Raw genomic sequence first — 55410 nt, 5'->3', positions numbered from 1 at the left:
CCATCGGTGCTGCCGCACTAGCCGCATTGGCAATCATCGCAGCGTTCGTGGAAACCGTGTCCCACAACATTCAGGGCTTTGAGATCAAGCTCAACAACCCTGAAGTGTTAATGGGCATGTTCATCGGCGGCATCTTCCCGATGTTGGTCAGCTCCATGACCATGACGGCGGTTGGCGAAGCTGCTTTTGACATGATTAAAGAGATTCGACGCCAGTTCAAAGAAATCCCCGGATTATTGGAAGGCACCGGTAAACCGGACACCGCTCGCTGTGTTGATATAGCCACAACCGCCGCACTGAAAAAAATGATCCCACCGGGATTGATCGCGGTTATCGCCCCACCTCTGGTAGGATTCGGTATCGGTCCCGAAGCTTTGGGCGGTATGCTGGGTGGCGCACTGGTAGCCGGCGTGTTAATGGCCTTGATGATGGCGAATGCCGGTGGTGCCTGGGACAATGCTAAAAAGTTTGTTGAGAAAGGTAACTTGGGCGGCAAAGGCTCTGATGTTCATAAAGCCTGCGTTGTGGGCGACACGGTAGGTGATCCGTTTAAGGACACCTCGGGACCTGCTATGAATATTTTGATTAACGTGCTCGCCATTGTTAGCTTGGTTATTGCACCGTTATTAAAATAATTTATAACAAATAAGTAATAGCAATAAAAAACCCCTAACCCATCGGGTTAGGGGTTTTCTGTTTGCGGCTCTCCGTAGAGAACAAATCGAACTTATTTAATGGTGAAGCTCTTCTTGATCTTCTTGGGTACCGCCACATTTTTCAAAGTTACATACTGAGGCAAGCCGTTTTTATAGGGTGGATAATCTTCCCCTTTGATTAGGGGCGACAAATACTCACGACATTGCTCGGTAATGTGAAACCCGTCACGCGATATAAAGTTCTTCGGCATCATTTTCTCAACATTGGCCACATCGGACAATTTGGCTTCACCCACCGACCATTTATACGGCTTATTGGATTTACGTACGATAGTCGGCATGACCGCCGTTTTACCCTTCAATGCAAACTCAACCGCTGCCTTACCCATGGCGTAGGCTTGATCCACGTCGGTTTTCGATGCAATGTGACGCGCAGCACGCTGCAGATAGTCAGCAACCGCCCAATGATACTTATACCCAAGATTGGATTTGATCAGTTCCGCTATCACAGGGGCTACCCCACCCAGTTGAGCATGACCAAAGGCATCACGAACACCGGTTTCTGCCAGGAACACTCCTTCTTTATTGCGCACACCTTCGGAAACTACGATGGTGCAATAACCGTATTTTTTAACACAGGAATCCACTTTTTTAAGAAATTTAGCCTCATCGAACTCGACTTCGGGAAATAAAATGATATGAGGCGCATCGCCTTCTTTTTCAGTAGCCAAGCCTCCTGCTGCTGCAATCCAACCGGCGTGACGCCCCATGACTTCCATCACAAAAATCTTGGTAGACGTTTTGGCCATGGATGCCACATCAAACGCGGCCTCGCGAATGGACACAGCCACGTATTTGGCGACTGAACCAAAACCGGGACAGTTGTCTGTGATCGGCAGGTCATTGTCTACGGTTTTGGGTATGCCGATGCAGGTAATGGGATACCCCATTTGCTCGCCCAGTTGCGAGACCTTATTGGCAGTGTCCTGAGAATCTCCGCCTCCGTTATAGAAAAAATAACCGATATTGTGTGCCTCAAAAACTTCTATGAGACGCTCATACTCGGCTTTGTTTTCGTCCAGTCCTTTTAACTTATACCGGCACGACCCAAATGCACCGGACGGAGTATGACGTAAGGCCGCTATTGCTTTAGCCGACTCCTTGCTGGTATCGATCAAATCTTCCGTTAAAGCACCAATGATTCCGTTGCGACCGGCGTACACTTTACCGATTTTGTCTTTATGTTTTCGCGCAGTTTCTATGACACCGCATGCGCTGGCATTAATTACGGCTGTCACGCCTCCCGATTGAGCATAAAAAGCATTTTTCTTCGCCATGATAACTCCTCCACACTCTTATATTTTATTTCCAGAACCCAGAGAACCTCTGACTAATTCCGTGAACAAAATCAATAAAAAAATAGAATCACCAAGCTTTGCTGAAAACTTGGAAATAGTCGATATCCCCTGTGCTTTCCCCAACCGGAAAATTCTATTCTCATATCTGCTCATCCAGGAGTTAATTAGAGGTTCCCAGATCAAAATCAATCTTTTCCATTTATACTTCGCTATTGCCTTTCTCAAATACCTGTTGTCGCGTGCGAACTCCGATTTTCGAAAGACGCCGGCCTCATCTAAACGAAAAGACTCAATTTTGAGTTAGGTTCTAGTCAAATTATTTTGTTTTAGATAGACCGAAAATCAATTTTTGTTTTGTTTGAGGCATCAAACACCAAAAAATTAACTGGTAGCTCCTGCTAAACTGTAAAAATCCGGGAGTTGTAGTACTCCAAAGCGCAATAATACCGTTTTTTCTTCTCTCATGTGTTATATTTTTTTATTATTTACTAAAATATTTGTTGATTTACTACTGACTTTTTATTAACTTCCAACTATTTTTAGAAAAATAGTTTAAAAAGTTACAAAATTGGTTTGTAAGATGCATTGCAAAGCAACAAGGAATTACCCGTAAGCAAGGACAGATTCAGCCGTATCGCAGTATGCATTATTAAGCAGCGCAACCATCCAACATAGAAAGGTTAGATGGGAAGGACATCCAAACGTATCACGGCAGGTTCTACCGTTGGAAGATCGAAGATTCGAAGACTGAAGAACACGACGCTGGTATCAGGATTTCTGACGAAGTTTGGCAAAGCAGTTAACACTTACTGATAAACGAGAACAGCGGTCAAGGAAAAGAGGTAGCCTCAATGCGAATTGTACTGGTTGGTGCGCCAGGATCGGGCAAAGGCACGCAGGCGCAAATGCTGGTTGATAAATACAGGATCCCTCAAATATCCACGGGCGATCTGTTACGCGCTGCTGTTAAAGCGGAAACCCACTTGGGAAAATTAGCCAAGGCTGCAATGGATGCCGGCCAATTGGTCTCTGACCAAATTGTTTTGGATATGATTAAGGAGCGATTGGATCAGGCGGATACTCATAGAGGGTTTGTCCTCGACGGTTTTCCACGCAACCTAACCCAGGCATATGCATTGGATGAAATGTTAAACTCCATTGGTAAACCATTGCAGGGTGTTATTCTTATAGACGTGGACTACGATTTACTGATACAAAGAATAACGGGACGTCGAACCTGCTCTACATGCAATCAGGTTTACAATATTTATACATCACCATCCAAACTGGAAGATCATTGCGACAAGTGTGGTGGTAACTTACATCATCGCGGAGACGATAACGAGGAAACCATATCCAATCGTCTGCGCGTGTACGAAACCCAGACCTCGCCATTGATTGCTCACTATGGGGAACAAGGCAAGCTCTATAGTGTGCAAGGAAAGGGTGAAATTGATGAGATTTATGACAGCTTGTGTAACGTCATCACATCAATTGAAGTAAAGGAGGCGCAAAAAAAGAAGGCAACAACGGCAATTAAGTCTGCATTGAATGAAATAATGCAGGAAAATGATATAAAAACAGAAAAAACCAAAGAAAAAACTAAAGAAAGTGTAGTAACTTCCGAAAAGAAGGCAAAAGAAACACATAATCAATCTGGTTCTATTGCCAATAAGGAGGCCACAATCATGGCAGCAAAACCCAAGAGAGCAAAAGCAGCGGTTAAAAAGAAAGCCGCACCTAAGAAGAAAGTAGCTAAGAAGAAAGTAGCTAAGAAGAAGGTAGCCAAGAAAAAGGTTGCCAAAAAGAAGGTAGCCAAGAAAAAGGTTGCCAAAAAGAAGGTAGCCAAGAAAAAGGTTGCCAAAAAGAAGGTAGCCAAGAAAAAGGTTGCCAAAAAGAAAGTCGCCAAGAAAAAGGCTACCAAAAAGAGAGCAGCCAAGAAAAAGGCTGCAGTTACACCATAAGCAGCAAAATTAGCCGGATCGACGGTCCCTTACCCCTTCTGTCACCCTGCAAAGGAGCCAAAAGGGGCCAGGAAACCGAAAAACCGGTAGTTCAGAAGCTAAGGGCGCACAAATGTGCGCCCTTTTTTACTTTCAGCACTTTTTTACACTCCTGCGCTCCTATAAAATCCCAGTATTGAATTGAACGATCTGGCGTAGTGCCAAAAATTGGCATCCCCAAAAAGCAATCCAGGAGAGAATCTTGTCCAGCATTGATACCGGCAAACGAAAAATGCCCATGAGCCGCATGCGCCGCATGCGCCGCGACGACTTCAGTCGTCGCCTGATGCGCGAATCCGTGCTAACAGCAGACGACCTCATATATCCCATATTTGTCATCGAAGGCAAAAATCAACGCCAAGCCGTACAATCCATGCCAGGTGTTGAAAGGGTTTCCATCGATCAGTTACTTAAAGAGGCGGAACAAATTGTCGAATTGGGGATTCCGGCCGTTGCCCTGTTTCCTGTTACCGAAGCGGACAAGAAGTCCGAGTTGGCGGAAGAAGCCTTTAACCCGGAAGGTTTGGCACAACAGGCAGTTCGAGCATTGAAGCAGGCATTCCCTTCTTTGGGCGTAATCACTGATGTCGCCTTGGACCCTTTCACCACCCATGGCCAGGACGGCTTGATCGATGCGTCCGGTTATGTACTGAATGACGAGACGGTGAATGTTTTGGTAAAGCAAGCCGTATCACACGCCGAAGCAGGAGCCGATGTCGTGGCTCCATCCGATATGATGGATGGTCGCGTCGGCGCAATTCGCCAGGCGCTGGAAGCAGCCGGACATATTCATACACGAATTTTGGCCTACTCTGCCAAATATGCTTCCAACTATTATGGCCCCTTCCGCGATGCGGTAGGATCAGCAGGCAATTTGGGCAGCGGTAACAAGTATACCTATCAAATGGACCCCGCCAACAGTAATGAAGCTTTAGCCGAAGTGGCACTGGATTTGGCCGAAGGGGCCGATATGGTAATGGTGAAACCCGGAATGCCCTATTTGGATATTGTTTACCGGGTCAAACAGCAATTTGGCGTACCTACCTATGTTTACCAGGTGAGCGGGGAGTACGCGATGATTATGGCAGCCGTACAAAACGGGTGGCTCAATGAACGTGCGGTTATCCTGGAGGCTTTGTTAGGCTTCAAACGTGCCGGCGCGGATGGAATCTTGACCTACTTCGCAAAAACCGCTGCCCAATGGTTACGACAAGGCGATTAAACAGCCGGTTAATCCCATCTCATGTCATCCTTATTTGATTTTGAACCTAAAGTGGATGCCTATGGCGTCATGGGCAATCCCATTGCTCACAGCAAATCGCCGCAAATCCACCAAAGTTTTGCTGCTCAAACCCAGCAATCCATTAGCTATGATGCGATCTTAGTGGACCCGGGCGGTTTACCCCAAGCGGTAGGTAATTTTGTCGCCAACGGCGGTAAAGGCTTAAACATCACCGTACCGTTTAAGAAAGATGCCTGGAACCTGGTAGACACACTGTCCGAGCGCGCCCGTCTGGCCGGAGCCGTTAATACCATCGCAGTACAAGAGGATAAGACTTTATTTGGCGACAATACAGATGGCATCGGTCTGATTCGCGACCTCAGCAACAACCATAACGTTACGCTGCAGGGAAAGCGTATACTTCTAGTTGGCGCCGGTGGTGCTGCCCGGGGGGTTTTAGGACCCTTACTGGATGGCAAACCGGAACAGTTAACACTATGCAATCGTACTTTGAAAACGGCGCAGGAATTATTACTGGACTTCTCTGAACCGGCTAACTGCACAGCCTGCACTTTTGATTCGCTGCCACCCCAACCTTATGACGTGCTCATCAACGCCACATCAGCCAGTCTTCAAGGCGAGGCGCCACCTCTTGCCAATACGGCACTGCATCAAAACAGTGTTTGTTACGATATGATGTATGGCGCTCAACCGACGCCGTTCATGCTTTGGGCACAACAACGCGGCGCAGGATACATCAGCGATGGTTTGGGTATGTTGGTGGAACAAGCCGCCGAATCTTTTTATATCTGGCGCAAGGTTCGCCCGGACAGCCAAATTGTTATTCATAATTTGCGGAACCGTCTGCAAACAGCCGGCTAGGCCGGGCGCCCAGCTCAAGCAAAAAAATCTTTATTGGGTTCTTTCTCTATGGTGGGTTGACGCCGCTCGATCAATCGTCGCTCCATCCCTGACCAGTCTTTTTTTCGCCAATCCAAGCCGCGGCGATCGTTATGATAGGCACGAATTGTGAACTCTCTCACACACAATTGATGTCCGCGACAATCGGTCTTATCCAAGCGCTGCAACAGACGCTTGGCCATCGCTTCCGGTTCTATGAGCACTTGGCCATGACGTACGATACCGGTATCTGAAATTTTATCGAAAACACAAAACTCGGATCGTTTAACTTGATCACTCTTAAACAACACCTGTCGGGCGGATTCCTTAAATCCCTTTGGTGACAACATACGCTCAACCATGCGCCTTAACTCAAATTCACTAAAGGTCCGTGGCAAATTGCCAACAAAAATATACATCATATCTTCCCCCAAACCCTCTGCATCAAACTTTTTTCAAAGCTTCTTCAAACCTCGACATCAACTCTGTATCAACACCGTCCGGCGCCCCTCACAGATATTATAAATATTTGTTTTTTAAGTCGATGTAGTGTTTCGCCGAGTAATCAATCCAATTGCGCTCAGACTCGGTCAGCAGTCGCACCTTCTTAACCGGCGTTCCCAAATAGAGGTAACCGCTCTCCAGCTCCTTCCCCGGTGACACCAGACTACCGGCTCCCACCAACACATAAGGTTCTACCACAGCGCCGTCCATAATCGTGGCGCCCATACCGATAAGGCAGTTATCGCCAATACTACAACCGTGCAAAATGACTTTATGGCCAACAGTGACGTTCGCGCCGATTTGCAGGGAGTAACCGTCGGGTTTTTCCGTATAGGGGTGGGTCACGTGCAACACGGAACCATCTTGAACATTGGTACCGGAGCCAATACGAATGTGATTCACATCCCCGCGAATAACCGTTAACGGCCATACCGATGCGTCCGCCCCTAAGACCACATCGCCGATAACCACGGCTGACTCATCCACATAGGCTTTCGCACCCAACTCCGGGGCAAACTGTTGAAATGATCGAATTGCCATAAATTAATCCTACTTAAAGTCGGTTCAGCGCATGGTTACCAATTCTTCGGCGCTGGTGGGATGAATTGCGACTGTATTATCGAAATCTTTTTTGCAGGCCCCCATTTTTATCGCGACGGCAAAGCCCTGCAACATTTCATCTGCACCGGTTCCGATAATGTGACAACCCACCACTTTTTCCTCCGCACCTACCGTTACTAACTTCATGGCGGTTTTGGGTTGGTAGGGGGTAAAAGCATAAGCCATGGGTGTAAATGCCGTTTGATACACTTTTACTGCATCACCGTATTGCTCACGCGCCTTGGTCTCACTTAGTCCCACCGTACCAATGGGTGGATGACTGAATATCACACTGGGAATATTTTCATAGTTCAAGTGCCGATCCTGCTGTCCATTAAACAAGCGATCTGCAAGACGCCGCCCGGCAGCAATAGCCACCGGAGTCAAAGGTACTCGACCGGTCACATCTCCTAAAGCGTATACATTGGCAATATTGGTATTTTGAAAATCATCCACCACAATATGCCCCACTGCGTCGGTTTTGATACCCACTTGATCCAGACCCAGGCCCTCAATGTTAGGATTGCGACCAATGGCCCAGATAACACAATCAAAGTCACTATGAATCGCACCATTTTGATCCTGCACTTGTATCCCGCCGGCGCTTTGTTCCAAACGGACAACCTGGGTTTGGGTCAGGACGTGGATGTGGTTGTGCAACATTTCCTGCATCAGCACATCACCCAACATGGGATCGAAATGACTCAGGCAATGTTCGCCACGTACCAATAAAGTGACATCCGAGCCCAAAGCATGCAACACGCCGCTGAGCTCAACCGCAATAAAGCCCGATCCGATAACCGCGACTTTTTTCGGTAGTTCAGTGAGCGCGAAAAAACCATCGGAGGTCATCCCCAGCCCCGCTCCGGGCACATCGGGTACGGCAGGCGTGCCACCGGGCGCAATCACCAGATGTTTGGCGCTGTACTCGGTACCATTCACTTCCACGGTATTGGAACTGAGCAGGCGTGCTTGGCCTTTAATTTCCGTAATACCCAATTTTTGCAAATAGCCGTCATACCATTGGTTGATGCCGCTGATATAATTTTCACGCGCGTTAACCAAGGTTTGCCAATTGAAACTGTTGAGCGATACATCAAATCCGTAAGCGGGCGCTTGTGCAATGGCCAAGGCCGTTTCGGCACCATACCACATGACTTTTTTAGGAACACAACCCACGTTGACACAAGTACCGCCCATTTTACCGCTTTCCACAATAGCGCAACGGGCGCCGTACTCGGCAGCACGCTCCGCTACGGACAGACCGCCACTACCACCGCCGATGGCAATTAAATCGAATTCCTGTTTAGTCAATCTATTACCTTATGAATCTTATGTGAATGATAGAAATTAGTGAAAAATTGTCTGGTTTTCACCGGGGTTTGGCGCCCGATTTCACCACAAAATCAATCGCATGGAACACTCAAAAATTATTTTAAATTATATTTATTATCATGGGCTTACATAAGACACTGCGATTGTGTATTATTACTTCAGTATAATCCCGGTTACCTTATTTTAAGTAGAATACCACGCTTCGATTTAAAAAATGAAACTCTATTCGCTGTTACTCTTATTGCCGGTTTTAGCCGGGTGTGTGCCGGATCTTGAACCTCGATCCAATCTCCTGGAAAGCAGCCGTGGAAGTACGGCTGCCAATGACGCCCATACTTCTTCCGTTTCCGGCACCTCTTGCAGTCAAGCCTCATGCCATGATGGCATTGATGCTGCGGCTTTCACCCTTTCGGGTACTCTGTATAGCTACACAAACCTAAATGCCACACTAAACAATGCGGCCATAGAATTATATTCCGAACCTCATGGCAGCGGAGAACTCCTGGCCAGTATTGATGTAGACGATAACGGCAATTTTTACAGCAACCGTACCTTTACCGGTAACGGTGTGGAATATTATCCCGTTGTTTACGATCGATCCCTTGCCAAGCGATCCTATAAACCCATACCTTCAGCCCCGTTAAATGCCAGCACGCTTCAATGCAACAGTTGTCACGGCAACGCAGTTAGCGCCACAGACGCAAATGGTCAAATCATTGCCACCCCAACGGTTGCCCGATTGAACAATGGGAATTTTAGCAATACCTACTTCAGCGGCAGTTGCGCAACGTGTAATATTCAAGGCACGGTACTCAACGCCGGACCCCGAACCTATGTTGCTATCGGTTTTTATAACAGAGCCTGGAATACCATCGGCAACTATAATTACGACCTACATCTGGCAGGCGTAGTTGAAACCACCGCTCTGGGCGATTTTTACAGCTCCAACCTGCTACCGCCGACATGGTACGGCCTGATAGCATCATATGACAGCACCGTAAAACTTACCGCCACGTATGTGGGCCAGGGATCCATCCCCTACCGAGCTCATTCAGCGACTGACCGCGTGTGCTCCAATTGCCATGGATCGTCCGCACCGGCATTGAATGCCAATTCGTTAATCCCCGTACCAAACTAACCCCTTCCAGGAATTAATCAGAGCTTCCTTAAATTTAGTACCATACCAACGGCCCTTCCTGCATCAATGCCAACTGCTCCCGCAAGGCCAGGATTTGTTCTTCCCAGTAACGGTTGCCGGCGAACCAGGGAAAATTGATGGGAAAGCTGGGGTCCTGCCAACGTCGCGCCAGCCAAGCCGAATAGTTAATCATACGTAAGGTACGCAAGGGTTCTATGAGCGCCACCTCAGAGGGATTGAAGTCACTAAACTCAGTGTACCCCCCCAGGACATGGGATAACTGTTGTGTCATTTGCTCCCGCTCACCCGATAACAACATCCATAAATCCTGGATTGCCGGTCCACTGCGGGCATCGTCAAAATCCACAAAATGAGGACCGTCACTGGTCCATAAAATGTTACCCGGGTGACAATCACCGTGAATGCGCAGCTGTGCCACAACGCCTGCTGCATCAAATCCGGCCTGCACCTGCGCCAACACATCCCGCACCAGGCTGGTATACGCCTCGCGCAATTCCGCCGGGATAAATGTAGTTGCTAATAAAAACTCTACCGCGTCATGACCATAGGTTTGTATATCCAAGCGGGGACGATGTTGAAACGGCCTTAAACGACCCAAATTATGGATCCGGGCAATAAAGCGGCCCATCCAGCGTAAATTTTGCTCACTATCCAACTCGGGCCAGCGACCGGCTCTGCGCGGATATAGGGAAAAACGAAATCCATGGGACATGTGTAGGGTTTCACCATCCCACCGCAAAGGCGCCACTACCGGCAACTCTGCTTCTGCCAGAGTGATGGTAAAATTGTGCTCTTCAATAATGGCGGCATCGCTCCAACGTCCCGGACGGTAAAACTTGGCGACCAAGGGTGTCCCGTCTTCCACGCCCACCTGATAGACACGGTTTTCATAGCTGTTTAAGGCTAATAAACGACCATCACACTGCACCCCCATGGTTTCCACCGCGTCCAACACCACTTCCGGTGTCAATTGCTCATAAGGATGTTCATTGTGGGTTTTACCCACGTCGGGAGCATCGGCTGAACCTAAATGGTTTGAATTGTCTAAACTATCTCGCGGATCATCCTGCAAAGGAGTCCTCCCTGTGTTGAATATTGGGACGCATATTGCATAATACCGGGCTACCGGCTTTTACAAAACCTGTCTGACTCGCAGCTGTTGAAAAAGAATTATAGGATTACTCATGAAAAACCCCCTGTTGGAATATCCGCCGCTACCCGCCTTCACACGCATTAAACCGGAACATGTGGAAGCGGCAGTAGACCAGGTACTGACGCAAAATCGAGAAGCCATCGCTACTTTACTACAACAAGACGAGCATAGTTGGGAATCATTGATACAACCCCTGGAACAAATACAGGACCGTCTGCACAAAACTTGGTCGCCGGTGAGCCATCTAAACTCGGTCATGAACAATGAAGCCTTGCGTGATGCTCACAATGCCTGCCTCCCCAAATTGAGCCAGTATGCCACGGAGCTGGGGCAAAATACCGCCTTGTTTCAGGCCTACCAGCGTTTGCATGACAGTGACACATTCTCACAATTGAGCCAAGCTCAACAAAAAGTTATTAATGACGCCCTTAGGGATTTTCGATTGTCCGGTGTGGATTTGCCCGAGACAGAAAAAAATCGTTTCAAAGAAATTCAGCAACAGCTATCTACACTAAAATCCCAATTTTCTGACAATGTTTTGGATGCCACTCAAGCCTGGTCTTTTCACACGGAACAAGAGTCTGATTTGGCCGGATTACCGCCTTCCGCCATCGACATGGCGGCACAAACCGCGCAAAGCCGAAATCAAAGGGGTTGGGTTTTTAACCTGGAATTTCCTTCTTACTTTGCCATTATGACCTATGCCGACCGGCGTGAACTGCGACAACAAATATATAAAGCTTATGTCACCCGTGCATCGGACCAAGGTCCAAACGCAGGACAGTTCGACAACAGTCGGATCATGCAACAAATTTTAGAGCTGCGCACACAAAAAGCCCATCTCCTGGGCTATGCCAATTATGCCGAGCTGTCGCTGGCTACCAAAATGGCACCGGACACCCAATCGGTATTGGATTTTCTCAGTGATCTGGCCAAACGCTCCAGACCCATCGCCGAACAGGATTTACACCAGCTACAGGATTTCGCGACACAAGAAATGCAATTGTCGAGTTTGGAACCCTGGGACATTATGTACCTCTCGGAAAAATTGCGCCAAAAACGCTACAACGTCAGCCAAGAAGATCTCAAACCCTACTTTCCCGAACCACAGGTGGTTCAAGGTATGTTTGCAGTGGTGCACAAACTGTACGGTTTAAGCATCGAGGAACGCCATGACGTCGACACTTGGCATGAGCAAGTACGGTTCTTTGATGTAAAAGACCCAATAGGCCAACTTCGGGGCCGCTTCTATATGGACCTCTATGCGCGTGCAAACAAACGCGGTGGCGCCTGGATGGATGAATGCGCTTCCCGGTTTAAAACCAAGGATGGCATACAAACACCGGTCGCCTTTATCACCTGCAATTTTACCCCACCCAGCGGTGGCAAACCGGCCCTACTGACGCATTCTGAACTCACCACTTTGTTTCATGAATTTGGCCATGGCTTACATCATATGTTGACCCAAATCGACTGCATGGATGCGTCCGGCATTAACGGAGTGCCCTGGGATGCTGTAGAACTGCCCAGTCAGTTTATGGAAAACTGGTGCTGGGAAAAGGAATCTCTAAATCTCATAGCACGCCATTACGAAAGCGGTGAGCCTCTGCCCGACTCGCTGTTCGACAAACTGCTACAGGCTAAAAATTTTCAAAGTGCCATGCAAATGGTGCGGCAGTTGGAATTTGCCCTGTTTGATTTTCGCTTACACCTGGAATTCGACCCTCAACAGCCGGATCAAATACAAAACCTGCTGAATCAGGTTCGACGCGAGGTCGCAGTAATCCGGCACAGTGACTATAATCGGTTCCAACACGGTTTTTCACACATATTTGCCGGAGGTTACGCCGCCGGTTATTACAGCTACAAATGGGCCGAAGTACTCTCTGCGGATGCCTTTTCCAAATTTGAGGAGGACGGTATTTTTAACCGAGACACCGGCCAGGCTTTTCTACACAGCATCCTGGAACAAGGCGGATCTGCCGAACCCATGGAACTTTTTAAACAATTTCGAGGCAGAGAACCTTCTGTGGATGCTTTATTGCGTCACAGCGGCATAACTGCCTGAACCCATTTACTGCTTGAACGACGGAGCCCGAAATATGTTATATCGCTTATGGTTGTTGCTTTTCATTTCCAGCGCGTGGAGCAGCCTGGTATTTGCGCAAACCACCTTCATAAAAGATCTGTTGAATGTTCAAGTCTATTCCGAACAACCCACCGGAAGTATTCCCAACGGCGAAGCAGTCACTACCCTACCCAGCGGTACGGCCGTGGAAGTACTCATGACCGATGGAAAATACAGCAAAATCAGCCACAAGGATAAGGAGGGGTGGGTGGAAACCGCCATGCTTACCACAGCAAAACCTCAAAAAGTTCGCTACTTACAGTTGTTGGCCAAATTTAAAGCCGTAAGCGAAGAACTGGAAGCGGCAAAAGCAAAACTGGGCCCCGAAACCGATACCAAAAAAGAAGTCCAGGCCTTGGGCAAGCTGCATAAAGAATTGGAAAAAGCCAGAGCCAGAATTGTAGAACTGGAACAGGCAAAAACAACCGTTGAAAACAGCCCTGCCGCCGCCGCAAACTCTGCGGACAGTGCAACAGAAAACCCGACTGAAAACCCAACCCCGGCCCAACCGCAACCCACGTCTGCAGCCATGCCCCCTATACCTGCTGTTTGGGCCGGTGCCGGCATGGTATTGTGTCTGATTCTGGGCCTGTATTTGGGCTACTCCTACCTGGACAACAGAATCAGCAAGCGCCACGGCGGTGTGCGCATTCGCTGATCCCTGATTGCCGCAGCCCACTCCTGCGCGGAACCGCCTGGCCGCCAAGTGCCTAAAGCCAAAGGCGACGTTTCCTGGTATGCTTTTGCGCTCCTATTAGCTGCGGAAACATAAGGGCGGATGAAATATAAAGACCTGCGCGACTTCATACAGCAACTGGAAAAAACCGGACAACTGAAACGGATTCAGGCTGAGGTGGACCCCTATTTGGAAATCACCGAAATCTGCGACCGTACTCTACGAGCCGGCGGCCCGGCCCTGTTGTTCGAAAATGTCAAAAACAGCAATTACCCCTTGTTGGGAAACTTATTTGGCACTGTGGAACGGGTGGCCCAAGGCATGGGCGAGGAATCGGTAACCGCATTAAGGGAAGTGGGTCAACTGTTGGCCTTTCTCAAAGAACCCGAACCGCCCAAAGGCGTAAAAGACGCCTGGGAAAAACTACCGATATATAAGCAGGTGCTCAATATGGCACCCAAAGTAGTCCGCAATGCACCTTGCCAGGAAAAAGTTCTGGAAGGTCAATCGGTTGATCTGTCACAGCTACCGGTTCAAACCTGCTGGCCGGAAGACGCCGCCCCCTTGATCACTTGGGCCTTAGTGGTTACTAAAGGGCCTTACAAAGAACGTCAAAATATGGGTATCTACCGCCAACAAGTCATAGGCCCCAACAAGGTAATCATGCGTTGGCTGTCCCATCGAGGCGGTGCTTTAGATTACCGCGAATGGTGCGAAGCCCATCCCGGGGAACCCTTTCCCGTGGCAGTGGCACTGGGCGCCGACCCCGCTACGATTTTGGCTGCGGTGACGCCCATTCCTGACACGCTCTCCGAGTATGCCTTCGCCGGCTTATTGCGCGGATCAAAAACCGAAGTAACTCAATGCCTTGGCTCTGATTTGCAGATCCCGGCCAGCGCCGAATTTGTACTGGAAGGTTATATTTATCCGGGCGAAACCGCGGATGAAGGTCCATTTGGTGATCATACCGGTTACTATAATGAAGTGGATCGATTCCCGGTCTTCACTATCGAACGCATTACCCAGCGCAAAGACCCTATCTACCACAGCACCTATACCGGCAGGCCACCGGATGAACCGGCTATTCTGGGATTGGCCCTGAATGAGGTGTTTGTCCCCATACTGCAAAAACAATTTCCGGAAATCATGGACTTTTATCTACCCCCGGAAGGTTGTTCCTACCGAGTGGCCGTGGTCAGCATGAAAAAACAATATGCCGGACACGCCAAACGGGTCATGATGGGAGTTTGGTCATTTTTAAGACAGTTTATGTACACTAAATTCGTCATTGTAGTAGACCAGGATATAAACGCGCGTAATTGGCAGGATGTGATCTGGGCTATGAGCACACGTATGGATCCGGGCCGAGACACCACCATCGTGGATAACACCCCCATCGACTACCTGGATTTCGCCTCACCTGTTTCGGGATTAGGTTCCAAAATGGGCTTTGATGCCACCAATAAATGGCCTGGGGAAACTCAGCGGGAGTGGGGCCGCCCCATTTGCATGAGCGAAACGGTCAAAAAACGCGTGGATGAAATCTGGGATTCTTTGGACATATTCGATTGAAACACCGAAGTTGCAGACGATACGGCTTATAGATGATGCTAAACCTCTGATAAAGGACACATAACCGAGACATTTGTTTTTCGAATCTCTATAATCAAACAATAACAATATAACTGCCAAGGGTTACAAAGGAGCAAAAATGCGCACAATCATGGTTTTAAACGCCAAGGGTGGATGCGGTAAAAGCACCATAGCCACCAATCTGGCGAGTTATTTCGCGGTTAGTGGCAAATCGACAGTATTGGTGGACTTTGATCCACAACAATCCAGCTTGGAATGGCTCAATGCTAGAGATCCCAAACGCCCCGAAATTCAAGGCATAGACGGAACAGCTGAGCAAGTGCGTGTTTCCAAAAAAAGCGATGTGGTCATTTTTGATGTCCCCGCCGTAACCCACGGAAAAGAACTGGCCAGCTTTGTAAAACGCGTGGAGACCATTGTCATGCCGGTATTGCCGTCACCGCTGGACATCCGTGCAGCCGCCAAGTTTGTTCAGGAATTACGCGCTTTAAGCAAAGTGGAACGCAACGAAGTAAAAATCGCGCTCGTGGCCAACCGTGTCAGGGAAAATACCGTGGTTTACCACAAGCTGTCTGTCTTTCTGAAAAGCTTGAAAATACCATTTATCGCCAGCTTGCGTGACACGCAAAATTATATTCGCGCCGCTGACCGAGGCTTGGGCATTTTTGAAATGGCACCTTCGGCTGTGCAGATGGATTTGGACCAGTGGGGCCCCCTCATCAAATGGGTTAACAGCAAACGTAGCCTGCCCTAACACCAACCGCGGAAACCAAATATGCGCTACTCAAGGCTTAGAAACATTACCACTATGTTGTTACTGGTTTTGGGTAGCGCCTGCACCCCATCGCACCAGGCTATGGTAAAGCCCGCGGACTTTACCCAAAGTCAATGGATTCGCCATACCACGGTGCCTGGACAATTCGAAGAAGTGAAGTCCTTTTTGGAATTGGCCATCACGGATAGAGGCATCAAGATCAACAATGTCTCACACATCGCCGAAATGCTCAAACGTACCGGTGCGGAAGTGGGTGACGAAACATCGCTCTACAGTCACGGTCAGGCTATAGAATTTTGCAGCGCAACCATTTCTCGCGCCATGATGAAAAGCAATGCGCACTACATTTCGCTGTGCCCCTACATTATATTTATTTACGAACTACCACAGCAGCCCGGCACCATACACTTATCCTACCGCAACCTACTGGTAATCGATGCAAACGACCCGACACTACAAGCCGTAGACCAGCTACTGCAGGATATTGTCTCCGAGTTAAAACAGTGAAACTTAACAGGCTCGACTTGTAACTTACTCCACTCGGTAGCCCTCGTAATCTCAAACAACTATATTCCCGCGCCAATTTGTCAGCAACTGATATAAACACAAAGCCCAAGCTCTGCTACACTGGGCGACTCTACCGGACGACTGTTTTTTATAAAGTTCAAACATGAAAAGTTTTAGCGAACGTTTAAAGCTTGGAAGCAAATTTTCCGCCCTCTTCGCCCTGCAACTCTGCCTTGCAGCCGGATTGCTGTCGTGCACCCAGAGCGACCACTTCATCCCCCAAGGCATCAGCGGTAGCGTCGCTATTGTTCCCGGCACGGAATCGGACTCAGACATCAACAATCCCGATACCACACCCACGAGCAATAATTCCTTAAATAACGTCCAGTCCATCGGCAACCCGGTACAACTGGGAGGATTTGTCCAGGCATCATCGGATCCACATGATTACTTTTACGTTCATCTGGCACAAAATCAGTTAATTCGCCTGAGCACAGATCCCGGACCCGCAACCGTTACATTGCGCCTGCTCAACATCGCCGGCAGCGCAGTCGCCAGTGACAGCAATGCGACTTATTTAAGTACCCTAAGTGTCACCGCCCCCGCCTCCGGCGACTATTACATCCACGTTCTAGCAAATTCAGGCTCACACAATTATGTCCTCTCGGTAGGTACAGCCACCACGGCGCCGGTCGCTGTGTCGGGCACATCCTTGGCACAAACAACAACTGCAGGAACAACCATTGCGCAAACGACAAGAGCACATACAGAATTTGCTCTGGGAGAAATTATTATAGAACCCGCCACTCCATCCAATGGAGGTTCAACCTCGACCTTACCCGCCGGAGTCAAACCCATGGGTTCACTGGCGCAACGATTTAACTTGCCGTTAAAAACCGGTCTGGAACGCGGACAACTGTTGCGTTTGGGAGATAAGATCAGTCGCGAGCGAATTATGGCCGCCCTGGGGGTGCAACCCAACAGCAGCGCCAACGCTCAGGAACAATTGAAACAGGACACCATCGCTGTACTGGAAAAATTACAGCAACAACCCGGCATTCGCGCCCGTCTTAACTATGTTAGAAAAGCCCTGTTAACACCCAATGACGTAAACTACCGCCAGCAATGGCACTACACGATGATGAACCTGCCACGGGCCTGGGACATTAGCGCACCCCAAGGCCAAAATACGATTGTTGCCGTACTGGATACTCGAGTGTTACCCCACGAAGACTTCAATGGCCAACTGCTACCCGAAGCGGACTTTGTAAACGACGGCATTTATACCACCAGCGAATCTCACGGCACCCATGTCGCCGGCACTATTGCGGCACGAACCAACAATAGCATCGGGGTCGCCGGGGTTGCCGGACTCAATGCCCGCATTATGCCCGTACGAGTGTTGGACGATAACGGTTACGGTTATGATCACGACATAGAACAAGGTATACGCTATGCTGCCGGCCTCGACAACGATTTGGAGTCGACCGCAGAAACCGCAACGCGTGTCGCAAACGGTGAGGTCGCGGACGTCATTAATCTCAGCTTGGGTGGCCCTGAAGGTTCCGGCCCAACACCGGCAGCATATGTGCAGGCTCGTGCTGCGGGCGTCATTATCGTTGCAGCGGCCGGTAACGAACGCTCGAACCACCCCTCCTATCCCGCCGCCTACCCGGAAGTGGTTGCGGTGAGCGCCGTGGATGCAAAAAAAATCTCTGCCTTCTATTCAAATTTCGGCTCCTATATCAGTGTCGCAGCACCCGGTGGAGATATCGACGCAGACTTAAACAAGGATCTGAACCGCGATGGGATTTTTAGCACGCTGTATAATGATTTCGGGGATGCGACTTATGGACTGATGTCCGGCACTTCCATGGCCAGCCCGCACGTGGCTGGAGTGGCCGCGCTAATGAAATCCGTGTACAAAAACTTAAGCCCCGAGCAATTCGATACCGCTCTGAGCAGTGGCCGTATCATCGAAGATTTGGGCTTGCCGGGCAAAGACGCACTCTACGGCTACGGCCTTATTGATGCCTGCAAAGCAGTGATTTACGCTGCCGAACTCGCTCAAACCACCGTACCCGTTATTAATAGCACTCTCAGCGTCGCTCCGGGTATTTTGAACTTTGCTCTTAGTAGTGACCATGCGGATTTTCAGGTGTCACGCGGCTGTGGCACGACAGCAGTCAGCGTCACTGAACCCAGCAGCGACACCCCCTGGATCAGCCTGCGCCCGCTTAATGTGGACACCAACGGGCTCGGCACCTATCGCGCCACCATAGATCGCGCCATGCTGAGCCAGGACCCGGTAAGAAATACCAGCGGAAACATTAAGATCAATGGTTCTGACCTACCGGCTTTGGTACAAAAGCAAGCGCAACAAACCCAAATCAATCCTCAATATCTGATATTGTATACCTACGATAGCTCGTTAAATCGTGTGGTGGAAACAGACCGCCGAGTGTTTACTCACGCCGCTGCATCGTTCGAGTTTCAATTTTCCAACATTCCCCCAGGCTATTACCACCTGGCCTACACCAGCAACTTTGGCGGAGGTAACCCGGTCGCCATTTCGTACTTCCCCGACGGCTATGCCATCTATTGCTATTACGGAGAAGCCTGCGACATACGTGATGTGATCATGCAGCCGGACGGACGAATTGGCGGCATTCACTTTCTCGGCGGATTTGACCGTATTTCAATCAATTAAAGTACTTTCTCCTCTCTTAACACTCTCTCCCTCCCCCTATCTGAAAACGCGCTGAATTACCCACATAAATGTTAAAGTTTTATTAAATGTGTCCGATATTTTGAACAATTAGTTCCAATTCTGGAATTTTATACATTTTATTTACTTAAGACTTTAATTTTTATGAAATTAAATAGTGCGACAACTATCTTTTTCTTGGGACTCATGGTGGCTAATCCGCTTTACGCTGATGACTATTTGGATGCCGTGGAATCTGAAGCAAATTCTAAAGTTAAGTCCAAAACGTCACCAAACCACGACCCCAGTAAAACTGAACACAGGGAGCACATGGAAATGGAGTTGAAGGCCAAGCTGCCTTCGACATACAAATTCTATACAAAACTATCGGAGAGCAACAAAGCCAAAGTGGCGAAACTGCATGAAATCAACGATGACATTTCGGCAATAAGTAAGACGGTTTTCGACCTATATCTGGTTCAAAACAAATAAGACGAGGACTTTAACGTGAACGTGAAACAAATTTCCTTCCTGTACACCATTACACTGTCCGGCCTGCTGGCCATACCCGGCCTGGCATCCGCCAATATGGATGTAAAAATCGCTCCTGACATCGAAGCAGTGGAACTTAAAGCGGGTGATCAAAACATTCGCATTGAGCGCATTCAGGACACCGAAAATCTGCTTACGGGTGGTTTTTCCAAAACTTCACGAAAATGCCCGCCTTTTTGTATTCAGCCGATTAATGTGGCACCCGGCGTCAAAACTGTAGGTGAACTGGAATTGCTGGATTTTATGAAAAAAGAACTGGCCAGCGGCAGCGGGGTCTTAATCGACGCAAGAACGCCCAGCTGGCATGAAAAAGGGACTATTCCCGGTTCGGTCAATATTCCCTTCACCTCGTTTATTCCCGGAAAAATCAGCTCTTCTGAGCTCAGTGAAATTTTGTATTCCTTGGGTGTACGTAAAAAGCACGACAACATGGTCAGTTCCGCCATGGCCAAGATTAAGAAAATCGTGGACAGCGATTACAAACCCTCTCCTTGGGATTTCGACAATGCCAAAACCTTGCTGCTGTGGTGCAATGGCATGTGGTGCGGACAATCCCCCAGAGCCATTAAAGGCCTGTTAAGCATGGGCTATCCGCCGGAAAAAATCATGTATTACCGTGGCGGCATGCAAACCTGGATGTTATTGGGCTTAACCGTCAACGTACCTAAATAAAGAACGAGTGAACCAACAAAAATAAAACGAACTATCCTCGATAGTGACCCCACAGGGTCCCGGCACGTAAGTTTTTTACGTGCCTTTTTTTTTTGGTTTGTTGCTTACTTCAAATATTCAACGCTGTGTTTGTCGATACAGGATAAAAGTCATATCATCCGGCTTTGAAGGTTGTCCGGGATTGGGCTCTACCATATTTTGCTGACATTGCTGCACTAACAATTGTGCCGCTTCTTCCAGGGGTCCGGTGCGAATTATCGCGCATATGTCGTCTAGAAACATATTGTCCAGCAACCCGTCTGTAGCCAACAACAGGGTATCTTTCGCCGCCATTTCAACCACTGCCCCGATTTCTATGCGCATATCGTCAAATCCCACCGCATTGAATATGAGGTGACGCTGGGGATGAAACATGGCTTCTTCGTGGGCAATTATCCCGGCATGCACTGCGTACCCGGTGGGAGAATGGGAAACGGTTTGTATTTTAACTCTACCCCGTTGTCCCAGCAGAAGAATTTCCGAATCACCCACATGGTAGGGACGAATAAGATTGCCCTTTAACTCCACCAGGGCCACCGTGGTCCCGGAACCGTTCTTGCTGTTAATAATGCGACGATTGGCAGTTTCAATACCGTTGAGAATACCCTCGCGCAGAGCCGTTTGTTTGCGCAGGTTTTTTTGTATTTCGTTCAAGGTAACCGCCGATGCCTGTTGCCCTTTAGGCAGGCCACCCATGCCATCGGCCACTGCCAAAACACCTCTGCGCCTGTCAAATTCAAATAAAGCTGCCGCATCTTCATTGGCACTTTGTTTTCGTGGTGAACGTGAAGAATAGACCACGGCTTCTCCCTGGGCGAAACTCTGCAACCTGTAAGGTTGCTCGTGGTTTTGTTGCAGGTATTTGAGGGCTGTTTTCATATTTTTATCTTTTCATATCCCCGGGGAAGTGATTCCTTGAGGCATTATCCATTGTATAGGGACATACCGGTGCCGTGAAGCACAGGGATGTGCGAGAGCGGCCAGGAACACACATAATGTTCCAGATATAACAACCGCCAAACCCTGTTGCCGGTATTGCTTCGCCAGGCGTGTCTCTGCTTGGAGTGTTTTAACCGCTTAGTCCCTGATCCGGCGGGAACCCCAGATTAGAAACAATGCCCCCAAAAGCACCACCATATCAGCCACATTGAATATCCCGGTACGTAAATTTCCAATTCCCAGATTAATAAAATCCACCACCCGCCCTTGATTTCCGATGCGGTCTATCAGGTTACTGAATCCACCCCCGATCATGAGAGCAAAAGAAACTAACATAAATCGATTCATTTGCTTGCTGATAAAAACATAGATACTCATACCTAACAACAATACAGTGGAAAATACGGTGAATACCCAGAATCGGGTTGTTACAGACAGGTTTGCCCCCAGACTCAGAAACGCTCCCGGATTTTCTGCATATTGAAACCGTAAGGTGTCAAAACCATAAGACAAAGCCGGGGAGTCCGCCAGATAGCGAATGGCTATTTCTTTAGTTATTTGATCGCCGGCAATACAAAATATCACAACCAAACTCAGCAGGCCCGCTCTTTGGGCTGTTTCCTGCAGCGGCATTTAGACCTCCGTGAGCAATATGGGCCTGCCTTTAGTGATTACCATTGTGTGCTCATACTGTGCAGACAGATTTCCCGCGGCAGCAGCTAGAGTCCAACCGTCACCGGCTTCTGTAACAAATCGGCTTTTGGTTGACAAAAACGGCTCTATCGTAATCACCAGCCCCTCCCACAAACGCCGCTTGTCTTTGGGGTCGTAATACCCCGGGATCTCTTTGGGCTCCTCATGTAAGGCACGCCCCACCCCATGACTGCACAAATTTTTTATTACCTTATAACCTTTGTCCTTGGCTACTTTTTGAATAGCTTTACCGATTACATTAATTGGTTGATCCGCTTGTGCTTTGGATATGGCTGAGTATAAAGCCTGCTGGGTTGCCTGACACAAGCGCTGCTTTAAGGGTGAAACCGGAGGCACCACAAAACTTCCTCCGGTATCTGCAAAATAACCATCCAACTCAGCGGAGACATCTATATTGACCATGTCCCCTTTTTGAATCACTCGCTCGCCTGGAATACCATGGGCCGCCTCCTCATTGATGCTGATACACGTCGCACCCGGAAAGTTATAGCTTAATTGGGGCGCAGACCTGGCTCCATAATGATCCAGCAAATGTTTTCCAATCACGTCCAATTCACGGGTCGTCATGCCCGGCTCTGTTTTTTGAATCATGGTATTCAGCACGGTACCGACAATTTTGCCTATGGTGCGCAAGTGTTCCAGATCCTTTTCGTTTTCTATCGTCATTTATCACCCTATAAATCTGACCGGTTGGCGGAAACTACCGCCAAAGGATACTTCAGTAAGTTGTTACGTTCTCTTAGCGTGCTCCACACACTAAGCTGGGTTCCTCTGTCAAAGATTCGCCGCTCACCCGGTGAGCACCTGCACTTATGTGGCTGTATTGGCAGGACTCTCTTTGGCGCAAATGACAAAAATCACGCTGGGCATGCTATTTGCTCATCAAAATTTATTTGACGCTTTCAAAGCTACGTAGTTGCAGCCCGGTTTAGTTTTCGTTCCAGAGACCACCTTTTCTAAAGTTTTCCGCTGAAACGACCGAAACCCTATAGCATCAATCATCTCTAAGCTCGAATATTGTTGCCACAAGGAAACTATATGAAACAAACAGTGGAAACCCTACTAAAAAATGATTTGTTTATATTACTACTCAATGGCGTCATTGTTTACACGGCGTTTACCGCCGTTATTCTGGCGACACTGCAGGTTCCACCAGAAGCCATTTTGGACAGCGGGCTTAAAGAGATCCTGATGATTTTCGAAGGTGATTGATAGTTCTCCTCAGTCGCCGCAAACTACATTTGAGCACAGCGCGCATCGGAACCGGCACAAATACATTCCCCATCTGCAGGACAAATACAGCGTAACGGGGCTATGTATTGGCAGGATTTCACCGCCGAACACATTGCCTGAGCACTTTCTCCGGAAGCCTCAGCAAATTCAGAACCCTCAGCAATTGCATCACAGGCGTTTTGCACCCCACCGCCGGACGCACAGCCTGTTAGGACAACCAACACCCATAGGATAAATGCCCATTTTGTTTTTTGCATCAATGTCCCTCCTTTTGGCTGTTTACTCATGCCAGTATAACCAGATCAAAAACAATTGCCAAAGCGGCTTGTAGCATTTCCGTCAGGATTAATTATTAGCCAGTCTTCAACTAAACCGCGCAAGCGCCGATAGGTAAGGGTAGAGTTTTATCCACAGTTTGACACACTTGGTCTCCATATCATGACAGCGCGGCTTATCTCGGAAATTGACGGACAAACCCAAACCTTTGTGTGTGAATCGGGGCTGACATTTGGCCGTGACTCGCACAGCGATGTCACTTTGAGCGACCCTCTGGCTTCACGCAACCATGCCGTATTGCGACAAATGCGGGGAAATGCCTACGTTTTGACAGATATGGGCAGTACCAACGGTACGTTTCTAAATGATCGGCGCATCAGCGAGCCCACTGTGGTCAAGGACGGAGATACCATTCGTATCGGATCATCCTCTTTTGAGTTTAAAAAGGAACACGCCGAGGTGGTAACTTCGGTGGATATCCCTGAAAAAACGGTCATTTCCAAAACAGTGCGGGTAGCCGAAATTACGGTACTGATCTCAGATATCCGCAACTTCACCCAGCTTTCCGAATCCTTACCCATTGAAACCCTGACCCAGGTGATCGGCCAATGGTCCCGCGAGGTGGCCCAAGTGGTGGCGGACAACCACGGTACGGTGGACAAATTCATCGGGGACTGTGTCTATGCGCGCTGGGAATCAAAAAAGGCATCTGAGTCCGTTATGAGCGCTCTGAGAACCGCAAATGAACTCAACCGGATTTGTCTGCGCATGAATGAACAATACACGCAGTTACCTCACCCTATTGTTGTGGGAGTGGGTATAAACACCGGTTCGGCAGCGGTGGATTTCAGCCAGGAAAACACGGCCATAGGCGATGCCGTCAATATCGCCTTTCGGTTGGAAAGTGCCTCTAAGGATTTGGGCAAAGATATTGTTATTAGTCAAAGCAGCTACCAACATTTGCCCGGGGAACTGTGTACCCAAAGAGCACAAAGCTTGATGGTAAAAGGCAAGAGCGAAGCGGTGATTGCCAGCGGGCTGGATTTTTCAGATCTTCCCATCTTACTGGAGCGTGATCGTTAGTAATTTGCTACCATAGGATTAAACGAGGATAAATATATGATGAGTGGTAGGGCAGCACCGGCAATATCCTGATGAGCGAATTTCCCGACTATATCCAGCCCTTATTCCGCCCACCCAGCGAAGCCAATTCGCTGATTTTACAAGTGACTAATGGTTGCTCCTGGAATCGCTGTGCCTTTTGCGAAATGTACACCGCACCGCAAAAAAAATTCAGTGTTAAGAAAGAACCTCAGGTCTTGGCAGAAATCGAAGCGGCCGCAGAATCCATGCCCTTCAGCCGTCGTGTCTTTCTGGCCGATGGTGATGCCATGGTATTGTCCACTCGACGCTTGTTGGCCATATTGGAACAAATTCGCCGCTATATGCCCCAAGTTACCCGGGTATCCGCGTATTGCCTGCCACGCAATGTAAAGACCAAATCCGTGGCCGAACTCAAAGAGCTACACGATGCCGGATTAGGCTTGGCCTACATCGGCGCAGAGACCGGTGACGACGAACTACTACAGCGCATTCAAAAAGGAGAGAGCTTCGACTCCAGTGTTGAGGCCTTACAAAAACTGCGTTTAGCGGGCATTAAAACCTCAGTGATGATTCTCAACGGGCTGGGTGGTGATGTGTATTCACAACAACATGCGCTTAATTCGGCCCGTCTGGTCAATGCCGCGCAACCCCACTATCTCGCCACCTTGGTATTGAGCTTTCCCATGGGCAAACAACGTTTTTTATCCCATTTCCCCGAAGGTCTGCAGTTATTGGATCAAGCCGGTTTGTTTCAGGAAATGCGTACGTTTCTATCCCATACGGAATTGGACAGTACCTTGTTCCGCAGCGACCATGCTTCGAACTATCTGATTTTGAAAGGCGTATTGGGCCGAGACAAACCGCGCCTGCTGGAACTGCTGGATAAGGCGCTGACCACACCGGAACAGGTGTCCTTACGCCAGGAATGGCAACGGAGCTTATAAACACCAAGCCCTCTCAGAGCCTTGCCAGTAATATATTCCCCACGTCGTCCAGGCGACAGCGCCAACCCGATTGCACATAGGTTGTGGAAACGGTTTCCGTGATCAACAGCGGACCGTCCATTGCAAAACCGGCACCCAGGTGCTGTCGCTGCAATACCGGTACGGTTTGGGTCTGTTCCGCATCGGCACCCATTCCCGGTAATTCCACCCAAATCGGATCTACCCCCTTGGCGACATCATGGCCCGGCAAAACCGCAAGCTCCAAGGGTTCACTGCTACCACAAACCTTGGTTCTGGCAGTCACCAACTCCACGTCCAGCTCCATCTTATGACCATAGCGATTAAGATGCAGCTGCTCAAAATAGGAGCGACTTTGCTCGGCGTCAAGCCAGGGAACATTGAGTGCGTAACTCTGCCCGGTGTAACGCAAATCCACGCTATTTTGGGTTTGCAGTTGGGACTCCTGTAACCCCTCACTTAGCAATGCCTGGGCAGCCTGTTGGCGCATTTGCTCAAACACCGGGGTCAACTGCTCCTGACTCCTATCCCCCAGGGTTTGGGCCATCCCCTGGGACAGTTGTCGTGACCTGGGCGCCACTAGCATGCCCAGGGCCGATAACACCCCTGCGTGCACCGGCACAATGGCTTCGGGCATGGCGAGAGCTTCCGCCAGGGCACAAACATGCAAGCCACCGGCACCACCGAAACTCACCAGGGTCAGGCTTTTAGGGTCCAGCCCCCGCTGCACCGACATCACTCGTAAAGCGCGGGCCATGTGCTCGTTCACCACTTGAATTACGCCCAAAGCCGTTTGAGTCACACTCATACCCAAATCGCGGGCCAATGCCTGTATGGCATGTTGGGCTGCCGCGACATCCAATGTCATACCTCCCCCCAGAAACAAATCGGGCCGTAACCGCCCCAGCACCAAATTAGCATCGGTCACCGTCACTTGTTGACCGCCTTTCCCATAACAGGCAGGTCCTGGGTCAGCACCGGCCGACTGCGGCCCCACTTGCAATATACCGCCTTCATCCACCATGGCAATGGAGCCCCCACCGGCACCGATGGTGTGCATATCAACCTGGGGGACACCCACCGGATAGTCCCCGATGCTACCCTCTGATGTCAGTACAATGTCCCCATCGATCAACGCCACATCAGTGGAAGTCCCCCCCATATCAAATGTAAGCAAACGCCGGCGATCCGAATAGCGGGCCACGTACTGCGCCCCCGACAAGCCACCGGCCGGACCCGACAGCAGTAATTCCACCGAACGCAGCGCCGCCTGATCGGCTGCGATGGTACCGCCGGCACTTTGCATAATGGAAACCGCCGATCTTTGCGGCCCGGTTTGCGTAGCTGTTTTGGTTTCGAAGTGTGCCACCCCGTCACACAGGCGTTGCAAATACCCCGCAACAATGGGTCCGACACAAGCATTGAGCCAGGTACTAATACCGCGTTCATATTCCTTACATTCGGGAAGCACTTGTGAGGACAATGACACAAACATATCCTCCGGTACGATATCGGCCACTTGCTGCTCAAACCGATCGTCCAGAAAGGAAAACAATAAGTTCACGGCCACGGCTTCCGGTTTCAGTTGTTGCAATTGCCGACGCAACTGCTGCAACTCTGATGTGCTCAGAGGGTCCACCACAGAGGCATCGGCACCCAAGCGCCCTCCGGTTTCCAGACACAATGCTTTGGGGACGGGCGGATGCGTTTTAGGGGGCTGCAGGTTATATAGCTGTTTGCGGGCCTGGCGACCAATACTCAGCACGTCACCCAAACCATAATTGGTGATATAGGCAGTGCGAACCCCCTTCCCCTCCAATACCGCATTCGTGGCTACCGTAGAACCATGAACCACAAATAAATCCAGACAAGACAACTGCTGCAAACCCAGCTCGCGCATACCCTGCAAAATAGCCAGCTCCGGAGCTTTGGGGGTAGATAAAACTTTATGGATACGTACGGTGTTATTGCAGAGCAGGACGAAATCGGTGAACGTGCCACCGGTATCCACCCCTAGTACGACTCTGTCTAAAACACCCATACTTTTCTCTTGTCTATACTCTGTGTCGAACAGCAAGTTTACCAGAGTTGGCGCGGGGTCACAGTATGTCAGCGTTAAACACTGTCCACCAGGAGAACCAAGGCAATCACCCATAAACTCAACCGTAACAGCTTCTTATAGTTATCCGTATTCATGCGCTTACGCAAGCGCATGCCCAACCACAGCATTAACACGATGAAGGGCAAAAGCAGCAGCGTAAACTTCACCACCTGCCAGTCAAAGGCCGAATTGGCGAGAAAACCTATGATCTGACCGCTTTTGCTGATCAAAAAACTAAAATTGAAAGTTGCCACCATCAACGTGGCATCCATACGTGTAAACAGGGCGTACATCACAATGGCCGGTGCAATAATATTGATCATGCCTCCCATCAAACCCAGACCAAACCCGAACAACCCCATGGCGAACGGCGGGACCCGCCGCTCCGTCTGCGCCTGCGGTAACCGTTCCGCCACCAGATAAACAATCAACAACACGGCAAGCAGTAATCGCAGCGGTTGCGGGTCGGTATGCAGTAAAACCTGTGTACCAAGCAAACTGCCCGCAATGGTAAACACAGGGATAGGCCAGTAACGCCGAAAGGCCTCACGCCACTGTTTTTCCGCTGAGATGCTGATGATATTGATCGTCACTGTAGGGAACAAAGTCACCATAACGACCAAAGGCAACTCTAACCACAGTAACAGCACCGGCGTGGATAACATGGGAAAACCAAATCCCAATAGTCCGTGTATGCAGGCAGCTGCAAGCAGAATAGCGACAATCGTCGGCTCGGACATGGAGTGGTCCCGCGCACTGGTGTAGAAAGGAATCGCTTGTAACCGCTTTCTGCGGCAAGCTTGACTTACACAATCTTAGCTAAGGCAAATTCTGCCTGAGACAAACTCACTCAGAGACAACCACTTTATTACGCCCCCCATGCTTCGCCGCATACAAAGCTTCATCCGCTCGTTTGACCAAGGTCTCCACCGTATCCTCCGGCCTGGCCATGGTCAAACCGAAACTCATAGTCACCGACAAAATTAAATCGGCCAAATTTATAGGGTGATCGGCAATACGTAAACGGATACGCTGGGCTATTTTTTGGGCTGTATCCAAGGGGATATTATGTAAGATCAACATAAACTCCTCCCCGCCATACCGGCCGACCACATCTTTACCGCGTAACGAGGCTTTTATACGCCGGGCCACGTCAATAAGCACCGAATCACCGACCTGGTGACCGTGGCTGTCGTTTACTTTCTTAAAATGGTCAATATCCGCCATAGCCAGGCAAATAGGGGTACGATTTTCTCGAGATTGCTCCAACGCCCGGCTTAATTCGGTAAACACTTGCTCACGGTTGACGATACCCGTTAGCGCATCTGTAATGGCTTTTTTCTGAAACTCCGCCGCCTGAGAACGTATCCCCGTGATAGACGCCTCCAGGTTCTGCACTTGGGCTCCGTGATAGGTTTCTATGGCCAGCGACATATCCAGAGCATTAATTTTGTAAAGAAACTCCACCAGTTGCTCATAATGCTGCTGATCATCGCGCACCGTTTGAGGGAAATGGTTAATAATACTTTGAGTTAATCCACGGTAAGCACATAAATATAGGCTTAGGGACAAACCCACATCCCCGTGAGCCAAACCCACGTGTAAGCGATGTTCAAAATACTTTCTGCTGTCAAAACCACTGCCCAAACTGAGCAAAAAAGTGGTAATGATCTTCTTGATACGCTTACCGGCGGCCTCATCCTTTATGAATGTTTTTACTTCCGGATGCGAAGTGAAACCGTCGAAAAACGCATTCATGATAAGCGGAAAATTGGGCACTATGACTTCCTGCTGTAAACGCCCCGCCAATACATAATCCTTGTCGCCTAGATCCAACAAAATGAGGCGTTCTCGAATTTTTTCTTGCGTAAACCCAAACCGCTCACAAAGACTTTGTGTCATACCGTATTTCATCTATGGTTAATACTCAACAAACTATAGCAGCCTATGACGAGTATGGAACGAAAAGGTGAATAATTGATCAAACCAAGGCACACGGCATTGAACCTTGAGGCATAGCCGGATGCAAAACCCCGGTTTCAGGGCCGAGCTCAATTCGTGTAAAATCCAGCGCTGGTAACCGCAAAACAGAGCACATGCACAGCCAAACCATGACAGAAGAACACAGCGATAGGGACAAACACTGCTACATTAAAGTGACCGCCCTGAGCCGTTATTTCGGCAACATCAAGGCCGTGGATGACGTGAGCTTTGAGCTGCACCGTGGTGAAATACTGGGTTTTCTAGGTCCCAACGGTGCAGGCAAATCCACCACCATGCAGTTACTTACGGGAAATTTGGCCGCCACTCGCGGTGAAATACAGATCAACGGTATTGATTTGCTGGAACAGCCGCGGCAAGCCAAGAGCAATATTGGCTATTTGCCCGAACAGCCTCCCTTATACAAGGAATTCACCGTTGAGGAATACCTAAGATTTTGCGCCCGTCTGCATCGCATTGATCCATCCCGGTTGTCCTCTCGTGTGGGCAGCACCCTGCAACGCCTGGAGCTCGGACCGGTTCAAAATCGACTCATTGGTAACTTGTCCAAGGGTTATCAACAACGTGTCGGCATCGCCCAAGCGATCATTCACCAACCGCCGGTTATTATTCTGGATGAACCCACCGTAGGTCTGGATCCGAAACAGATTCGTGGAGTGAGAGATTTGATTCAGGAGTTAGGTAAAGACCACGGCGTTATCTTATCCACTCACATATTATCTGAAGTACAGGCGGTGTGTGACCGTGTGCAAATAATCAACAATGGTAAACTGGTACTGCAAGAACAAGTGGATCGATTGGAAAACCATTTACACAGCCGCAGCCTCATTGTCGGATTTGACACCAAACGTCAAGTAAGCGACTTCGCCGCCATAACATCAATGGATTCAATAGAACGCCTGGATGATCACCGCTTTCGCATGCGCCATCAAGCACATCAAAGCCCTGCGCAACAGCTGGTCAAGCTTTCAGTGGAAAAAAATTGGCAACTTAACCAACTGACCCCGGAGCAACAATCACTGGAACAAATTTTTATAAATCTCACCGTGTCGGAACAAAAAAATCTCACGGCTCCGGACTCCCCTGCTACAGAGGAAATCCAATGATCATAACTTTGGCAGCCCGTGAACTGCGCAGCCTATTCGTCTCACCCTTGGCTTGGGCCGTGCTCACAGTGGTGCAGCTCATACTGGCCTATGCCTTCTTATTGTACCTGGACTATTTCGTCAAACTGCAACCCCAACTGGAACTGCAAACGACGGACCTGGGTATCACTCAAATTGTGGTCACTCCATTATTGGCAACAACGGCGATTGTGCTGTTAATTATCACGCCCATGGTAACCATGCGCCTGATCAGCGAAGAACGCCGCAATCAAACTATGACACTGCTACTGTCCGCACCTTTGAGCATGACAGAATTGGTGCTGGGAAAATTTCTGGGAGCACTGGGATTTTTTCTGTTAATTTTGCTCCTGTTGTTAATGATGCCTTTCTCCTTGTTGCTGGGAACATCCTTGGATTTTGGAATTTTAGCAGGCGGGTGTTTGGCTCTATTGCTTTTGATCAGCTTTTTTACCGCATTGGGTTTGTACATCTCGTCTTTGTGTAACCACCCCACTGTCGCCGCCGTTAGCACTTCGGCGGTGTTGGTTCTATTGTGGATAGTGGATTTGGCCGGTGGTGCCGGAAGTCAAACGCAATGGCTGGGATATATTTCAATGTTGCAGCACATACAACCCATGCTACGCGGCATTATCAACAGCAACGATATTGGCTATTTTGTGATTCTGTCCACGGCGTTTCTGGTGTTAACGGTGCACCGCCTCAATCAACAACGTTTGACACACGGCTGGACCTGAGGCTGAGAAATTGATTCTATGAAACCCTTGCACATGAAACCTCTACCAATGAATCTACTCTCATGAAAACACTCTGATGAAAATTACCACCGGAACCCGGCAACAACTGCGCATACAAAATGCTGTGTTTATAGGGTTGGTGCTCTTGCTCACCATTTTGTTGGCCGCAGTCACCCAGCGTTACAAATTTAGCAGTGACTGGAGCAAATTTGAGCGCAACACCTTGTCCCAAGCAAGTCAGCGCTTGTTGCACACCCTGGAACAACCCCTGCGTTTTACGGTCTTTGCCACCCAATCAGAACTACTGCGGCAACAGAGAGAGGAATTGATTTTAAAATACCGCCGCTCCCACACTGCAGTGGAATACGAGTTTATCGATCCTGTGGAGCAACCCGCTATCGCCCAGTCCAAAGGAATCAACAAAGACGGAGAAGTTATTATCACCTTGGGTGAGCGTAGTGAAAAACTATCAGAGCATCATGAACAGGCCTACACCAATGCCATTCAACGCATGGCCCGTAGTGCCGAACGATGGATGATTTTCTTAAGCGGACACGGTGAACGCAACCCTCTGGGAAAAGCCAATCACGACTTGGGAGAGTGGGGTAAACAACTGCAGAGTAAGGGGATAAATTTACAAACCCTGAATCTTACGACACAACCTATTATTCCCGTAAACACCGCTGTTTTGGTTATCGCCTCACCCCAAGTGGACTATCTCCCGGGAGAACTGGACCTGATTCGCCAATACCTTACTCGGGGAGGCAACCTACTTTGGTTGGCCGAACCGGGTTCCTTGTACCAATTGGACCCTCTCACTGAACTATTGCCTTTGGAGTTCGGCACCGGTCAACTAGTGGAACCCTCTACTCAGCTCTTTGGAATTAACAATCCCTTTGTTGCCTTGAGCAGCGAATACCCTGCTCACGAAATCACGGCAAACTTTAATGTTGTCACACTATACCCCATCGCCCGCCCGGTCAAAGGGCGGGATGAACGAGACTGGGACGCACAGACATTGTTGCGCAGCCTGCCGCGCAGCTGGGTGGAGACGACTCAATTCAGCGGCAATGTAGGCTTTGATCCACAAACCGACCGCAAAGGCCCTGTAGATTTTGGCGTAACCCTCAGCCGAATCGTACCGGGCATTGAACCGTCGAGCAGCAGGCAGCAGAGGATTTTGGTCATTGGAGACGGCGATTTTCTCTCCAACGCCTATCTAGGCAATGGAGGCAACAGTGATTTAGGTCTGTCGATGGCCAACTGGCTCAGCCATGATGACCGCTTTATTAATATTGGCGTAAAAACTGCCGTAGGGTCCCAGCTAAACTGGAGCGGACCCACCCAGTTAATCATTGGTTTTGGATTTTTGTTTTTCATTCCCCTGGCTTTGGGAGGCACCGGAACCTGGCTTTGGTTAAAGCGGCGCAAACGCTGAGCATGGACAGGCTGACCACGATAAACAAGCGCTGGGCGATTTTGCTGCTTCTGCTCTTATGCGCCATCGGCTTGGGCGTGTTGTTGCTGCCGGAGCCCCAACTACCCCCGTTTCAAGCGCAGACAACACAAGGACAACGTTTCAGCCGCCTGGATGCAACAAACATCACGAGAATAAACGTCAACCTACCGCAGGGCAGCGAACAGCACTTAAAAAGGGTGCTGCAACTGCAACGCCGCGATCAAACCTGGTGGATCACACAACCGGTAGAGTTTCCCGCCAACCCCATCCAGGTGAAGAAACTGATCAGCGTATTATATGAAGCCAGCCATCAACAATTTGAGATCAAAGCAAATGAATTAAGCCAATATGGTTTGGAGCGCCCGCAAATGCTCCTGGAATTTAATGATGAACCTGTACGAGTGGGTAACAACGACCCCGTATACCAACAGCGCTATATTTTACACCAAGACAAAATATATTTGATCAACGATACACCGGCATTGTGGATGAACAAATCGGCCGACGCATTTGCACAGCCGGCGCTTTTACCCGAGACAGGCGCCATCCAGTCGATTCGACTGCCATTATTCACAGTGCTCCGTGAGAAAGGCGCTTGGCGTTTAACTGCGAATCCGCAAGGTAACAGCCGGTCAGGAGTCAGCATGGAATTGACCGCCATTACGTCGAAACTCAGCACGGATGTCTTGGCGGCATACGTGGATGAATGGCGCTACGGCCAGGCCCTGAGCGTTCAATTCAATAATGCGATAGCGACACCCAAAGATTCACCACAAATTATTGTGCAACAACAAGGCCGGGAACAAGCTCACATTTTCTATTTAGATACCCATAACCAGACCCTACGCCGGGATAAGCCCAACACCACATACCAACTGGCCCCGGAAACCTATCGCACATTAACACAGCCAACATTCCTTAAACACTTACTCCCGGACTCAGGACACTAGCATGCCCGAGCTACCCGAAGTGGAAACCACCCTTAGGGGTATAGAACCTTATGTACTGCAACAACGCGTGAAAAAAGTCATTGTGCGCCAACCTCAGTTACGTTGGCCGATTCCTGATGAACTGAACAAACAACTACAGAACCGGATAATCAACAAGATCTCCAGACGAGGTAAGTATATATTATTACACACTCAAAGAGGTGCCGCTATTTTACACTTGGGCATGTCCGGTAGTTTGCGGGTAGTGGATGCACTGACACCAGCTCAAAAACATGACCACGTGGATATTTGTTTTACCCAAGGTCATTGCCTGCGTTTACGGGATCCACGCCGCTTTGGTGCTTTGCTGTGGAGCGAAACGCCGGAGCAACATCCGTTACTGAGCCCATTGGGAGTGGAGCCTTTGTCGGCACAGTTCGATGCAAGCTACTTACATGCACAAGCACATGGGCGCAAACGCGCCGTAAAATTGTTTTTAATGGACAGCCATATCGTCGTTGGCGTGGGCAATATTTACGCCAACGAAGCTTTGTTTGCCGCGGGCATTCATCCTAAAACCGCCGCTGGAAAAATCAGCTTGAAACGTTATGAAACATTGGCGAGCGCAATACAGTCCATACTGACAGCAGCAATACAACAAGGCGGGACTACTTTAAAAGACTTTTTGGGCAGCGACGGTAAACCCGGATATTTTAAGCAACAGCTCAATGTGTACGATCGAGCCGACGCACCCTGCCCACGCTGCACCTCAGCTATTAAACTTGTAAAGCTGGGACAAAGATCGACGTACTTTTGCAGCAAATGCCAACGGTAGCCGTACAATAAATTAGAGCATACAAAAAAAAAAGACCCGTATTAACGGGTCTTTCAAATTAACTAATATCGACGTCTATTGGCGCCTTGGTGATATCTTACGATATCGTGTAGCGAACTCTTTATGGTAATGGATTTGTATTAAAGCGGCGTTACGTTAGTCGCCGATAACCCTTTGGGACCCCGTTCCGTCTCGTACGCTACTGCCTGTCCCTCAGCCAACGTTTTAAAACCACTACCTGCAATTGCAGAATAGTGTACAAATACATCATCTGAGCCATCTTGTGGCGCAATAAAACCAAATCCTTTGGCCTCATTAAACCACTTTACTGTACCTTCAGCCATGCTAATACCCCTTGAAAAAATTTATTGTTTTAGTCAAATCAGAGCTTGCAGAGATGTAAAACGAAAACCTGGGGAAAAACGGGAGGAATTTCCGAATTGATTACGTTTTTGCTGCAGCTTAAAAGCTAGTATAGACCCTATTGGCCTAAGAATCCAAGTAGTTAGAGCTCAACTTGTAAGCTTTTATTACCCCGTTATAGATATTGTTTCTGTGCTCCTAAATTAGACTTATGGACACAATAACGCGGCGTAGGTGTTCAAGGGTAAACCCTTAAGTATTTTGGAAGCAAGCGCCATTCTTCTTTATATATAAGTGGTGCAGCATCTGAATCGTTAAGACACAGCACAGCACCCATTCCAACTGCATAAGATAGTGATATTCATTGAGATTTGTCGGAGGTGGGTGTGAAATAACCTTCTGGCGTATTTGCTGTACTTTATCCGGGTCAAATAAAGAAGAATCCAGAATGGCTTCACGAGAAAGATACCGATCCAACTCCCGGGCCAGATCGTCCCGAAAAAACCATTCACGAATGGGAGTATAAAATGCGCGCTTTTTGAATTGTTGCGGGTGTTGCGGTAAACGATCCCGCATAACCATTTTAAGAATATACTTCTCATCCATGCCATTGAGCTTGAGGTCAGGCGGTATTTGTGCGGCCAACTCCACCAAAGGATGATCCAAAAACGGGACCCGCACCTCAACACCGTTGGCCATTGCCAAGCGGTCGCCTTTCAACAGTATCCAGCCGGGTAACCGTGTTTTCACTTCCATGTACAAGGACTGATTCAGCGGATGCACTCCGTCCACATTGGGTTTTATTTGCGCCGCCATTTCCTGCATCTGCTCGTTAGTTTCACAACATTTAAGAAAATCGCCGGTGAACAACCCCTCGCTGGGACCTTGCATCACATGCCATAGATCACGCCACACCGGATAAAAGCCAAATGTTTGTTCCACTTGACGCTGTTGTTGCGGATGGTGTAATTGCGCCAACATACGCATATAGTCTTGAGCAAAATCGCCAAACTCATCCAAGTAATATTGTAAGCGCATCTCTTCGTCCATGAGGGAATTACCCCAAAGCCGAATGTTGTTCTGTCGATAGCAATCGTAACCGGCCAGGATTTCATCCGCCCCTTCACCGGTATAAACCACTTTGTAGTTATTGTTGTTTACCAACTCAGACAACAGGAAAAACGGAACATCTACTGCCATACGTTGCGGTTGTTCGATAGCGTAAATAGTCTGCTCCAAGGCATCCAGGTATCCGCCCTCGCGGCTGTCATCCATGGTTAATTGATGCAAAGGAACGCCGATATGGTCCGCAATGCCGGCTGTAATCGCAGACTCGTCGGCGTTGGGGTTGGAAAACCGTACCGTAAATGTATTAACTACATCCGGATAATGTTGCGCCAACAACCCTGCCGTTGTTGACGAATCAATTCCACCGGAAAGGTATGCGCCAATAGGAACATCACCGATCATGTGAGAATCAACGGCATCATGTAAAGCAGCCTCGAATCGATCCAGCCAGTATGCTTCAGGAAAGTTTTCGTGGTCATGTTCCAGGGGAAACTCTAAATCCCAGTATTCCCGCAACTTCGGTTCACCGCCGGGACTTAGGCTCAAAGTGTATCCGGGAGGTAACTCCAATACGGAATCAAATACTGTATAGGGACAAATGCTAAACTGGTACTTAAAAAAGTTTTGGATGGAGTGAAGATTGAACTTGGGTTCAAGATCGCAGCCCGCAAAAACCCCCTTGATCTCCGACGCACCCACCAACACACCATCATTCCAATAATAATACAGCGGCTTGATTCCCACGCGGTCCCTAGCCACAAACAACTCTCCGGACCGGCTGTCATAAATCGCGAAGGCAAACATACCGCGAAGCTCTTTGACACAGGCGGCGCCGTATTCTACATAAGCACGCAATATAACTTCTGTGTCCGATTGGGTTTGAAAGACATGCTTACGTTTTTCCAACGTTTGGCGCAAAGTACGGTAATTATAAATTTCACCGTTGAACACAATACTGTAGCGCTCATCGTCGCTCACCATGGGCTGCACGCCACCTTGAATATCCACGATACTCAACCGAGTGTGGCCCAAAGCACAGTGGCCGCTTATCTGTGTGTTTTGTTGATCCGGCCCGCGATGGGTCAACGCCTTTACCATAGCGTGAATCCCATGGAGACCGTGATCTGACCCGTTATTGTTATAAATAAACGCAATTCCACACATGGCAATAGTCCAATTCTGCTTTCCGCATCACGAGTGGCGTAAAATCGCCAATAAACCGAGGATTTTTCTCAGTACTGAGTAGGCCATTTCCTACACAGAGACCTGAGCAACTATCCCGTCCCACCACACCCTAAAAATTTGTCCAGCCTACTAGGTTCAAAGAAAAACCGCCAGGCTTTATAAAAACAGTCACTTAATCTCACTATTCGCCGCCGGACAAGGAAGCGTCAATAATTTCTTACTATTTAGCATTGCTATAGAGATTCAAGTTCAGCTATTGTAAAACCAGTTCGCTTATTTAGTCACCATCCAATAGGAGGCTGCTTATGTCCTATAAAATTCTTACCGGCCACAGTATCACCCAGAAACCCATGGTCAACCGCCGCACCGTCAACCGCCCCACGAATGTTTCACTGGATGATCCGGCGCTTTTGGTTATGACGGATTTTAATTTAATCACCCCTTACTCCATAGAACCCACCGCATCCATAGATGCGACCAACGAAAAGATGATCGCCTGCGGTGTACGCCTGCTGTTTGTAACTGACAGCAATCACTCTCTGCTGGGTTTAATCACGGCGACCGATATATTGGGAGAAAAGCCGTTACAATACTTGAAGGAACATAGCGGCAGACGCGATGAAATTATGGCGCAGGACATTATGACACCGCACAACATGCTGGACGTTGTGCATATGTCAGATGTTGAATACTCTTGCGTTGGTGATATCATAGAAACCGCAAAAGCAATGGGACGACAGCATTTGTTGGTGGTTGAATTTTCCGGAGACATTGCCCGCCAAACCATACGGGGCTTGTTCTCTACGACTCAAATCAGCCGCCAATTGGGAGCCAGTATTGACATTGCCGAACGTGCCAACACGTTTGCAGAGTTGGGCAAAGCGATAGCATCCGTGTAAGCCACTCCCAACATGTCCGCAAAACAATACCCGGCAGAAACCGTTAACGTTCAAACCGCACAATGTAAAATGAGAGAGTCACAGTCCATCAATACCAACGCCGCCCCCATAGGCGGCGATGGTTATTTCACTTTGGGGCTTTCCAATCTGTTCGTATTTGCCACTGGCGGCCTGTCTTTGTTGTGGTTTTTGCGCGACGTCATACAATTCGCAACAAAAACTCCCGCCTCAAGCAATAACTGTGATGTTATCACCGTCTTAGGCATGCGCCTGGAAGAGAATCAGCCCGGCCGGGACTTCATCTCGCGTCTGGAGCGAGCCAGAACTTTGTTTGAAACCGGGTCCGCCAACACGATATTAATCTTGGGAGGAAAAACGGGGAACAGTATAAAAAGCGAAGCTCAAAGCGGCCTGGAGTACCTGAGCAATTCGGGCATTGGCTCCGAGTTTATAGTTACCGAGGACCAATCCCGCCACACGTTGGAAAACTTAAGCAACGCCAGAACCATTTATTTGGGCAAAAATGAAAAACGCACGACCATTATCACCAGCCGTTTCCATCTGGCTCGGGCCCATATCATGGCCAAAGGCCTGCAATTGCAGCATTGTATGTGCGCTGCAGAGGAACACTTTCTCTTCAATCCCAAAAACCTGATCCGAGCCTGCGTAGAGGCCTATTTCATTCACTGGTATTACACCGGCAAACTTTGGGCCCATTGCATTCGCAGCGAAAAGAGCCTGAGTCGAATTCGCTGAAATCATCGACCGATTTTGCAAATTTGTGCGTTTATTTTGCAAGCACTTCATACTTTTATTGAATCCGGTTACCCTATGGTACAATTTGTCGGTTTTTCCGACCGGACAATACCTACACGGCGTAAAAACCCAGGGTCATTGCATAACAGTTTGTTTTAATTAGATTTAGAGATACCGATATGATCAAAGTCAGCGATCAAGAGCGCGAAGTTGCACAACTCATTATTGATACATTAAACCTGGAAGACATCGAAGTCGATGATATAGAACCGGAGGAGCCTTTGTTTAATGAAGGGCTGGGCTTGGATTCTATCGACGCTCTGGAACTGGCTCTTGCTATTTCCAAGACCTACGGCTTCCAATTGCGCTCCGATGACAGCGAGAATGCCCGAATTTTTTCCTCATTACGCAAGTTGAGCGAACACGTGGGCAAAAATCGACAAACTTAGCCTAATCACAACAGAATCCAGCATCATGCGTACGGTTTTATTGATAGCAGCCTATCCATTTGTCACTCATTACAGCGTCTTGCACCAAAACCCTTGGCCCGCCATGGTTTTGCTGTTCCTCATTGCCGCTTCAGTGTTTGGTGAAAAGCAAAAAGGCAAGAAATTAACCCGAAACGGGTTGGCTTCAGTAGCAGGCTTTGCGGTTTCCGGCATATTGCTGTTTAAACTTATGCAGCACTATGAATTCGCCATCTTATTCTTCCCACCGGTTTTCGCAAGCCTGGGCTTTCTGTTTATTTTTGGGCGCACCCTGACACCCAATCGCACCCCCCTGATCACTCATATCGCTTTACTCTACCACGGTGGAACACTGGATCCGGCTTTACAGCGTTACACCTATCATTTAACCGTGGCCTGGGTGCTGTTGTTTGCTTTTCTAACAGTGGAGAGCCTGTGTTTGGCTTTTTTCGCGTCTTTAGACACCTGGTCTCTATACACTAACGGTATTAATTATTTGTTTGTATTGGGTCTGATGGCCGGTGATCATATAGTCCGAATCTGGCGTTTTAAACATATTAAGTTTCCCGGCTTTATGGGATTTTTGCGTATGTTGAAACAAACCGACTTTTCCAGCCTGTATAAAAGCTAGGCGATGGATAATTCAGACTTTCCGCTACTTTCCCACACTGCCGCACAAACGGTCGCCCGATTTGGCAATACAGACATCAGCCGAGATCATTTTTTAGCGGATGTGTACCATGTAGCCCAGGCCCTGCCTGACCACAGCTACGCCATCAACCTGTGTGAAAATCGTTACCATTTTTTGGTGGCATTTACCGCCGCCTTGGTGAAAGGGCAAACCAATTTATTACCCGCCAGCCACGCCCAAAAAACAATTTTGGATGTGGCGCAGCAATATCCGAACAGCTATTGTTTGACGGACCACCGCATTGACGGTATTGAGCTGCCGGAATTTTTTCTGCAGTTGCCCCAAAACCTTACAATAACCGACGGCGCTGAAGTCCCTCATATCGCCTCGGACCACCTAGCCTGCATTGCGTTTACCTCGGGCAGTACCGGTCAATCCACCCCCAATGCTAAAACCTGGGGCCAACTGGTACGAGTGACCCGGCTGATTCAGCAAAGTTTTGGTATTCAAACATTACACCCACTTACGCTTATCGCCACTGTACCGCCACAACACATGTATGGCCTGGAAACCTCGATAATGCTTCCACTGGTTTCCGGTTCCTGCGTATTTGCGGGACGTCCCTTTTATCCGCAAGACATTCGCAATGCCCTGCTAAACCAGGACGGCCCCAAGGTCCTCATTACAACGCCCACCCATTTACGTGTCTGCGTGGAATCCGGCTTGTCCTGGCCCGCTCCTGAATTCATTATTTCCGCAACCGCACCGCTACCTCAGGAACTGGCGCTAAAAGCCGAGCAGGTTTTTGGCGCCCCGGTTAAGGAAATCTATGGCTGCACCGAATGCGGCTCTATGGCTTCACGCCGCACCGTAGAAGGCAATATCTGGAAGTTATTCGACACCTTACGTATCTCTAACCAGGACGGCGACAGCATAGCCACTGCACCTTACCTGGATCAGGCTGTGGTATTGGGCGATATTGTAATTTGTCACGATGAAAATCGTTTTGAGCTCGCGGGACGCAAATCTGATATGCTTAATATTGCCGGTAAGCGCGCGTCCCTGGCTGACTTGAATCACAAATTGCTGGCCATTGAAGGCATTGAGGACGGTGTGTTGTTTCTACCGGACTGCGCGGAAACCGACACACTAACCCGCTTGGTGGCCTTTGTCGTTGCTCCGGCATTGCAGGAGAAACAAATTCTGGATGCACTGCGCTTACACGTGGACGGAGCTTTTTTACCTCGTCCCATTTACAAAGTAGAGCAATTGCCCCGAGAGAAAACCGGTAAACTGCCGCGTAAAAACCTACTAAGCTTATTGGACCAACTGAGGGTAGGCAGCACGGCTCATTCGGCCACATGACAATAAAGGGAAAACTATGAGCTTTGAAGCTGACAGCGTAATTCCAAACTCCCACCCCAGCCTGGAGGGCCACTTTCCCGGCAATCCTATTGTGCCGGGCGTAGTGGTCCTGGATGAAGTCATCAACGCGGCGCTGGCATGGAAACCGGAGGCACAAGTGGGAGGATTCGCGGCGGTGAAGTTTTTGACCCCACTTTTACCGGACGAACCCTTTAGTATTCAATTTACGGAAATGGGTAGCCGTCGGGCAAAATTTAATTGCTACAAAAAAAGTAATTCCGAATCCGCTTTTGCTACCGGCCAGTTAAAATTGGACCACCCGGAGGTGTAGAGCAGTAAATACGCGCAGCAAGAGGTAAAACATATGGGCAGCGAATGGAAAAAATCCCCCGAACGAGGGTCTCCCTTATTGGTAAAGTTGATCCTGTGGGTAGCGCTGCACATCGGCCGGACTCCGACTCGGGTTTTTTTGTATCCCATTACCCTGTACTTTCTGCTGGCGGTTAGCAAAGCGCGCCGGGCATCATTCCAGTTTTTCACTTTAGTTTTGCAGCATCCACCCAGCTTATTGACAGTCGCCAGGCATTTTCACTGTTTTGCCTCCACTATTTTGGATCGAGTGTATTTCCTGTGCGGGCGCTTTGATTTGTTTAAGACCAAGATCGAAAATCTTGATCTGCTGCTCAACACCTTGGCCGAGGGTAAGGGTTGTATCTTATTAGGTTCGCACCTGGGAAGTTTCGAGGTGTTGCGTGCTGTTGCTTTGAAAGAGAAAAATATCCCCTTAAAAGTTTTCATGCGGGTGGAGCAAAACGCCACCATCACTAAGTTGTTGGACACGTTGAACCCGGACATCGCCAAAACCGTTATCCCGCTGGGCACATTTAGCGCCGGCTTGGCCGCCCACGAGTTTCTCAACACCGGTGGTATGTTGGGCATACTCGGTGACCGAGTCAGCAACGATGACAAAACCGTGGAATGCCAATTCATGGGGAAACCCACTTTATTTCCCACCGGCCCCTTGTTGATGGCTTCTATTTTAAACGTCCCGGTAGTGCTAATATTCGGTTTGTATCGTGGCGGTAACCGCTACGATGTGCACTTCGAACTGTTGACTGAATCGGTTGACGTTTCCCGAAAAACCCGAGATGAAGATATCCAGCGTTGGGTTCAGCTGTATGCCAAACGGCTGGAACACTATACCCGTATGGCGCCTTACAATTGGTTTAATTATTATGATTATTGGAACACCAATAAAGTCAACGAAACACCATAAGGTATGGATATTCGCCACAACAGTCCTTGTGGCTTGTCTGTACAGCTCTACGCCATCCAGCGCAGAGCCGGAAGCATCGGCTTGGAATCTGGAAACCTTAATGGAGGCGATGGCCCAAGTGAAGTCCTCCAGTGCCCGTTATGAGTTGGTCGAACATCGCTCCATCACCACGAAACCCCTGGTATCCTCCGGCAAACTGGTTTACAAGGCGCCGGACTATATTGAACGGCGCAGCGAAAAACCGCTTCCGGGTTACTTCATTGTGGAAAAAGACAACCTGCGCCTGAAAACCGAAGGTCAAAAGGAGCGTCGTCTGGTGCTGTACCAATTCCCCCCGATACATGCGCTGGTGGAAGCCATGCGCTCAACGCTATCGGGTAATATTAAAACCCTGAAAAACTTCTATCAGGCATCCCTTTCCGGCAACCGCAAGGCCTGGACCTTGAAACTGAATCCATTGGATGAAGAAATGCTGACTTATGTGGATGCCATGACTTTGCACGGCAGTGGCACCCAACTGCATCGCGTAGAAACGCTGGAGGCCGGCGGTGACCGCAGTATCATGACGGTCAGTGATCACGGCATGACGCTTTGAGCCGCCAGTGACCGGTACCGAGCCCCGTCAGCACCGCTACATCCCCATAGCCCTCTGGCTTATCGCCATTGCCATTAGCCTGTGGGTATTGTTTACCCGCGCCCATATGAGCACGGATATGGCGCAGTTTATGCCAGACGCCAAAACGCCTGCGGAAAAACTATTACTGGAAGAATTAAACCAAGGTGCCGCTTCGCGCCTGCTGCTACTCGCCATTGAAGCCAAAGACCCTCACTCCCCAGTCACTCAACAAACCATCCAAACATTGGCACAACTGAGTCGCGAGTTTGCCAAACAACTGAAACAGAGTGAACGATTCAACCGGGTGGATAATGGCATGCCGGCGAAACAGGACAAACAAGACCAGCGACTGTTGTTTCAATACCGCTATTTGCTCAGCCACCAGATAAATCAAGAACGCTTTCAGACCCCCTCATTGCGCGCCCTGTTAGAGCGGCGCTTGCTGGAATTGAGTTCCCCCATGGGCATGATGAACAAGCGCACTTTCACCAAGGACCCCACTAATGAACTGGGCACTATTGTAGACAGCCTGCAACCGCAACAAAACACCAACACCCAATATGGCGTATGGTTTTCCGGCGATAACCGCAAAGCATTGTTGATGTTACAGACACAGGCACCAGGGTTTGATTTGGATGCGCAGGAGCGCAATATTACCGCTATTGGGAAAATTTTTCAGTCCCTCGACCAAGGGACTCCAGCGCAAAACTACACCCTGACCCTCAGCGGAAGCAGCGTTTTTGCCACTCAATCACGCAAAAAAATAGAAAAAGAAATCACTTTACTAAGCGCAGCAGCCGGCATCGCCGTCATTTTGATTTTACTACTGGCTTACCGCTCCGTGAGCCTAACTTTAATCAGCGCATTACCGCTGGTCTCCGGCATACTTTTCGGCACAGCGGGAGTGATCCTTGCCTTTGGGCAGATCCATGGAGTCACCCTCGCATTTGGCGTGACCATACTGGGGGTAGCCATTGATTACCCTATCCATGCGTTCAGCCACTTAAAGCCACCGCGCAGTGTTACTTACAACATTGGACGCATCTGGCCCACCTTGCGCTTGGGTGTGGTCACTACCGCAACGGGCTATTTAGCCATGGCCTTTACCCATTTCAGCGGCTTGGCGCAATTGTCGTGGTTTGCCATTATTGGGCTGTTAGCTGCAGCGGCCATTACCCGCTGGGTAGTCCCGGCGGTGCTTCCCGCCTATTACGTACCGAAAACCGCACAACAGACAAATGGTGTTCTTGCTCCGGACGGGATTTTCGCTCGGATGTTACAGCCGGGATTTAAAACCACCTTGGGTATGATCATTTTGGCAATTACTGCCTGCGGATATATTACATTGACTGATAAAACGATATGGCAAAATGATCTATCCGCGCTAAGCCCCTTGCCGAAAGATAAACTGCAATTGGATAAACAACTGCGCGCGGAACTGGGCGCGCCGGATGTACACCATATGGTCTTAATCAGTGATACCAGCGCTGAGACGGTGCTGCAAAAATCGGAACAATTAGACCAAAAATTGCGGGAATTGAAAACGGCCGGCATCGTAGCCTCTGTTGATATGGCCAGCCATTACCTTCCCAGCGTAAAAACCCAAACTCAACGTCAGGCATTATTGCCCGACGAACTTATGCTGCGACAACAGCTCACTGCCGCCGTTCAAGGCATGCCGTTTCGAGACGGCCAGTTTGAGCCCTTTGTGCAATCCGTTGTCGACAGCAAAACACTACCCGCCCTAACGCTGGAACATCTGCAAAACAGTGCCTTGGGTTTAAAACTCAGCTCCCTGCTGTTTCAACGCTCGGATCACTGGACGGCTGTGGTGATACTGTACGATGCCCGACAGCCGCAGAAACTCACCGAGTGGTTCCAACAACAAGATCTGGATGGGGTTTATTATCTCAACTTAAAACAAACCAGCAATATCCTGGTCAGCAGTTTTCGCCAAGAAACTCTGTCACGAATGCAATGGGCCATTTTGGCCATCATCGTGGTACTATGGTTGGGATTGCGTTCCTGGGATTATCTGGTCGCCGCCACGTTACCGGTAGGCGCTGCCATTGTTTGTGTCATGGCGCTGTTGATTGCTCTCGATATGCCTCTGTCCCTGTTTAATCTGGTGGCGGTACTGCTGGTATTTGGAATTGGTATAGACTATGGTTTGTTTTTTAATCGTAATGAAGTCGACATTCAGGAAAAATTACGCACCTTTCACGCACTGTCGGTATGCTGTATATCCACGGTTACCGTGTTTGGCCTTTTATCCCTGTCCCACATTCCCGTACTCAAAGACATGGGCCATACCGTGTCTGTAGGTGTTTTACTGAGCTTTGTATTTGCGCTGTCCCTATCGCAAACGCGTCGCTTGTTTAACAAATAACCAACTTAAATCCGAGCGGATAACAGGGCTATTGCGCAAATTGAATTTGACGAATGGTTTTAACGGTTTAAAATCTGCTGACATTTACACAACGGCTATAGCGGCATGAATCAAGTGTTGAAAATCACCCACTACACCACAGTGAACTCGCTGGGTACCGGCTTGAAGGCCAATCTGGACGCATTGCAACAAAAACGCAGTGGCCTAAGCAGCTGCGACTTCAGCGACTGCCATTTGGAGACCTGGATCGGCCAAGTCGCCCTGGAGCAACCCGTGGACGGCGCTCTAGCCCAATTTGATTGCCGCAATAACCGTCTAGCGCTTGCCGGTATGCAGGCGGATGGCTTTGCAGAAGCGATAGCGGCAGCGCGTCAACGCTATGGCGCACACCGTATTGGCGTGTTTATGGGTACCAGCACCTCCGGTATTCAACAAACCGAGCGAGCTTACAAGCATCGAGATTTGGTAGCCAATGCCCTACCGAAAGATTTTAATTACCAACAAAGCCACAATACGTTTTCCGTTGCCTGGTTCACTCAACAATATTTACAACTGCAAGGGCCTGCTGTTGTTATATCCACGGCTTGTTCTTCCAGTGCCAAAGTTTTCGCCAGCGCCAGCCGTTATATACAAGCCGGGTTGTGTGACGCCGCCATTGTCGGTGGTGTAGACAGCCTATGCTTAACCACCTTATTGGGCTTTAACTCTTTGGAACTGGTTTCACAGCAAAAGTGTCGTCCCTGGGACGGCGGACGCAACGGCATTAATATTGGAGAATCCGCCGGCTATGCCCTGCTGGAAAAACCCAATGGTGATAATGCGCAGGCACTGGAGCTGCTGGGCTACGGAGAAAGCAGTGACGCGTACCATATGTCTACGCCCCACCCACAGGGCGAGGGGGCGGCCCTGGCCATGCAGCGCGCATTGGAAACAGCCGAATTGCAGGCAGATAAAGTGGACTACATTAACCTTCATGGCACCGCCACCCAATCCAACGACAGCGCGGAAGATCACGCCGTCGTTCAGGTTTTTGGTACATTTACACCCTGTAGCTCCAGCAAAGGCTGGACAGGCCACACCTTGGGTGCCGCAGGGATCACTGAAGCCGTGTTTTGCTTTCTGGCCATGGAAAATAATTTTATGCCCGGCACCTTAAACACCACCAGTATTGACCCTGCCCTGTCCGCACAAGTACTGCTGGACAACAAAGCCGGTAAAATAAACATAACGATGAGTAACTCTTTCGGGTTTGGCGGCAGCAATTGCAGCTTGCTGTTTGGCAAAGCCGGCATTTCCAGCTAAAGTGCCAGGTTACAGGTAAAACTATGCTGAAAGCTTCTATAAAAAAAATCGGTATCATCGCTCCAGGCCTCACCAACTGGGGGCAGTGTCGTCAAGTCCTTACCGGCGAGCAAACCTTTGAAAAAAGACCACCGGACAAATTTGTGCCCAACCTGCTGCGCCCCAATGAAAGACGGCGTACCACGAATCTCATAAAATTGGCTTTACAAGTTGGCGAACAAATTCTGGATGATTGCCCTTATCCACAAAACTCTTTGTGTGCCGTGTTTGCTTCATCCGAAGGCGATACCGATATTATTGATAAAATTTGCACGGCTTTGACACTACCGGACCAACCGGTATCACCCACACAATTTCACAACTCCGTACATAACGCACCGGCAGGATATTGGGCCATTGCCACCGAATGCCGGGAATCTTCCACCAGTTTGTCAGCCGGTACAGCGTCGTTTGCATCCGGCTTACTGGAGGCAACCACCATCGCAGTGACAGAGCACAAACCCGTTTTGATGATCAGCTACGATTACCCTGCACCCGAATCATTGCAACCCTTTGTTCCCGTAACCGAGCCTCTGGCATGCGCCTTGTTGATCAGCCATGAGACTGACGGTGAGAACGAGGCGATCATATCGCTGCAATTGAATCAGACCGCGACTCCTTCCTCGCTGGACAATGCAGCGCTGGAACCCCTGCGTCAAAGCAACCCCAGCGGACACGCGTTAAGCTTGCTGGAAGCCATCTGCACCTCAAAACAAACCGCTGTACTGCCTTATGTAGGAGGAAATTCATTAATGGTGACCTTATCATGACAGGACCGGCCATCAAGGTAACACGGGATGAGCTGTGTGATTTGATTCCTCATTCCGGCATCATGTGTTTGTTGGACGGTGTTAGGGATTGGACCGACGATAGCATCTCTTGTATCAGCCGTTCACACCAATCACAGGACAATCCTCTACGACGAAACAATCAATTGTCCAGCGTCCATACTATGGAGTATGGGGCCCAAGCGATGGCAGTACACGGCGGCCTATTAGCCAAACAATATGGCCAATCTATTAAGCCCGGTTATTTGGCGGCATTGCGTGACGTAGAATTGTTAGTCCCCCGTATTGATGACGTGGAAGAAACCCTGGTGATTTCCGCTAAACAGCTCATGGCCGGCGATGGTAATCTTATGTATGTGTTCAAAATCATGGCCGGAGACCGCGTAATCAGTTCCGCTCGTGCCACCGTCATTACCCAAGGCTAAGCCGTGAGTAAGGTTGCATTGGTAACGGGAGGCAGCGGCGGAATCGGCGCGGAAATCTGCAGGCGCCTGGCCCAAGATGGCCATCAAGTTTACGTTCATGCCAACCAGAACAAAGATAAAGCTGAGCAATTGGTGCAGGCTATCGAAGCCGAAGGCGGCCAGGCACAAAGCATTGTCTTTGATGTTACCGATGCGGAACAAACCCGGTGCCTCTTGACCGAACTGGCGGAAAAAAATCCGATCCAGATTCTGGTCAATAACGCCGGAATCCATAGTGATGCCCCCATGGCCGGCATGAGCACCGAACAATGGGACAAAGTACTGCAAGTTTCACTCAACGGGTTTTTCAATGTTACGCAACCCCTGTTACTGCCGATGATGGCAACTCGTTGGGGGCGAATTATTAACAGCTCCTCCATTGCAGGTATCACTGGCAATCGAGGTCAAGCCAATTACGCGGCGGCTAAGGCAGGACTGCATGGTGCCACCAAGACCCTGGCCAAAGAACTGGCTTCCCGAGGCGTCACTGTTAACTGCGTTGCCCCTGGTATTATAGAAACGGAAATGACCGAAGGGGTATTTGATGCCAAAACCATTAAGGCTATGGTGCCCATGAAACGTGCCGGCAAACCGGAAGAAGTGGCCGCTTTAGTGAGTTTTCTGGCGTCAGATCAAGCCGCGTATATTTCCGGGCAAATTATTAACATTAACGGTGCTATGGTTTAAAAGGCACCGGTTTAAGCCAAACTCCAACGCCACCGTTTGGAACAGTTAAACGTCTATGAATCAAAGTAGTAAAGCTCCCACCTTCGCAGTACTTATTCCGGCTTACAACGAAGCTGCTACCATTCATAATGTGGTTGCAAAATCATTGGCGCACACCGACAAAGTCATCGTTGTCGATGACGGCTCCAGTGATGACACTGTCGCACAACTACACGATCTTTCCGTGGAAGTTCTACAAAACGAACAAAACTGCGGCAAAGCTGCCAGCCTGTGGCGAGGCCTGCAACACGCTATGGAAAAAGGCTACGACTACGTTATCACCCTGGACGGGGACGGTCAGCACGACCCGGCTGAAATACCTGAGCTGATAGCAAAAAGTCGGGACAATCCCAACTGCCTCATCATCGGTGCCCGGTTAAAAAATCGCGAAAACGCTCCTAAAGCACGCTTGTTTGCCAACAATTTTGCGGACTTTTGGGTTTCCTGGGCTGCGGGGCAATGGGTATCGGACAGTCAATCCGGTTTTCGGGTTTATCCCGCCCAACTGATCAGTAAACTGCGCATTCCCCACCACCGCTCCCGCAGCTTTGTATTTGAAAGTGAAATCGCCATAGAGTCAGTGCGCCACGGTCACCCGGTAGTAGTCAAACCGATTGTATCCACCTACCACGCCGATGCCCGCCCCAGTCACTTCAAACCGGTTGCGGATATTAGCAAAATCGTACTCATGATTGCCTGGAAAATTATAAAGTGGGGATTGTACCCGGTGGGGTTTATAAAGGCTTTGAACACTCGCCCTAAGATTTAGGAGCCCCGCTCTACCAAGTGTTCAATTTAATTCGAATGGCTTCATCCAAACGACGTACGGTTTTATTATAGGTGGCATGAATGGAGTTACCGTTATAACGTAATTCAGCACTGTCTTTATAGCGTATCTCATACATTGATTTGCTGAAAGTGACACTAACCTCGGCCATGGCACCGCGCGGAAAATTGATTCTACCAATGAGTTCGTTTTTAGCTCCGTACTTAAACTTCCAGCCAACAATTTCGCCCGCCTCTTTAATCAACTGCCCTATACGCTGCTCGCTCACCTGCGCCGGCGTATGAATGGGTCGCCCCAAAGCCTCATAGATGGGTTGGCTTTTGCATGCGGTCAGCATCAGCAACAACAAAACTATAGAGAATGGTTTGGATAGATTGAAAGCATAGTCTTGCATTCCAGCCACCTGTATTTGCCCTGAGACGTGGGAAGAAAATGACCAAATCATTCTAACGTGTTTCTCCGTGTTTGCTCAAACCCTTGCAGGATCGCCGACACCGACTCAACGCTATCAATCCCCGCCACACTCTTACCTGCCTGCCAATAATCCCGCCTGCCACTACTATCCAGCAATGCCTTCTTTAACAAGCGAATCGACTTTAAGGCATAAAACAAACGCATCCAATGTTTAGTGGACTTCCTGCCCAACAACCAGCCCGCCACAGCGCCCGGCTTAACTCCGGCCCGTTTCACTTGCTCAGTTTCTATTACCGACACGGGTACGCCGGTAATGGTCTCACTCATAACAATATCTTTTTCCTGGGAGCGCACAATCGCCTCTTTATAAGCCTCATTGGCGGAACACTCTTGAGAGGCAATAAATCGCGTTCCCATTTGCACACCGGCATATCCCAAATTCAACATGTGCGTATACTCTTCACCCGTACTTATCCCACCGGCGCATATCAGCGGAACACCCAAGGGCGATAACTGCTCCCACAAGCTTTGCGCACTCAAAGCACCTGCATGACCCCCGGCGCGATTATTAACCGCAATCAGACCATCGACACCACAGGACAAGCCCTTTTCAGCCCACTTAATCTCGGTTACATCGTGAAACACCAAACCACCATGGGCATGCACCATATCGACAACCCAATCCGGCTTACCCAAAGAAGTAATGAAAAACGCCACCCCTTCTTCCAGGGCAATTTGAATCCAGTCTTCCATGCGCTCTCGATATCTCGCAGACGACTGTTCGATTAGCGCGTTCATGCCAATGGGTTTTTGGGTGAGGCTGCGTATGTATCGCAAACTGCTGCGAAAATCATACCCAAAGACATAGGTCATGGTCACAGGCTGAACGACACCAATACCCCCCGCCTCTGACACCGCTGCCACCAGTTCAGGATTGCTGCACGGATACATCGGACCGCCAATAACCGGTATTGTTATGCCTATAGACTCGCAAAAAGAACGCCACGCGAGAGAAGAATCTTGCGTCACAAACACCACCTCATGCTATCAAACCCAATCGCCAGGTCACTGCGACCCGGGCCACCACTTCACCCACACCGTCCACTATATCTACCAAAACTATATGTTCCATGTCTGCGCTTACCTGGGGAAAACTCGCATCACACTGGGCCTGCAAGTCACCCCTGGCCTTTTTTAAATAGTCAATACTAATATGGGTGACAATCCCTCGTACATGAGATGGCATACCGCTCATAAGCGCCAAACCGCTGCACATTTCACCGAAATTCACCAAGGCAATGGCGTGAATGCTGTTGAGATGATTTCGTACCCGGCGCCGATCCGGTAACAACAAACGGATATATCCCTCACGAAAATCCAACACCCGTGCACCAATCGTGGCACTGTAGGGAACAAATATACCAATTAGGCGGCTAAACAATCGCTTTCCCAAAGGTAAAGGCGCCAGCCGAAACCACCAGCGCAACAGTAATGCACCCGGCGAAGTTTTCACAATTGATCCAATGGACTCAACACACTGACTCCCGGTTTATTTAGCACATGCGTATAAATCATTGTAGTTGATACATCCGCATGGCCCAACAATTCCTGTACTGTGCGAATATCATAGTTATTCTCCAGCAAGTGCGTGGCAAAGGAATGGCGCAAGGAGTGACAATTCACTTTTTTCACCAGTCCGGACTCGGTTGCCGCCTTTTTCACATAGCGCTGTAACACAGTCTCATGAACATGGTGCCTGCGAACAATGTTACTGCGAGGATCCACCGAAAGCCGAGACGATGGGAACACGTATTGCCAACCCAATTCCTTCGCAGCATTTGGATATTTTCTAGACAACGCAAATGGTAAATACACCTCACCGTACCCCGCCTTTACATCCTCTTCATGGAGTTGTTTTACGAATTCAACTTGTTGTTTTAAAGACTCAACAAGACGTTTGGGCAGTGGCACTACCCGGTCTTTTCCTCCCTTGCCCTTACGAATGATAATTTGTCCGTATTCAAAATCCAGATCGAACACCCGCAGTCGAATACACTCCATTAAACGAATTCCACAACCGTACAGCAAATTAGCCATTAGAGAAATCTTATCATCCTCCAACTGCGACAACAGCGCTCTGACCTCTGCTTTTGTCAGCACCACGGGCAGTCTTTTTTGTTTCTGGGAACGAGAAAAATCACCGAACTCGCCCAAATCCATTCCGAGTACGTGTTTATAAAAGAAAACAATCGCACACAAAGCCTGCCCCTGAGTGCTGGCTGCTACATTTCGTTTTACAACCAAATACTCCAAATATGACACTACGGCGTGTTTATCCAGATCAGCCGGATTCTGCATGGAATGGAAAAGCAAATACCTTGCAACCCAAGGGATGTAGGCATGTTCCGTTCTTATGGAAAAATGGTTTATCCGCATACGTGCCACCATCTTTTGGTATAACTCTGGAAACCCGTCTCGAAATTTCTTGACAATTTTTACCGATGACTCTGGGATTTGTTGCAACAACTCTGTACTTATATCAGCATCTCTGGCAATCGTGGCGTGAGATGAAGGTAAACTGGTAGCCAACTCCTCCCAAAATCCCCATGGGAACTCCTTAGCCCAGGGCAACTTAGCCGTATCCCGCAACAACAACCTCAATGCCTGCACCACTTGTTGGAACTGCCAGTCAGAAACTCTGCCGCTTTGACTAACGGTGTTCAAATACTGCACCAAATCCTCTACGTTTTGCTCCTCCACCGGAATCGCTATAGCTTTTAAATAGAACTCAACGCGTTTCACATACCACCTAGCTCTATCGGGCGACAACTTCTGGTGTCGTAGTTGTGCGAAATAGAGACTCATCAAATTCTTGCCCATGGTTTCATCCTGATCTGATTGACTAGAACAGGTGCACATATTAGCACCTGTTTGGCAAAAAACTCAAATCAAGAAACTTGCAGTATTTCTCAGCGGCAATATTAAAATGAGTCGCCTATCTACAACAACCATCCTTCCGTTACCTATTGTTTATTAAGGCAATATGTGAGTCTCGGCCAACTTATATCCCCAAATCCGAAAAATATGCAAAAGGGCATATTGAACACAGGTAATAAAAAGTAAAATACAGCAGTTCAATATGCACAATGACACCAAACCCAAAACTGATCGACTAACAACCAAACTTTGTGGACTAATTGATCAAATTACTGGAAGGTGCCACAGAACTGTGCTAAACATAAAGACCATAAACAATTGTTTCTTGGAGATTTACAAATGATCTCAGTAAATGCGGTAAGTTGCACAGGGGTGTGCTCAAGAAATGATCGCGTGATTGTGCATATTGACAAAAATAATAAAAGGTATAATTACGTGGACTGTCGAAAACTCTGTTAGGGGCGCGTTGATGGAGTATCCTATTTTAGCCATAGAGCCTCACGGTTTTACTGCAATGTTGAAAGATAGTAGTTATTGGAAATCATTACCAATTAGTTACATATCTTTATACCGAAAAAGACTAAATAGTTTAGTTTTTTATGGTAAAGATGGTAATAAATGGAGGTTAAAAACTATTGAACCGGATGAACCAATAGGATTTTTTGGAAAAATATTTGGTGGGTTACGCGAAATAAAGGTACGAGCCGAATTTGTTAGTATTGGCCCATATGAATTTATGGAGTTGCAAAGTATGTTCAAATCATCGGTAGAAGCAGATGATGATATTCTTTGTCAGCATCATTCTCAAAATCAGGTGATTGAGTGGATAAATCAAGCCAAATCAATAGGCAAACTGTTTAGTTTGTATATCTGGATTAGAAAAGACTTTGCAAAAGAATGAAAAAATATCCTAACCAGCCATTTCACGCGGACATACCTCCGCGGCGCACTTTTTGTGCAGAATCGCACAAAAAGTGCGCCGCTACGGCATGCCGGTGAATGCGGCGTTAGCATAAATTGATTGTGAAGACACCAGTATACTTAATGCTAGCTGTATCTGTTTTTTTGGTTTGCTATGCGGTATACGACGGTTCCGTGCTTAATGATGGATGTGACCGTAAAATTTCTCATCTCCGAACATATGGAACAATGTATCTTTCGATGTTTTTTGTATTTGCGACATGCTTGGTTTTTGCAAGAGAACGAAAGTGGCGTTACAAAAACGCTGGAACTATTAGGCAGTTAGTGTATGTGATAGCATTATTTAGTTCGAGCTTTTTATTGTTCTTATTTCTATTTATAGTTTCATTAATTGTGCTTCCTATGCTGGGCGTACCGCTATTCTATATCAGAGAATGTGTTGTGTAAGACTAAATAGTAAGTACTGTTAGAAAGTAAGGTAAGAGAATAATGAAACAATGAATGAATTGGTTACTAACCAGTCCCTGCACTCGGACACATTTCCGCGGCGCACTTTTTGTGGTAGTTACCACAAAAAGCACCCCGCTCCAAAGTGCCGGTGAGGGTGTCGTTATAAGTGAGCATGGTTAAAAATAGTATATTCAATACGTATAATATTTTTCTGAGTACGTTGGTTCTAGTTGGGCTAGTATATTATTTGTTGTCTATTAAATCCCAAGGAGGGTACGATCAATCTGGATTATTTTGTGTTTTATATGAAAATAATTTAGTTATCGCCTCTTTAATGGTATTTGCTTTCTGTTTAAATTTAGTCTGGTATTTTGTGCTAGAACCAAACAATAGAAGAAAATCTTTTTGGATTTTTGTATTTACGAGTATAAGTATTATCTTGGCTTGCGTTATTATTTTGTACCTACCTATTTTTGACGCTTGCAGTGGAGTTATGATCATTTCTGGTGTATGAGCACCTAGAAAGGGTGGCGTGCCCTTTGTTGTATAATTGTTTTCGCTGAAAAACAAACGACAAAGGAAGCACACCACATGAGCAAAGATAATGTTATTGA

Annotated in this window: 54 protein-coding genes and 1 pseudogene; 36 read left to right on the top strand and 19 right to left on the bottom strand. The window is 48.7% G+C overall.

Annotation, left to right across the window (positions count from 1 at the left end):
* On the top strand, positions 1–635 hold a 635-nt coding region (locus OEY58_18865), incomplete at its 5' end, for a sodium/proton-translocating pyrophosphatase (protein ID MDH5327518.1).
* A gap of 92 nt (positions 636–727) precedes the next feature.
* Here OEY58_18865 and OEY58_18860 read toward each other — a convergent pair.
* Positions 728–1993 carry a 6-phosphofructokinase gene (locus OEY58_18860; protein MDH5327517.1) on the bottom strand — a complete coding sequence of 422 codons (1266 nt, stop codon included), beginning with the start codon at positions 1991–1993 and terminating at the stop codon, positions 728–730.
* Between the two features lie 872 nt (positions 1994–2865).
* On the opposite strand from OEY58_18860, the pseudogene OEY58_18855 reads away from it, so the two are divergent.
* From OEY58_18855 to aroE, 3 genes and pseudogenes are all read left to right on the top strand, one after another.
* Positions 2866–3507, top strand: a pseudogene (locus OEY58_18855) (adenylate kinase).
* A 742-nt stretch (positions 3508–4249) separates the two neighbouring features.
* Entirely contained in the window at positions 4250–5239 is a 990-nt protein-coding gene (gene hemB / locus OEY58_18850; GenBank protein MDH5327516.1) for a porphobilinogen synthase, read from the top strand.
* A gap of 21 nt (positions 5240–5260) precedes the next feature.
* Positions 5261–6121: a shikimate dehydrogenase gene (gene aroE / locus OEY58_18845; protein MDH5327515.1), complete on the top strand. Its 861-nt coding sequence runs from the start codon at positions 5261–5263 to the stop codon at positions 6119–6121.
* 14 nt (positions 6122–6135) lie between these two features.
* On the opposite strand, the gene OEY58_18840 is transcribed toward aroE, so the two are convergent.
* The 3 genes from OEY58_18840 to gorA all read right to left on the bottom strand — a co-directional run bounded on the left by OEY58_18840 (position 6136) and on the right by gorA (position 8557).
* Positions 6136–6561: a hypothetical protein gene (locus OEY58_18840; protein MDH5327514.1), complete on the bottom strand. Its 426-nt coding sequence runs from the start codon at positions 6559–6561 to the stop codon at positions 6136–6138.
* Positions 6562–6658: 97 nt separating this feature from the next.
* Positions 6659–7183 carry a gamma carbonic anhydrase family protein gene (locus tag OEY58_18835; GenBank protein ID MDH5327513.1) on the bottom strand — a complete coding sequence of 175 codons (525 nt, stop codon included), beginning with the start codon at positions 7181–7183 and terminating at the stop codon, positions 6659–6661.
* A gap of 24 nt (positions 7184–7207) precedes the next feature.
* Positions 7208–8557, bottom strand: coding sequence for a glutathione-disulfide reductase (gene gorA / locus OEY58_18830; GenBank protein ID MDH5327512.1), 1350 nt, complete (start codon positions 8555–8557; stop codon positions 7208–7210).
* Positions 8558–8792: 235 nt separating this feature from the next.
* Here gorA and OEY58_18825 point away from each other — a divergent pair, with 235 nt between their 5' ends.
* Complete coding sequence (locus tag OEY58_18825; GenBank protein ID MDH5327511.1) at positions 8793–9716, top strand: hypothetical protein; 924 nt, start codon at positions 8793–8795, stop codon at positions 9714–9716.
* Positions 9717–9750: 34 nt separating this feature from the next.
* Here the strand turns inward: OEY58_18825 and OEY58_18820 are convergent, their stop codons facing one another.
* Positions 9751–10743, bottom strand: coding sequence for a serine/threonine protein kinase (locus OEY58_18820; protein MDH5327510.1), 993 nt, complete (start codon positions 10741–10743; stop codon positions 9751–9753).
* Between the two features lie 178 nt (positions 10744–10921).
* Between OEY58_18820 and prlC the strand changes: the two genes are divergently transcribed.
* The 8 genes from prlC (at position 10922) to OEY58_18780 (ending at position 20500) form a co-directional block, all read left to right on the top strand.
* Positions 10922–12958, top strand: coding sequence for an oligopeptidase A (gene prlC / locus OEY58_18815; protein ID MDH5327509.1), 2037 nt, complete (start codon positions 10922–10924; stop codon positions 12956–12958).
* Between the two features lie 34 nt (positions 12959–12992).
* Positions 12993–13676 (top strand): hypothetical protein, encoded by a 684-nt coding sequence (locus OEY58_18810; protein MDH5327508.1) that lies wholly within the window; start codon positions 12993–12995, stop codon positions 13674–13676.
* A 120-nt stretch (positions 13677–13796) separates the two neighbouring features.
* A complete protein-coding gene (gene ubiD, locus OEY58_18805) occupies positions 13797–15266 on the top strand; it encodes a 4-hydroxy-3-polyprenylbenzoate decarboxylase (GenBank protein MDH5327507.1) in 1470 nt (489 codons plus the stop codon).
* Between the two features lie 139 nt (positions 15267–15405).
* Positions 15406–16041: an AAA family ATPase gene (locus OEY58_18800; GenBank protein ID MDH5327506.1), complete on the top strand. Its 636-nt coding sequence runs from the start codon at positions 15406–15408 to the stop codon at positions 16039–16041.
* A 21-nt stretch (positions 16042–16062) separates the two neighbouring features.
* Positions 16063–16569 carry a DUF302 domain-containing protein gene (locus tag OEY58_18795; protein ID MDH5327505.1) on the top strand — a complete coding sequence of 169 codons (507 nt, stop codon included), beginning with the start codon at positions 16063–16065 and terminating at the stop codon, positions 16567–16569.
* Positions 16570–16732: 163 nt separating this feature from the next.
* Positions 16733–19279: a S8 family serine peptidase gene (locus OEY58_18790; protein ID MDH5327504.1), complete on the top strand. Its 2547-nt coding sequence runs from the start codon at positions 16733–16735 to the stop codon at positions 19277–19279.
* A 162-nt stretch (positions 19280–19441) separates the two neighbouring features.
* On the top strand, positions 19442–19768 hold the full coding sequence (locus OEY58_18785; protein MDH5327503.1) for a hypothetical protein: 327 nt from the start codon (positions 19442–19444) through the stop codon (positions 19766–19768).
* Positions 19769–19783: 15 nt separating this feature from the next.
* Positions 19784–20500 carry a rhodanese-like domain-containing protein gene (locus tag OEY58_18780; GenBank protein ID MDH5327502.1) on the top strand — a complete coding sequence of 239 codons (717 nt, stop codon included), beginning with the start codon at positions 19784–19786 and terminating at the stop codon, positions 20498–20500.
* A 117-nt stretch (positions 20501–20617) separates the two neighbouring features.
* Here OEY58_18780 and OEY58_18775 read toward each other — a convergent pair whose 3' ends face one another.
* The 3 genes from OEY58_18775 to map all read right to left on the bottom strand — a co-directional run bounded on the left by OEY58_18775 (position 20618) and on the right by map (position 22858).
* Entirely contained in the window at positions 20618–21418 is an 801-nt protein-coding gene (locus OEY58_18775) for a protein phosphatase 2C domain-containing protein (GenBank protein ID MDH5327501.1), read from the bottom strand.
* Positions 21419–21616: 198 nt separating this feature from the next.
* Positions 21617–22111, bottom strand: coding sequence for a signal peptidase II (lspA, locus tag OEY58_18770; GenBank protein MDH5327500.1), 495 nt, complete (start codon positions 22109–22111; stop codon positions 21617–21619).
* Entirely contained in the window at positions 22112–22858 is a 747-nt protein-coding gene (gene map / locus OEY58_18765) for a type I methionyl aminopeptidase (protein MDH5327499.1), read from the bottom strand.
* A 372-nt stretch (positions 22859–23230) separates the two neighbouring features.
* Here map and OEY58_18760 point away from each other — a divergent pair, with 372 nt between their 5' ends.
* Entirely contained in the window at positions 23231–23404 is a 174-nt protein-coding gene (locus tag OEY58_18760; protein ID MDH5327498.1) for a hypothetical protein, read from the top strand.
* Positions 23405–23427: 23 nt separating this feature from the next.
* On the opposite strand, the gene OEY58_18755 is transcribed toward OEY58_18760, so the two are convergent.
* The gene (locus OEY58_18755) at positions 23428–23682 is read right to left on the bottom strand and encodes a hypothetical protein (GenBank protein MDH5327497.1); all 255 of its coding nucleotides are present in this window, start codon (positions 23680–23682) and stop codon (positions 23428–23430) included.
* 181 nt (positions 23683–23863) lie between these two features.
* Here OEY58_18755 and OEY58_18750 point away from each other — a divergent pair, with 181 nt between their 5' ends.
* Together OEY58_18750 and OEY58_18745 are read left to right on the top strand one after the other, a co-directional pair.
* On the top strand, positions 23864–24784 hold the full coding sequence (locus OEY58_18750) for an adenylate/guanylate cyclase domain-containing protein (protein ID MDH5327496.1): 921 nt from the start codon (positions 23864–23866) through the stop codon (positions 24782–24784).
* 65 nt (positions 24785–24849) lie between these two features.
* Complete coding sequence (locus tag OEY58_18745) at positions 24850–25749, top strand: B12-binding domain-containing radical SAM protein (GenBank protein ID MDH5327495.1); 900 nt, start codon at positions 24850–24852, stop codon at positions 25747–25749.
* A gap of 13 nt (positions 25750–25762) precedes the next feature.
* Here the strand turns inward: OEY58_18745 and OEY58_18740 are convergent, their stop codons facing one another.
* From OEY58_18740 to OEY58_18730, 3 genes are all read right to left on the bottom strand, one after another.
* Positions 25763–27808 (bottom strand): hydantoinase/oxoprolinase family protein, encoded by a 2046-nt coding sequence (locus tag OEY58_18740; GenBank protein MDH5327494.1) that lies wholly within the window; start codon positions 27806–27808, stop codon positions 25763–25765.
* Positions 27809–27882: 74 nt separating this feature from the next.
* Positions 27883–28608, bottom strand: coding sequence for a sulfite exporter TauE/SafE family protein (locus tag OEY58_18735; GenBank protein ID MDH5327493.1), 726 nt, complete (start codon positions 28606–28608; stop codon positions 27883–27885).
* A gap of 106 nt (positions 28609–28714) precedes the next feature.
* Positions 28715–29770 carry a diguanylate cyclase gene (locus OEY58_18730; GenBank protein ID MDH5327492.1) on the bottom strand — a complete coding sequence of 352 codons (1056 nt, stop codon included), beginning with the start codon at positions 29768–29770 and terminating at the stop codon, positions 28715–28717.
* Positions 29771–29964: 194 nt separating this feature from the next.
* On the opposite strand from OEY58_18730, the gene OEY58_18725 reads away from it, so the two are divergent.
* The 5 genes from OEY58_18725 (at position 29965) to mutM (ending at position 34953) form a co-directional block, all read left to right on the top strand.
* The gene (locus OEY58_18725; GenBank protein MDH5327491.1) at positions 29965–30975 is read left to right on the top strand and encodes an ABC transporter ATP-binding protein; all 1011 of its coding nucleotides are present in this window, start codon (positions 29965–29967) and stop codon (positions 30973–30975) included.
* The gene (locus OEY58_18720) at positions 30972–31730 is read left to right on the top strand and encodes an ABC transporter permease subunit (protein MDH5327490.1); all 759 of its coding nucleotides are present in this window, start codon (positions 30972–30974) and stop codon (positions 31728–31730) included. The genes OEY58_18725 and OEY58_18720 overlap by 4 nt, the downstream gene beginning before the upstream one ends.
* A gap of 76 nt (positions 31731–31806) precedes the next feature.
* Complete coding sequence (locus OEY58_18715) at positions 31807–33168, top strand: GldG family protein (GenBank protein MDH5327489.1); 1362 nt, start codon at positions 31807–31809, stop codon at positions 33166–33168.
* A complete protein-coding gene (locus tag OEY58_18710; GenBank protein ID MDH5327488.1) occupies positions 33144–34139 on the top strand; it encodes a DUF4340 domain-containing protein in 996 nt (331 codons plus the stop codon). Before OEY58_18715 ends, OEY58_18710 begins: the two co-directional genes overlap by 25 nt.
* A gap of 1 nt (position 34140) precedes the next feature.
* Positions 34141–34953 carry a bifunctional DNA-formamidopyrimidine glycosylase/DNA-(apurinic or apyrimidinic site) lyase gene (gene mutM / locus OEY58_18705; protein MDH5327487.1) on the top strand — a complete coding sequence of 271 codons (813 nt, stop codon included), beginning with the start codon at positions 34141–34143 and terminating at the stop codon, positions 34951–34953.
* 140 nt (positions 34954–35093) lie between these two features.
* On the opposite strand, the gene OEY58_18700 is transcribed toward mutM, so the two are convergent.
* Complete coding sequence (locus tag OEY58_18700; protein ID MDH5327486.1) at positions 35094–35297, bottom strand: cold-shock protein; 204 nt, start codon at positions 35295–35297, stop codon at positions 35094–35096.
* Between the two features lie 271 nt (positions 35298–35568).
* Positions 35569–37548, bottom strand: a complete 1980-nt coding sequence (asnB, locus tag OEY58_18695; protein MDH5327485.1) for an asparagine synthase (glutamine-hydrolyzing) — start codon at positions 37546–37548, stop codon at positions 35569–35571.
* Between the two features lie 326 nt (positions 37549–37874).
* Here asnB and OEY58_18690 point away from each other — a divergent pair, with 326 nt between their 5' ends.
* The 14 genes from OEY58_18690 (at position 37875) to OEY58_18625 (ending at position 50056) form a co-directional block, all read left to right on the top strand.
* Positions 37875–38468 carry a CBS domain-containing protein gene (locus tag OEY58_18690; protein MDH5327484.1) on the top strand — a complete coding sequence of 198 codons (594 nt, stop codon included), beginning with the start codon at positions 37875–37877 and terminating at the stop codon, positions 38466–38468.
* A 12-nt stretch (positions 38469–38480) separates the two neighbouring features.
* A complete protein-coding gene (locus OEY58_18685; GenBank protein MDH5327483.1) occupies positions 38481–39224 on the top strand; it encodes a YdcF family protein in 744 nt (247 codons plus the stop codon).
* 179 nt (positions 39225–39403) lie between these two features.
* On the top strand, positions 39404–39673 hold the full coding sequence (locus tag OEY58_18680; protein ID MDH5327482.1) for a phosphopantetheine-binding protein: 270 nt from the start codon (positions 39404–39406) through the stop codon (positions 39671–39673).
* 25 nt (positions 39674–39698) lie between these two features.
* Positions 39699–40322, top strand: coding sequence for a hypothetical protein (locus OEY58_18675; protein ID MDH5327481.1), 624 nt, complete (start codon positions 39699–39701; stop codon positions 40320–40322).
* A gap of 3 nt (positions 40323–40325) precedes the next feature.
* The gene (locus OEY58_18670) at positions 40326–41687 is read left to right on the top strand and encodes an AMP-binding protein (protein MDH5327480.1); all 1362 of its coding nucleotides are present in this window, start codon (positions 40326–40328) and stop codon (positions 41685–41687) included.
* Positions 41688–41703: 16 nt separating this feature from the next.
* Positions 41704–42018, top strand: a complete 315-nt coding sequence (locus tag OEY58_18665; protein ID MDH5327479.1) for a hypothetical protein — start codon at positions 41704–41706, stop codon at positions 42016–42018.
* 33 nt (positions 42019–42051) lie between these two features.
* Positions 42052–42963: a lipid A biosynthesis acyltransferase gene (locus OEY58_18660; GenBank protein ID MDH5327478.1), complete on the top strand. Its 912-nt coding sequence runs from the start codon at positions 42052–42054 to the stop codon at positions 42961–42963.
* 28 nt (positions 42964–42991) lie between these two features.
* Entirely contained in the window at positions 42992–43558 is a 567-nt protein-coding gene (locus OEY58_18655; protein ID MDH5327477.1) for an outer membrane lipoprotein carrier protein LolA, read from the top strand.
* A gap of 7 nt (positions 43559–43565) precedes the next feature.
* Entirely contained in the window at positions 43566–45968 is a 2403-nt protein-coding gene (locus OEY58_18650) for an MMPL family transporter (GenBank protein ID MDH5327476.1), read from the top strand.
* Positions 45969–46073: 105 nt separating this feature from the next.
* A complete protein-coding gene (locus OEY58_18645; GenBank protein MDH5327475.1) occupies positions 46074–47270 on the top strand; it encodes a beta-ketoacyl-[acyl-carrier-protein] synthase family protein in 1197 nt (398 codons plus the stop codon).
* Positions 47271–47293: 23 nt separating this feature from the next.
* On the top strand, positions 47294–48079 hold the full coding sequence (locus OEY58_18640; protein ID MDH5327474.1) for a beta-ketoacyl synthase chain length factor: 786 nt from the start codon (positions 47294–47296) through the stop codon (positions 48077–48079).
* Positions 48076–48522, top strand: a complete 447-nt coding sequence (locus tag OEY58_18635; protein ID MDH5327473.1) for a phosphotransferase — start codon at positions 48076–48078, stop codon at positions 48520–48522. The genes OEY58_18640 and OEY58_18635 overlap by 4 nt, the downstream gene beginning before the upstream one ends.
* Before the next feature lie 3 nt (positions 48523–48525).
* Positions 48526–49248, top strand: coding sequence for a 3-oxoacyl-ACP reductase FabG (fabG, locus tag OEY58_18630; GenBank protein MDH5327472.1), 723 nt, complete (start codon positions 48526–48528; stop codon positions 49246–49248).
* 55 nt (positions 49249–49303) lie between these two features.
* Positions 49304–50056 carry a glycosyltransferase family 2 protein gene (locus OEY58_18625; protein ID MDH5327471.1) on the top strand — a complete coding sequence of 251 codons (753 nt, stop codon included), beginning with the start codon at positions 49304–49306 and terminating at the stop codon, positions 50054–50056.
* Between the two features lie 10 nt (positions 50057–50066).
* Here OEY58_18625 and OEY58_18620 read toward each other — a convergent pair whose 3' ends face one another.
* From OEY58_18620 to OEY58_18605, 4 genes are read right to left on the bottom strand one after another with little or no spacing between them, the layout of a single operon-like run.
* A complete protein-coding gene (locus tag OEY58_18620) occupies positions 50067–50468 on the bottom strand; it encodes a hypothetical protein (protein ID MDH5327470.1) in 402 nt (133 codons plus the stop codon).
* Positions 50469–50515: 47 nt separating this feature from the next.
* Complete coding sequence (locus tag OEY58_18615) at positions 50516–51517, bottom strand: nitronate monooxygenase (GenBank protein MDH5327469.1); 1002 nt, start codon at positions 51515–51517, stop codon at positions 50516–50518.
* 10 nt (positions 51518–51527) lie between these two features.
* Positions 51528–52001 carry a DUF4442 domain-containing protein gene (locus OEY58_18610; GenBank protein ID MDH5327468.1) on the bottom strand — a complete coding sequence of 158 codons (474 nt, stop codon included), beginning with the start codon at positions 51999–52001 and terminating at the stop codon, positions 51528–51530.
* Positions 51998–53407 carry an integron integrase gene (locus OEY58_18605; GenBank protein ID MDH5327467.1) on the bottom strand — a complete coding sequence of 470 codons (1410 nt, stop codon included), beginning with the start codon at positions 53405–53407 and terminating at the stop codon, positions 51998–52000. Before OEY58_18605 ends, OEY58_18610 begins: the two co-directional genes overlap by 4 nt.
* 487 nt (positions 53408–53894) lie before the next feature.
* Between OEY58_18605 and OEY58_18600 the strand changes: the two genes are divergently transcribed.
* Positions 53895–54326 carry a hypothetical protein gene (locus OEY58_18600; GenBank protein MDH5327466.1) on the top strand — a complete coding sequence of 144 codons (432 nt, stop codon included), beginning with the start codon at positions 53895–53897 and terminating at the stop codon, positions 54324–54326.
* 749 nt (positions 54327–55075) lie between these two features.
* On the opposite strand, the gene OEY58_18595 is transcribed toward OEY58_18600, so the two are convergent.
* Positions 55076–55410 (bottom strand): hypothetical protein (locus OEY58_18595; protein ID MDH5327465.1); only part of this gene is annotated, 335 nt, incomplete at its 5' end.

The organism is Gammaproteobacteria bacterium, assembly GCA_029882975.1.
Classification (GTDB): domain Bacteria; phylum Pseudomonadota; class Gammaproteobacteria; order SZUA-152; family SZUA-152; genus JAJDNG01.
This window is presented reverse-complemented; position numbering and strand designations above follow the sequence as displayed.

Excerpts from the sequence above, each read along its gene's own strand:
- OEY58_18860 (MDH5327517.1), bottom strand. The coding sequence starts at position 1,993 with ATGGCGAAGAAAAATGCTTTTTATGCTCAATCGGGAGGCGTGACAGCC.
- hemB (MDH5327516.1), top strand. The coding sequence starts at position 4,250 with ATGCCCATGAGCCGCATGCGCCGCATGCGCCGCGACGACTTCAGTCGT.
- aroE (MDH5327515.1), top strand. The coding sequence starts at position 5,261 with ATGTCATCCTTATTTGATTTTGAACCTAAAGTGGATGCCTATGGCGTC.
- OEY58_18840 (MDH5327514.1), bottom strand. The coding sequence starts at position 6,561 with ATGATGTATATTTTTGTTGGCAATTTGCCACGGACCTTTAGTGAATTT.
- OEY58_18835 (MDH5327513.1), bottom strand. The coding sequence starts at position 7,183 with ATGGCAATTCGATCATTTCAACAGTTTGCCCCGGAGTTGGGTGCGAAA.
- OEY58_18825 (MDH5327511.1), top strand. The coding sequence starts at position 8,793 with ATGAAACTCTATTCGCTGTTACTCTTATTGCCGGTTTTAGCCGGGTGT.
- prlC (MDH5327509.1), top strand. The coding sequence starts at position 10,922 with ATGAAAAACCCCCTGTTGGAATATCCGCCGCTACCCGCCTTCACACGC.
- OEY58_18810 (MDH5327508.1), top strand. The coding sequence starts at position 12,993 with ATGTTATATCGCTTATGGTTGTTGCTTTTCATTTCCAGCGCGTGGAGC.
- ubiD (MDH5327507.1), top strand. The coding sequence starts at position 13,797 with ATGAAATATAAAGACCTGCGCGACTTCATACAGCAACTGGAAAAAACC.
- OEY58_18800 (MDH5327506.1), top strand. The coding sequence starts at position 15,406 with ATGCGCACAATCATGGTTTTAAACGCCAAGGGTGGATGCGGTAAAAGC.
- OEY58_18795 (MDH5327505.1), top strand. The coding sequence starts at position 16,063 with ATGCGCTACTCAAGGCTTAGAAACATTACCACTATGTTGTTACTGGTT.
- OEY58_18790 (MDH5327504.1), top strand. The coding sequence starts at position 16,733 with ATGAAAAGTTTTAGCGAACGTTTAAAGCTTGGAAGCAAATTTTCCGCC.
- OEY58_18785 (MDH5327503.1), top strand. The coding sequence starts at position 19,442 with ATGAAATTAAATAGTGCGACAACTATCTTTTTCTTGGGACTCATGGTG.
- OEY58_18775 (MDH5327501.1), bottom strand. The coding sequence starts at position 21,418 with ATGAAAACAGCCCTCAAATACCTGCAACAAAACCACGAGCAACCTTAC.
- lspA (MDH5327500.1), bottom strand. The coding sequence starts at position 22,111 with ATGCCGCTGCAGGAAACAGCCCAAAGAGCGGGCCTGCTGAGTTTGGTT.
- map (MDH5327499.1), bottom strand. The coding sequence starts at position 22,858 with ATGACGATAGAAAACGAAAAGGATCTGGAACACTTGCGCACCATAGGC.
- OEY58_18760 (MDH5327498.1), top strand. The coding sequence starts at position 23,231 with ATGAAACAAACAGTGGAAACCCTACTAAAAAATGATTTGTTTATATTA.
- OEY58_18755 (MDH5327497.1), bottom strand. The coding sequence starts at position 23,682 with ATGCAAAAAACAAAATGGGCATTTATCCTATGGGTGTTGGTTGTCCTA.
- OEY58_18750 (MDH5327496.1), top strand. The coding sequence starts at position 23,864 with ATGACAGCGCGGCTTATCTCGGAAATTGACGGACAAACCCAAACCTTT.
- OEY58_18740 (MDH5327494.1), bottom strand. The coding sequence starts at position 27,808 with ATGGGTGTTTTAGACAGAGTCGTACTAGGGGTGGATACCGGTGGCACG.
- OEY58_18735 (MDH5327493.1), bottom strand. The coding sequence starts at position 28,608 with ATGTCCGAGCCGACGATTGTCGCTATTCTGCTTGCAGCTGCCTGCATA.
- OEY58_18730 (MDH5327492.1), bottom strand. The coding sequence starts at position 29,770 with ATGACACAAAGTCTTTGTGAGCGGTTTGGGTTTACGCAAGAAAAAATT.
- OEY58_18725 (MDH5327491.1), top strand. The coding sequence starts at position 29,965 with ATGCACAGCCAAACCATGACAGAAGAACACAGCGATAGGGACAAACAC.
- OEY58_18720 (MDH5327490.1), top strand. The coding sequence starts at position 30,972 with ATGATCATAACTTTGGCAGCCCGTGAACTGCGCAGCCTATTCGTCTCA.
- OEY58_18715 (MDH5327489.1), top strand. The coding sequence starts at position 31,807 with ATGAAAATTACCACCGGAACCCGGCAACAACTGCGCATACAAAATGCT.
- mutM (MDH5327487.1), top strand. The coding sequence starts at position 34,141 with ATGCCCGAGCTACCCGAAGTGGAAACCACCCTTAGGGGTATAGAACCT.
- OEY58_18700 (MDH5327486.1), bottom strand. The coding sequence starts at position 35,297 with ATGGCTGAAGGTACAGTAAAGTGGTTTAATGAGGCCAAAGGATTTGGT.
- asnB (MDH5327485.1), bottom strand. The coding sequence starts at position 37,548 with ATGTGTGGAATTGCGTTTATTTATAACAATAACGGGTCAGATCACGGT.
- OEY58_18690 (MDH5327484.1), top strand. The coding sequence starts at position 37,875 with ATGTCCTATAAAATTCTTACCGGCCACAGTATCACCCAGAAACCCATG.
- OEY58_18685 (MDH5327483.1), top strand. The coding sequence starts at position 38,481 with ATGTCCGCAAAACAATACCCGGCAGAAACCGTTAACGTTCAAACCGCA.
- OEY58_18680 (MDH5327482.1), top strand. The coding sequence starts at position 39,404 with ATGATCAAAGTCAGCGATCAAGAGCGCGAAGTTGCACAACTCATTATT.
- OEY58_18675 (MDH5327481.1), top strand. The coding sequence starts at position 39,699 with ATGCGTACGGTTTTATTGATAGCAGCCTATCCATTTGTCACTCATTAC.
- OEY58_18670 (MDH5327480.1), top strand. The coding sequence starts at position 40,326 with ATGGATAATTCAGACTTTCCGCTACTTTCCCACACTGCCGCACAAACG.
- OEY58_18665 (MDH5327479.1), top strand. The coding sequence starts at position 41,704 with ATGAGCTTTGAAGCTGACAGCGTAATTCCAAACTCCCACCCCAGCCTG.
- OEY58_18660 (MDH5327478.1), top strand. The coding sequence starts at position 42,052 with ATGGGCAGCGAATGGAAAAAATCCCCCGAACGAGGGTCTCCCTTATTG.
- OEY58_18645 (MDH5327475.1), top strand. The coding sequence starts at position 46,074 with ATGAATCAAGTGTTGAAAATCACCCACTACACCACAGTGAACTCGCTG.
- OEY58_18640 (MDH5327474.1), top strand. The coding sequence starts at position 47,294 with ATGCTGAAAGCTTCTATAAAAAAAATCGGTATCATCGCTCCAGGCCTC.
- OEY58_18635 (MDH5327473.1), top strand. The coding sequence starts at position 48,076 with ATGACAGGACCGGCCATCAAGGTAACACGGGATGAGCTGTGTGATTTG.
- OEY58_18625 (MDH5327471.1), top strand. The coding sequence starts at position 49,304 with ATGAATCAAAGTAGTAAAGCTCCCACCTTCGCAGTACTTATTCCGGCT.
- OEY58_18620 (MDH5327470.1), bottom strand. The coding sequence starts at position 50,468 with ATGCAAGACTATGCTTTCAATCTATCCAAACCATTCTCTATAGTTTTG.
- OEY58_18605 (MDH5327467.1), bottom strand. The coding sequence starts at position 53,407 with ATGTGCACCTGTTCTAGTCAATCAGATCAGGATGAAACCATGGGCAAG.
- OEY58_18600 (MDH5327466.1), top strand. The coding sequence starts at position 53,895 with ATGGAGTATCCTATTTTAGCCATAGAGCCTCACGGTTTTACTGCAATG.